The sequence below is a fragment of the Chlorobium sp. genome (assembly GCF_021740465.1).
Classification (GTDB): Bacteria; Bacteroidota; Chlorobiia; order Chlorobiales; family Chlorobiaceae; genus Chlorobium.
The window spans coordinates 1-47,175 of sequence record NZ_JAIOZR010000016.1 but is presented as its reverse complement, the minus strand read 5'-3'; the positions used below and the strand labels follow the sequence as shown (position 1 = coordinate 47,175).

The following is a 47,175-nucleotide window of genomic DNA, read 5'->3' as shown; positions in this document are numbered from 1 at the left end:
TGAGGGAATCAATAGCCTCATCCAGGCGGCCAAAGCACGGGCACGGGGTTACCGCACTACCAAAAATCTCATCAATATGATCTACCTGATCAGCGGGAAGCTTAATTTTGGCTTACCCACTTGAAATAGCGAGGAGCCCAAAAAAGTTGCCGTGATCCGGTATTCGGGTCTGCATTCCGAAAGCAATCTTCAGAGTTATGCAGGGAAACTGACGCTGTGGCTCGAAAAAAAAGGGTACCGCATCCTTTCTCCTCCTCGAGCGGCAAGCTACGATCCGCCGTGGAGCATTCCGTTTTTGCGCCGTAACGAGGTGCATATCGATGTTGAGTAAACTGTAACGAAGAAAAAAAGGCCAAAAACAACAGGCCCCTTTTTTGTCGCTCTGAAGAAGCACCGATCAGTCTACATGAAGGTGTGGTAGGTTTGACCGGCAAAAACGATCAGGAACCGGAGGATCAATCCGCCGAAAAGTACCATGACGGGCGCGACGTTCGGAAATTTGATATGGACGCCGGCCGCTTCAAGAAACTCGAGGAGCAGCGGAACGACAAGGCCCGAGGCGATAAAAATTCCCCAGAACCAGAACATGTAGGACATGCCTGCCAGATTGATGTCGCCGGTGATCAGGTGCATCATGGCTCCGTGCGTATTTGCCGATCCGGTGAGGCCTCCGAGCACAAAGAGGCCGACCGTCATCAGTTCGATCCAGATGGCGTTTGCGTCGATCATGCTGTACACAGGCTTTTCATCTTCGGGCGCAAGCAGCAGCATCAGCGCGGCAGCGCTCGATATTCCCGAAACGAGAAAGAGCATGCCGAGAATGGAGCTTGACCAGAGCGGGCGGGCTGAGAAGAAGGAGAGCAGGATGCCGGTGTAGATGCCGATGCCCACGCCGATATGCGCATTGACCAGCGCCACGATGGTCATGTGGTTTTCCGTCCAGTCGATAACCTTGTTGATCAGTTCGATATTGAAGCTGCGGAGCTGCCTTTTGTTGACCAGCATTGCCTGCAGTATGGCAAGAGGGAAAAAGGCGATCAGAATCCAGCTGCCGGCCGACATGGGCGAGGTCGGCTGAATGGTGGTGTAGAATGCCCACACATAGAGAGGATGTGCCAGATCGAGGAAGAGAAAGAGCATGCCGATGCCGAGCAGTGTCGGTGAAAGTACCGAACCGATGCGGACGGCAAGGCATGGGCATCCATCCCCCTGATCTCTCGGGCCGATGCCGAACTTTCGCTTCAGCACGATCATGATCGATGTGATCACAAGCAGGCCTCCGGCCAGACCTCCGAGAAAGAGGTAGAGAGGAATGTGCCACTCCCAGATGTGGAGATGCGGCACCACATTGGGGTTGATTTTCGTCGAGACGATTTCATTAACTGCAGTTGCCAACATTGTTACGCTCCAGGTTTATTGCTTGCGGAAATCCACTGCAGGCTCGGTTCCGTTCCTGCATGTTCTTTCTGGCGGTAAACGATTTTACCTTTCAACAGCTCTTTTGTCTTCTCGTCCATATTGTTGAAATCGACAAGGTTCAGGCTGCCGGTAGGGCAGATCGACACACAGGCGGTTTCAAGACCCTGTTCGATCCGGTGCTTGCAGAGCGAGCATTTGTCCACATACCCTTCGGGATGCACGTACCGGGCATCATAGGGGCAGGCGGCCATGCAGGCCTTGCAGCCGGTACACAGCGACCGGTTGATCTGTACCGTTCCGTCTTCGGCATAGTGCGAGGCCCTTGTCGGGCAGTAGGTGACGCAGGGCGCGTTTTCGCAGTGCTGGCAGCGCTCCGAGCGGTTCTCCATGGTCAGTTTCGGATACTCTCCTCCCGACTCCTGCACAACCCAGTCGCGGCAGTACCCTTCAGGGACGCTGTTCTCCTGCTTGCAGGCATAGACACAGGCCGAACAGCCGACACAGACCCTGGTGTCGATAACCATTCCATAATTTTTCTTGTTGCTCACGCTTTATGCCTCCTTGATGAATGTCACAAAATTGTTCTGGAACCCTACCGCGCCCATTGCCGGGTCTATTTCGGTTCTCGATATAAGCTGGTTGTGCGATGCTCCCCGTTTGTGGGCCCAGGTAAGCTTGGCAGAAGTATGGCCGAAACCGTGAACCATGTAAACCGCATCGGTACGGATACGCTGGGTTACCTTCACCTTGACCGGAAACTCTGAAATTACGCCATCCTGGTTTTTCAGGTGTACGTACTCGCCGTTTTCAAGGCTGTGTTTTTCCGCGATGCGGTTGTTCACCCAGACCTCGTTCTCCTTGGCCGTGGCAAGATCGCCGAGGAAACGGTTGTTTGCCGTACGGCCGAAAGTCAGCATGGGCTTGCGTCCAGTCAGCATCCGATAGAAGCCTGTCGGTGGTTCGGGATGCCGGGTATATCTCGGTACAGCATCGAATCCTCCGGCCTTGAGCCGGGCCGAAGCCAGCTCGACCTTGCCGCTCGGAGTTTTCAGATTGAGCGCTTCTCCCGGTTTGCGGTAGAGATCGGTTTCAGGCATCACCAGCACCCCTTTTTTCTTGATTTCGGCGAGGGAACTGCCCACCAGTTTGAGCTTCTTGTCGAGCCCTTTTTCAACGCTCGGCGGGAAGGCTCCGTGAATGCCCCATTTCTCGGTAATCATTTTCGCGATCTGGTTGCCCGGTTTCGAATCGTACATGGGAGGCACGGCGGGCTGACGAAGCGCGACAAACGGAGTGCGGAAGGCTCTGCCGTTGTCGAGATCGTCATACCGTTCCAGATAGGTGCACTCAGGCAGCACCACGTCGGCATAACCGGTAACCTCGGAAGGCAGCACGTCCACGGCTACCACGAACTCCGCCTTCTTCATGGCTTCGATGGCCTTGTCCCGTCCGAGAGTCATGGTTTCCGGCAGGTTTACACCGTAAATCAGAAGCCCCTTGATCTCCCCCGAAATGGCCTGCTGTATGATTTCATGTGAGGCTATGGTGTTGGACGGCTCGTCCTCCGGGAAGAAGGGATATTTGCTGTGCACCTCTTTTTCGTAGGCAGGGTGCTCATGGGCAGGAGGCGGTTGCACGAGCGGGAACTTCTGGAAGGCAACCACGCCGCCGGGCATCTTGAAATTGCCGACCAGCGCATTGAGAATATGGATGGCCCGGATCCGCTGCAAGGCGTCGCCGTACCAGTTTGTGCGCCGTCCGGTGTGCACGAAGGCAGCTGGTGCATGGAAAGCGTATTCACGGGCAACAGTACGAATATCGTCTGCGGGAATGTCGGTTATTTCCGAAACCTTTTCCGGGGTCATCTCCCTTACAGACTCCCAGAGCTCGTCGAATCCTACCGTATGTGCTTCGACGAACGCCTTGTCATAAAGGTTTTCGCTGATGAGCACATGCATGAGCCCCTGCATCATGGCAATATCGGTAGCCGGTTTGATAGGCAGCCAATGCTCGGCCTTTCCGGCAAGAGTGGAGAAGCGGGGATCGAACACCACGATTTTGGCTCCCCTGCGGATGCCTTCGGAGATCTCCTGTACTGCTGTATTGTGCATGTTCTCGCCGAAATGGGTGCCGAAGAAGACCATGTACTTGCTGTTCTTCATGTCGAACCCTTCAGGTGTATCGCTCGGGTAGCCATAGGTCAGTACCGTTGCCTGGCGGGCGGGGCCGCAGCAGAGGTCGTAGGATGGTTTGGCATATTTGTTCACGCCGATCTGCGAGAACATGTTCTTGAAAAACGATACGCCGTAGCCGTGGTGGAGCATGGCAAGTGCTCCGGGGCCGTACTGCTCTTTAATGCCGTAAAGCTTTTCGGCGACAAGCGTGATGGCCTCATCCCAGGTAGCCTTCCGGTAGAACTGCCTGCCGTCTTTCGTTTCGCGGATCAGCGGATGGGCAAGGCGGTCGGGATCGTAGAGCAGTCCCGTACCTCCGGTGCCTCTCGGGCAGAGTTTGCCCTGGCTGAGAGGATGGTGGTCCGATCCGGTGATCTTGTAAACCTTGCCGTCACGGACATGCGCAGCGATGCCGCATCGCCAGAAGCAGTGTTCGCAGAATGAATAGACCACCTTGCTTCCCTCATCTCCGACCGAAGAGTCCGCTCCGGAAAATGCCTGTGCCGCTCCGGCTGACAATGCTGTGGATCCGGCAAGGAAGATCGAAGATATCTTTATGAAGTCCCGGCGGCTGATGTTCTGGCCTTGGCTCATGTGATAGGCTCCTTACTGAGTGTTGATAGAAATACTGGAACTGTTCAGTTTCTGTTTTTTTCGGCTTTCTGCCCTCTGCCGGAGGAATTCGAGAGCATCTTCCGGTGCCATGCGCGAGGAGCAGGCGAAAAAAGTATAAAGAGATCAGAGAGTGCTGCGTCAGGCAAGCCGGATGAAATTCCTGCTTATTGCAGCGCGAATATGTTTTTCCAGGCCGGAAAAAGGAATGTTTTCTGTAAAGAGAAATTCCTTTGGTGTGACGGCGTATGGATGTAAATATTATTGAACAAGTGATAAATATAATTGTTGCTGCGACATCATGCAAAATGAAAATCATAGGAAAGATCGCCTGTATAAGTGATATTTTTATAATGATTTGCATTACTTTTTCGATTATTTATATATGACCATATAGATGTATTGATATATATGTGTATGGATTTATTTTGGTGTTCGCTATATTTCATTGATGTTTCCTTATATAGAAAAGCAACAACAATTGTTAATAGTCTACTATGAGTCCCCTCTTGTTTTTCAAGGTAATCCGTCCGTAAAAGATCGCATTCCGGGACAAAGGGAGCCGAAAGAGCGGTTTTTTTCTCGGCAGGCGAATGAGTACATTCGAGTACATCCATCAGCATTTAATTCATACGCGGTTATGAAACCACTCTACTACTTCATCGGAGCCGGGCTTTCCATTCTGTTGTCGATCTATATCTTTATATTCGGCACGGCACCCAACCACGAGCTGATTGCCATTTTTATCGGCCTCTGGGCGCCGACCATCATTTGCCTCGGCGTTTTCAACACCCTGCTCGGCATTCTCGACGAGATGTGCTGCGCCCACAAGCGGATCGAGGAGCGACAGACGTGCGGCCATGAGCGCTGATTGTTCAGCCACCTTCCGCTCCTTTGTTTCCACCTCCGGTTTTCAGGGGGCCACAGCTTGAAAACGGCAACATCGGTACTGCTGGTTGGTGTGGGCGGTTTTATCGGCTCGGGAGCCCGATATCTGGTAGCGCTTCTCATGCCCTTTGCCGGCAGCGGGTTTCCGTTTGCCACCTTTGCGGTCAATATGCTCGGCAGTTTTTTGATCGGTCTTTTGAGCGAGCTGGCGGTTTCAACCACCATTGTTTCTCCCGAAACCCGGCTTTTTCTGGTAACCGGCTTCTGCGGCGGTTTCACCACTTTCTCCTCCTACATGTACGAGAACGCCGCGCTCATGAGGGACGGTCAGGTGCTCTATACAACCCTTTACCTTGCCGGCAGCATCGCCGGCGGATTTCTTGCCCTTTATTCAGGAATGCTCACCGCAAAACTCTGGACATGATGGAACTGCATACCTGCGAACGGCTCCGCATCTACACGGGCGAACAGGCGAAACTTGCCCATCGTCCCCTTTACGAGGCAATCGTGCATGAAGCCATGCAGCAGGGCATCGCCGGAGCCACTGTGTTCAAAGGCGTACTCTCTTACGGTCACGATCAGAAGCTGCACACCGCCAAGCTCATTGAACTCGGCGTTAACCTGCCCATGGTGGTTGAACTTGTCGATACTCCGGAAAAAATCGGAAGTTTTTTTTCCCTTCTGCAGCCCTTGATAAGGGAGTCGGGGTATCGGGCTATGGTGACGCGCGAGGAGGTCGATGTTGCCTTTATCGAGTGAATGCGCCACCGTAAAAGCGGAAAATAAAAAAGGGAGGCTGGAAAACCTCCCTTTTTTGTGTGCCGTTTTGCTCAGCCTTACTGGTGCGCGGCGACGAGGGCGTTGTAGTTCGCCTTGACGGTTTTTTCCAGATCCTCTTCGGTATGCACGAAGCTGGTGAACATGGCCTCGAACTGCGACGGGGCAAGGTAGATGCCCTGGTCGAGCATGGAGTGGAAGTACTTGCCGTATTTCGCGGAGTCGGCGGTGATGGCGCTCTTGTAGTCCACAACAGGCGTTTCGGTAAAGAAGAGGCAGGCCATGGAGCCTACACGGTTCTGCACGTAGTTCAGACCGAGTTTCTGCATGTTCTCCCTGAAGCCTGCTTCGAGGAATGCCGCTTTCCTTTCGAGTTCAGGATAGGGATTCTCCTCCATGAGGATTTTCAGGGTTTCCAGACCAGCAGTCAGGGCAAGCGGGTTGCCTGAAAGGGTGCCGGCCTGGTAGACCGCGCCGAGAGGGGCGACGTTCTCCATAATCTGGCGTTTGCCGCCGAATGCGCCGACCGGCAGACCGCCGCCGATGATTTTGCCCATCGTGGTGAGGTCAGGGGTGACGCCATAAAGCTCCTGAGCGCCGCCGAGGGCAACCCGGAAGCCGCACATGACCTCGTCGAAAATCAGGATGATGCCTTCCTGGTCGCAAAGCTCACGCAGAGCAACGAGGAACTCTTTCTTGGCCGGAATGACGCCGGTGTTGCCTGCTACCGGCTCGATGATGATGGCGGCGATGTCGCCTTTGTTCTCGTTGACCAGCAGTCTGACCGATTCGATATCGTTATAGGTGGCGTTCAGGGTGTCCGCGGCAGTGCCTTTGGTGACGCCGGGGCTGTCCGGGGAGCCGAGGGTCAGTACGCCTGAACCTGCCTTGATGAGGAAGCTGTCGCCATGGCCGTGGTAGCAGCCTTCGAATTTGATGATTTTGTCACGGCCGGTGTAACCGCGTGCAAGCCGCACGGCCGACATGGTTGCCTCGGTGCCGCTGTTCACCATGCGCACCATTTCGATGGATGGTACGATTCTGGAGAGCAGCTCGGCGATTTCGATTTCCATTTCGATCGGCGTGCCGAAGCTGCTGCCGATGTTCCGCAGGGTGTATTCAATGGCTGCAGTTACGCGGGGCTGCATGCTTCCGAGAATGAACGGGCCCCATGACCCGACATAATCCAGGTAGGTGTTGCCGTCAACATCTGTCATGTAGGCGCCTTCACCCTTGGCCATGTAGATCGGGGTTCCGCCAACGGATTTGAACGCACGGACCGGGGAGTTGACGCCGCCGGGAATGAACTTCTTTGCAAGCTCAAAGAGCTCTGCAGATTTGGTTAGCTGAGGCATGTCGAGCAGTTCTGTTTTGAAATTAGATTAGGTAACGAGAAAAGACACTATGTCTCTATTGGAACCTGTGAAGATTTACTTGAGGCGCCGTCCAGGAAAAATATCCTCCAAGATATAAATCATCCCGCAGATATAAAAACCCTTAGAGTTCCAATGGGGGTTATTTCGAGAGCATTTGTGCGACAACGGCAACGTTTCTCTTTCGCGGCACATGTTCAAGGTGGAGGGCGCAATACTCGTCGAGCAGGCTGCAGAGCATCGTTGTTTCGGTTTCGCCTGCATTTGCGCCCTCGAGGTCCGAAAGCGGTGATGCTGCAATGTCGCAGAGCAGGCGGTAGGCATCGGGGGAGATGGCGCGCTGCACGGCAGTGCGGCGCAGTGCCGCACCGGGCAGGGCAATGCCGCCGGGATTCATCACGAAGAGCAGCTCGCAAAGCCTCATTGTCTCCACGACCGGAGCTATCTCCTGGTCGCTGAACACGCACCGCAGAAGGGAGGGCTCGAAGCCCATTATGGAAACAAGGCGAAGCAGGAACCATGCAACCAGAAGCTCGAAGCGGTTTTTTGTCCGGTAAAGCGCTTCGAGTGTTCCTTCAAGCAGTTCGAAAAGCGGCAGGTTTTTCTCTTCACCGTCAACGGCGCTGCTTACCATATCTACAATACGATACATGGCCGCGAACCTTTCCATGTGCGGCTCGGAGGTGAGCGGGCTGTGTACCAGACTGCCTTCGCTTACCAGTTGTACCTCGCGGTTTGGCTTTCTGTAGAGCACGATATCGAGCACGCTGCCGGGGCTGAATTTTCCCGACAGGCGGCTTTTCGGGTTTCGCGCTCCCTTGAGAATTACCGTGATTTTGCCGAACTCCCTGGTGAAGAGCGTACAGATCTTCGACTGGTCGCGGTACTTGATCTCTCTGAGTACCACGGCTCGGGTTTTGACGATCACGGCGGGAACTTTTTTATTTTTGGAAATATAGTTATATACGAAAGCTTTCGCTCTCCGGAGCGGAAATTCCCATTGCAGGCATGCGATACAGAAACTTTGCGACGGAACGCACAACGTCCGTTCATGGTTGTCCTGTAGAATCGATAACGTATAACGTATAGTGAAATCTCTGTAAATTGCCACGGGCGGTTTGAGCCCGGAGGCCGGTTTGGAGAGATTCCTGTTAATCAAGGAGGAATTAATAATGCCAACCTATCAGTACCGTTGTTCAAGCTGCGGAAACGAACTCGAAGTATTCCAGAAGATGACCGACGACGCGCTCACCAAATGCCCCAAATGCGAGAAAGAGGCTCTCGAACGGGTGATCAGCGCATCGGGCGGTTTTGTGCTCAAGGGTTCGGGCTTCCACGGCACAGACTATTGCGGCAGCAAGAGCGCACCTTCAACACCCTCGGCCCCATCAGGCGGCTGTTCCACCGGCAGCTGTCCCTTCGCCAAATAGACGTTGTCCCGAAAAGGCCTGCCTACAGGAAGCCTTCCCGCAAAACGGGGAGGCTTTTTCGTTTGGGGCGTCGGGTCCGGTTAAAACGGTTTTTCCCGCTCCCTCCAGATGAACTTTCTCAGATTGATTTTGCTGTTTCCCCTATATGAATCGGGGTACTGCTTTCCTTCGACGTTTTCGGTTACTTTCACCCTGTCCAGTTTCCCGTTGATGAAGAACATCCGGATCACCTTTCCGCTTGAATAGTTGATGCCCGAGGGCTCGTTTTCTTCGTTGTAGAGGTGGAAAAGGCTTTCTGCCTGCCCGGTCACGGTCACACCCGATATTTTTGCGTTGTCGTTCATGGTGATTACCATTTTTGCGCCGCTCATCTGGTTGTAGAGCACAGGGTTTGCCGAAAGGGTATCCCTTGCTGCCAGCAGTGCGTTCTTGTGCGCCTGAACTTCATCGACTGTCTGTTTTTTTTTCGTTCCTCCGCTCTCTTTCAGATGCACCATAAGAATTTCGCCGCTGAGCTGCTCATTTTTCCCCCAGGCGACAGCATCCTCGTAGAGCCAGAGCCGGTTGTTCTTTTTTTCGATCACGGCTTTGTGCGCTTTGGCCATCAGGCTTCCGTCGCGCATTCTTCCCCGGACGTTTCCCCTCAGTTCTCCCTGCTCGGTGTCGGGGTAGTAGAGCCCGTTATCGGCATAGACCTCAACCTCGTTGTCGGTTATGACGATGTTGCCCGAGAGCGCAATCTTCTTTTCCTCTTCATATTCGGTGGCGCGGTCGCAGGCAAGGGTTACGGTGCCGTGCTGAAAGCGCACATTGCCGATCACCGAGCGGAAGGGCTGCGGCGTAGCGCCGCCGGAGGTTTCACCGCCTTCAATGGTGTCGGCGTTCAGGAGAATAATTTTCTTTTGTTCCGCCTGCAGTGTATTATGAACCGGTACCGGGACGGATGCAGCCATAAAAAGCAGCAGAAAAGCGGTGAATAACGGTAGTGAAGAAACTTTTCTCATTGAATCATTTGTTTTTCCTGGTACCTGTACCATACTCGAAAGCGGGAGTCCGGCAATGCAATGCGGGTCTCCTGCAGCTGTCGGAAGGTGTTCATGAAAGATCTTTATCCTAATGTAACAAAGCTTTGTTTTTACTGTGAAAAAATTACTATTGGCCGCCGGCGGCAAGCCAGGCGCTCTTTTACTCGCACCCCTATATAATGCATTGAAAAAAAACGGGACATTCAGGCCTGTTGCGGTTTTCGCTTCACCAAAAAGTGCAGAACCCCTCAGCAGGGAGCTGTCGAGCTGTTTCGGTATAGGCGAAGCGTGCCACACGCTTACCCTTGGTGACGATTCCCCGGTTCAGCAGCTTGCCCTGGTGATAACCGGCATGGAAACCGTTCTCGCCCGGGAGCTTCCGGCTCTCGTGATGGTGTGCGGAAGCGACAACGCCGCTCTCGGGGCAGCACTTGCCGCAACGAAGTCCGGTATACCGGTCGCAGTGGCCGATGCGGGACTGCGCTCTCACGACCGTAGCGACGCAGACGAAATCAACCGTATTCTTATCGACTCCATAGCGGATCTTCACTTCATAAGCGAGCACAGCGGCGAGTACAATCTGATTAACGAAGGAGTTGCCGATGAAAAGGTTTTCTTTTCCGGAAATCTTTCCATCGATACGCTTGTCGCCCTGATGGAGCAGGCCGAGCGGGTAACCCTTGCGGCCGAACTGGGTCTCCAGCCGAAAAAGTATGCACTCGTGCTGCTGAACCCGGCAGGAGCAATTGCCGCCAGAGAGCCTCTTGAAATGACCCTCCGGCTGCTGAAGAAAATGTCGGGCCTGACCACCGTTCTTGTGCCCCTTGCCGCCGGGCTTGAGGATATCATGAAACAGCACAAGCTGGACAAGGCGTTCAGCGGGGTGGAGGGTCTCGTGATGATTGCGCATCCCGGCCATGCCGGACTGCTGGCGCTTTTGAGGGACTCGGTACTGCTTATCACCGATTCCGAAGAGCTGCAGGCGGAGTCGACAGTCATGAATGTGCCCTGTCTAACCATGATGGACAACACCGCACGTCCCGCCACCATCGAAATCGGCACCAACGTGCTTGTCGGGGTCGACGAGGAGGACATCATGAGCCGCATTGACGACATTCTACATTCAGGAGAGCACGCACACAGTTCAAAGCGCAACAAGATTCCGGAAAAATGGGACGGCGCTGCCGCCACTCGCATCGTCGAGGTGCTCGACCGGGTGCTGTAAGAACATGAAGAACGTTTGTCGAGAGCCGGATGTTTTTCTTGCCTTGGTGTTTTTTACAATACGGTATCCCCATGCGGCCACCTACAATTGCTGAGCACCAAGTCCGCGACACCTTGTGCGGACTTGGTGCTCAGGAGGTGTTCGACTACATTTACCGCAACAATCTCTGGGCAAGTGACGAATCCCTTTCCGGGGTAGGCTCGCAGCTCGATGCCACAGCGGAGCTGCGCCGGCAGTTGCCCTTGCTGTTTCAGGAGCTTGGCGTTGCAATCCTGCTCGATATGCCGTGCGGTGACTTTTCCTGGCTCAGCAGTATCGAGTATCCTTTCAGGCGCTATATCGGCGGCGACATTGTGCCCGGTGTGATCGAGCGCAACAGCCGCCTGTTTCGTGAATCGCACCCGCATGCTGAATTCCGGGTGCTCGATCTCACGTGCGATCCGCTTCCCTTCGGTGATGCGCTGCTCTGTCGCGACTGCCTGGTGCATCTGCCCTATGCCGCCATTATGGATGTGTTCCACAATATTGCAAGAAGCTGCATCCGGTATGTCTTTATGACTACTTTCGTTGGGAGTGAGAGGAGCAATACGGATATCGAGATCGGGAACTGGAGGCCGCTTAATTTCCTCCAGCCGCCGTTTTCTCTTCCTGAACCGGAAAAACTGCTGCTCGAAGGGTGCTGCGAGGAAGACGGAGCCTATGCCGACAAGGCTCTCGGCGTGTGGCGGGTTGAATGTTTTCGGTAGCAGAGGAGGTATATGGAAGGTATCGCTTTCTGCCGGTATGCGTGTTTCAGCGACTCTTTCCGGCAAATTCATCCAGAGCAGCACCGATCTTTTCCACCTGTGTATCAAGATCTTCACTCCTGCCGGAGCGGCAGCTCCTTTCCAGCTTTTCCGACGCCTGCCGCAGGGGTTCGATGCCCAGCATTGCCGAGCTGCCTTTCAGCTTGTGGGCCTGTTGACGCAGGCTGTCGATATCATTATTTGCCAGAGCCAGTCGCATGCATTCAGGGGTATCGCTGAATTCGTCAAGGAACATTTTTATGAGATTTTCCGTCTCGGCCGGTGTAAATCCATATGAGGCGGTAATCGCTGCGGAAGCTGCAGGAGTTTCTGCAGCGGTGTCAGGGTGTGCTGTTGAGCCGGACGCAAGGAGCTTGCCGATCGAGGCGAGCAGCAGATTCGGGTTGTCTGTTTTGAGGCGGAATTCATCCATTCCCGCCGCTCTTGCAGCAGCTTCCTCTTCCGCCGCACCGCTGAGACCGACGACAGGCAGTCTGCGCAAGCCCGACTCGGTAGTTGCACGGATTCTCCTTGTCAGTTCGAGTCCATCCATACCCTGCATCCGGATATCGGTTATCAGCAGATCGAACGGTTGTTTCTGCAGGATAGTCCAGCTCTCCTCTCCATTGCCTGATACCGTTACCTGCAATCCGGCATCCTTCAGGCTCAGGGCAAGCAGCTTTCGGTTCAGGGCGGAATCATCGACAAGCAGAACTCTCTTTCCTTCGAGCTTGCCGCTTACGGACTTTCCGTACGGCACGCTATACAGTGTCGCCCGCAGTGCGTTGATCAACTCGGCCTGACTGCACGGCTTGGATATCAGGGCCTGCATTCCGGCTTTTTCTGACATTGCCTGAGCGATATAGGCGGGCTCGGCGCTGTGTGCAATCACAGGAGTTGCGCGCGCATCCTCGCCCGCTTCACCACGGCGCATCCTTTCGACCGCTTCGTAGCCATTCATCAAAGGCATGTTCAGATCCATGATGATGAGATCATAGTAGTTTCCGGCAGCGAGGACCAGCGCCTCCCTGCCATTTGCAGCTTCGTGGATGTCGATATGCAGGGGGAGAAGGTATTTCTTCACCGTCATGCGATAGATGGATTCGTCGTCGACAAGCAAAAGCCGTTTTCCCTTAAAATCGGGCAATGCATCGGCGATCGTGCGGGCATTGTACTCATCCAGCGTGCCACTCTCCACAGATGGAAAAAGAAGGGTGAACTCCGTGTATTTTCCCTGTACGGAATCACAGCGTATGTTTCCGCCGAAAGCCTTCATTACTCTCTTGCAGTATGCCAGACCGAGCCCGGTACCGTTGCTTTTGCCCCTGGTGTGAAAACTTTCGAAAATGTGCGGAAGATCATCTTTGGAAATTCCCGGTCCGGTATCCCGAAAAAAGAGACAGTTGTGCGGTACTCCCTTTGCAAGGCGAACCGTGATTTCGCTTTGAGGGTGGCTTTTGAGATAGAAGAGCGCATTCTTCAGCAGGTTGAAAAGGACGAAAACAAAGAGCGTTTCATTGATGCGGAAGATAAAGGTTTCGCCTGCATCCAGATGAACGCGTTCCCGTTCGTGTTCCGATTCATAGCCATACTCGTCGAGCGCCTTGCGGATTACCCTTTCTGCGGAAAGATAGGTGAAACTTTCCGGATCGATAGGTTTTTCACGGATTTCACCGAGAACCATGTCCACCACCTGGATCCCGCGTTTCACCGCCATCTGGCCGTGCGCCACTTTGTCGTAGAGGGTGTCGAGTTCCTCCTTTTTCAGCGGTTCGGCGCGTCGTTCCGGGTGAAAATGCGGGAGCTGGTTCTGGATGCTGTTCAGACAATGACGTATCTGTCCGAGAGGGTTGCGCATCTCATGTGCGATGCTGCCGGCAAGGGATTGCAAAACCCGGTTTCTCTCCTGGGCCATTTCCCCTTTTTTTATGGTGAAGCCGGACAGCAACCCCAGCAGTATTGCCATGGGAAGGGGAAGCAGGTATTCAATGATTTCAGTGGTGACTATCAGGTGGGTTCCTGTGGAGAAAAAGAAGCCGGCGTAAGCGATCGAGATACCGCTTGCAAGCAGAAACGTAAGAAGAAAATAATTCGGGATAAAGATGATAAAAACAAGCAGCATCATGGTTTCGCATATCAGCCACATGCCCGAAAAGTTGTTCATCAGCGTCAGATAGGTAAAGACTACCGGCAGTGTGAGGGTCAACCACAGATACCAGTAGAGGTTTACCCAGGGTTTCAGGCGCACGGGGTAGCGCTTGGCGAAAAACAGCGGAATAAAGGCGATCGCGGAGGCGAAGCGCAAGGCGGGAGATTCAAAAGGTTGCGGCAGAATGACCGTCCATATCACATAGTAGAGCGGGTGCGCCCAGAAGCCGACAAATCGAGCCATATCTATCGTGAACTCGTTGCGGTCGTAATCCTTGCGCAGAAACTCCACTCCTTTTTTCAGGAGAGAGGGTTTTGGGGTATGTCTGGAGGTCATGAGTGTTATTCTCCCTTCAGAATACAAAAGCTGTAATGGCTGTAAATATCCTCCTGAATAGCGAGCACGGCTCCGGAATCGATATTCTGTTCTATGGCAAGGTGATATTTTTCTGCAAGCGTGCAAACATCGTTGTAACCATTGATGAACGGTTCTCCCATTTTGCGCATGTTTCTCATAAAGTCTTCAGCAGCCTTCACTCCGGTGGTATCCGCGACAAGATCTTCCGAAACATAGTCGAACCAGAAACGGGAATCATTTGTCATCAATTTTGTTATGGAGGTCAGGATGACGTCGATCTCAGCAGATCGAAAATACATCGATCCTCCCTCCCAGATAAAAAAGGTCGGCAGTTCCGGATCGAAATCCTCGGTTTGTCGCAGAGCTTCGTCTATAGGCCGGAGAGTAAGGTCGATTTCGATGTTGCGTATTTTATTTTTTTTGCTGTAATCGAAAATCCTTTTTCTTTCGTTCAGCATTATCGGCAGGTCGAGTTCATAAATGATCGCGTTTTCTATATTCAGTCGCCAGAACCTGCTGTCGTAGCCGGCGCCGATATTGACAACATTGCATGCCGGTTTTTCCTGCGAAAATCTTATGACGGCTTCATCGAGATGGATCGTTCTGGCGGTCACCATGTTTTGCAGATAAGGAGTGTCCATACTGAATCGTCTTGCAAGGGTAATTCCCTGTTTGCCTGCAAGCATGAATGCGTAAGGATCGTCAAAGCGCCGTTCCTCGACAGGTTTTTCCTGTTCCATGGCTCGCAGCCCGACAATGAGCTTCGCGGTTGTTTTCGTTTTGTGTTCGTAGAGCACATTGATTTTTTCGACATCGAAGGCGTTTCTTTTCATTCCGTTGATGTCCTGGGCCCAGTAGGTGAAATCAGCCTGGGCAACGAGCTTGTCTCCGTTGTACATCATGATCGGAACCGTGGTTATGACTCTTTTACTTTCCGCATATCTTCTTGCCAGCATTTCCCACTTGCTTCTGTCTATCGATGCTTTGCAGGTCAGATTGTGGCAACTGGGAGCAAACCAGTGAATGGTGGCTTTTGCGCCCCACATATAGGCGGCATTATCGTCGACCGATGGCACAAAACCTATAATCGGGATCATATGGAACAGGGAGGCAAGGGCGATGCCCCCGGTGTAATCAGCGGCAAGCAGCATCAGTGCAGCCTGATGGGTGATATACTGATTGGAGGAGCTGGGGTTGAGCGGGAGTAGGGTTTCGGTATAGCCGCGTTCGACTGCCGTGATTTCCCAGTCAATAAAGTCGAGTACGGGAACGGATTCATGAAAGGATTCCGTCAGGGCTGCAAGGTTGAAGCGCTCTTTGCGATCCTGCTCCCAGGCATCGATCGAATGCAGAAGGAATGAGGTATTGAAGTAAAGGCTCATGTCTAATCGGTACTTATTTGAATCGGGGTGTGTTGAAATGAAATTACCGGTCATTATTCTGTGCCCTTACCCCATGCCTGTCTGGAATCCGAGGCGCACCTGAAATAGTGAAGATTTTTTTCTATGCTGAAGTATAAGGGAACAGGCTAAATTCACGGGTCAATGCAAATCCTGCCGTTTTCATCGTTTTTTCAGGAGCAACCCCAAAAAACAGAAACTGCGGGAGAGCGTTGTGGCGACCACCATGCAACAGTTAAAAGGTAACTATCTTTTTTGAAAAGAACGGTGAGTCTCGTGTTAAAACAAGATCATTTGAGAGGGCTTCAAAATATAGTGTCATTTGAAGGTGCGGGGAATCGAAGGAACGTTACCGGTTGTGGATGCTGCAGCAAAGAACGGTTTTTCTGAAGGGTTTCCGCTTTTGTTCAAGCGCCTGAAACCAGGAGAAGGCTGTCCCGGTCTGGAGAAACAGACGGGAGGCTATTAAAAAGGGAGACACGTCATCCCTGATTGAGGACATAAAGCATTTACATTATGAAACTGATACTGCGAAGAGTGAGTGCGGTGATGCTCGTCACTGCCTCGATGGCTTTCTTCGGCAGTGCAATAGCTGCGGATGTGCCTTCGTTTGCCCACGGCAAAAAACTCTTCAACGACCCCGCTTTGGGCGGTTCGACCAATTCAATGAGCTGTAACAGCTGTCACCCTTCGGGAAAGGGTCTTGAGCATGCCTGGAAGAATCCGAAGCTCGCCGAAACCATCAACGTCTGTATTACAGGGCAGTTGACGGGAAAGGCTTTACCTCTGGATTCGATGGAGATGCGGTCGCTTGTTCTCTATATCAGGTCGCTGAAGTCGCCTGTTTCCGGTTACTGACATTGGCCTGAGCACCCGGAAAGCGGCGTTGTTTTCCGGTCATTTCCTGTCCGGTATTCCGCTCAGTCTCCGAAGACGAGAACATCGGGGATCTCATACCGCTCGTCGCTTCCAAGGCTGACGGTGTTGAGATCGCCCTTCTTCGTGAAGGTTACCGGATCGGGAGCATCGGAGGCTGCAGGTATGCCCTTCACGAACAGGATCTTCCGTTTCATGCCGCCCGCGAAACGGGCCTCTACTGTGGCGGTTCCGTCGGTTCCCCTAGGGATGACGAAAGCCTCGCAGGAAACAGCCTTAGGGTCGAAGGGATGGCGTGCGACGATTGTTGCCGAGGCGTGGAAGGGTGTGCCGGAAATGAGCGCATCCTCCTTTGCGGAAAGGGCCGCAAGGGGTTTGCCTGTCACCCCGATCTTCAGCGTAAAGCTGTCCGATTCGTTGCGTCGCGCCGCTGCGCGCATCAGGTAGACGCGGACGGTGTAGCTGCCGTCGTCGGGAAGCATGCCCCTGAAACTGTTTCCGGAAGTACTTCCGACGAACATCGACAGCTCGCTCTCCGGCGGGTTGACGTTGAAGCAGTTCTGCGGATTGGTTGTCGTTATGGTTACGGCAAGCGTCTGGCCGGCTTTCGCCTCCAGCCGGTAGTCGATGTACTGATAGCCCTTCAGCTTTCCCCTGATGAGCGTTGATGCGGTGTTTCCGTAAAACCGAACCTGTTCTGTGCGTTTGTCCTGCGATGCCGCACCGGCTCCTGGCGTCGGCAGGATGCTGATGCACGCCAGTGCCGTTATGGCAACAATTGTTTTCATGTCGAATCTCTCAGGTTTGTTTGTTGTAACAGCCTTCGGACGGAAATGCGCTGCAGCCGTGGTCTATGGCCAAAGATAAGATTCTCCGCCGAGCGCACGGGCTTCTCAGCAGTATTCGGCGATCATTTTTTCGAAAGCTTTCTCCCGGAACTCCTGCGACCGGAGAGGGGTGTTGCCGATGCCGAGCAGGTCTTCATATACCGGACGTGTTTCCTCGCGGAAAATGACGCCGAGAGGCAGTTTTTCGGTTTCGACGGCTTTCGCGAAGGCCTGCATGCGGTCGGCAGGGTCGTAATCGCCTGGAAGGTAGTAGGTGTTTTCCCGGAACCACTGGTAGGTGTTGAGCCTGTTGAACACCACGCATGGCTGGAATACATCCACCACGGCAAATCCCCTGAAGGATATTGCCTGCTTGATGATCTCTTTTGTCTCCTCTTCGTCTCCGGCACTGGCCCTTGCGATGAAGGGCGCGTTCAGGGCGAGCGAGACCGCCAGGGGATTGAAGGGCTCGAGCATGACGCCGTCTATCTGCACGGGCGTTTTCATGCCCGGCAGGGAGGTGGGTGATGCCTGTCCCTTGGTGAGTCCGTAAACCATGTTGTCGTGCACGATCAGTGTCATGTCGCAGTTACGGCGTATGGCGTGCAGAAAGTGGTTGCCCCCTTCTCCATACATGCACCCGTCCCCGGATTCGGCGATGACCGTCAGATTCCTGTTCGAGAGCTTTATGCCAAGAGCCGCCGGAAGTGAGCGGCCGTGCAGGCCGTTGAACATGTTCGCATTGAGGTACTGCGGCGTTTTGGCTCCCTGTCCGATGCCCGAGACGACGACCAGATTGCGGCGGTCTATGCCAAGCTCGAAGAGCGCTCCCTTGAGCGAATCGAGCAGTTTGTAGTTGCCGCATCCGGGGCACCAGCCCATCTCTTTATGGGGCATGTCGAACGGGTTCGGCTTTTCTGGCGACGGGGTTTTCATCTCAAATCTCCCTGAGTGCTTCAACGACCTCTTCAACCGAAAACGGTTCGCCGGTCCATTTAAGAATTCTGTTGGCCGTGCTTACGGCGAGCTCCCGATGCAGAAGATCGGCGAACTGTCCTGATGCGTTGTTTTCGAGCACGGTGACGATTTTGCCTTTCAGAAGGGTAGCGACAGAGGGATTGAAGGGATAGAGCTGGGAAAAGTGCAGCCCGGCCAGATCGGCGCGCTGCAGCGTGTCGAGCGATTCCTCCAGCACGCCCCGGTTCGATCCCCAGGCTACAACGATGTTCGGAGCATCCGCCGATCCGCCGACCAGTTCCGGCATCAGGGATTCCGCAGCAAGGGCTTTGATGCGCCGGAGCCTTTTTTCAACCATGCGGCGGCGGGTTTCGAAGTTTTCGGTGAGATGTCCCGTTTCGTCGTGTTCATGGGAATCGCACTTTACGATTCCCTTTCCGTAACCGGGCACGCCTCTCGGAGAAAGTCCGTCAGGGGTAAAGCGGTAACGCATGTACTCTTCGTCCGTTTCGACAATATGGCGCTCGATCGGTTCTCTTTTCACGACGGCAGCCGCCATCGATCCTGTCGAATCGAGGAAAAACTGGTCGGTAAGCACGAAAGCAGTCAACTGGTAGCGATCGGCGAGCTGAAAGGCCCGCTGCGTCAGCAGGATCGCTTCTGCAAAGGTGCCGGGAGCCAGGATCACCCGGGGGAATTCGCCGTGTCCGGCATGGAGCACCAGATTGAGATCGGCCTGCTCCGTGCGGGTGGGCATGCCGGTAGCCGGACCCGGTCGCTGGCCGAGGTGTACGACGAGCGGGACCTCGGTCATGCCGGCAAGGCTTATACCTTCCTCCATGAGTGCGAAGCCGCCTCCGGAGGTGGTCACGATCGCTCGCGCTCCGGCGTATGAGGCTCCAAGTGCCGTGTTGACGGCGGATATTTCGTCTTCGGCCTGGTCCACCACAATGTTAAACTCATGGGACCTCTGGGCCAGAAAGGTCAGCACGCCTGTACCGGGCGACATGGGGTAGGAGGAGATGAAAGTGCATCCGGCGGCAACGGCGCCGATTCCCACGGCGGCGGTGCCGTCGAGAAGCAACTCCTTTGGCCGGTTTTTTTCCGGTTCAACGGCGATTTCGACCTCGATCTCTTCTCGCAGAGCGGTCTGGCGACCGAAAGCGTAACCGAGCCGGGCAGCCTCGATATTGTCGGCAACGACAGCGTCCCCCTTGCCGGCAAAAATTTCGCGGAGATAGTTGTCGAGTCCTTCCTGGGGGATGCCCAGAAGACCGAGCGCAACGGCTACAGCCGCAGTATTGGAATAGATGGGGTTTCCGGCCTGTCTGGCGAATGAGGTGATGGGCGCGTCCACGAGGAGGCCTTCGTCGGTGCTCGGCACCTGACTTTTATCGGCAAAGACGATGGTCGTCGGCGCGATTCGTGTTTTCAGATGTTCAAGCGCATCGGCATTGAGGGCGAAAAGAAAATCGATCCGGTGCACATAGGCATGCCTTTTCCTGCCGGTGATGCGCACCTGGGTCGAATTGCTTCCCCCCCTGACGCGGGACATGAACTCCGTGCAGGCGAAAACATGGCACCCGGTCCGTTTGAGCACACTCACCAGAGCCGAGGCTATGGTCTGAATCCCCTGACCGGCAGCGCCTCCGAAAACAATGGAAATATCGTTCGAGTATCGACGCATATTCTTCATTGTTCGATTGAGCCCCCCGGCGAATCCGGGGGGCCATGATAAGAAGAACAGCAATATTGCTCGATCAGTTCATTTTTTCGAGACCCGGCAATCGACCCTCCGGTTACGCTGCCGACCTTCCTCGGTTGCGTTATCGGCGACAGGATGCTGCTCCCCATAGCCCTCTGCTGCGAGCCTGGCCTTGTCGGTGCCGAGTTTCACAATTTCTGCCATGACGGTTTCAGCTCTCGCCTGCGAAAGCTTCAGGTTGGCCTGCGGGTCGCCTGTATTGTCCGTATAGCCGCCGAATTTCAGCTCTACAGCGGGATAAGCCTTGAGGATTTCGCTGATGTTGTCGAGCTGCTCCTGCGATTCCGGCTTCAGCGTTGCTTTGCCGGTATCGAACACGATCCGGTCGAACGAGAACCAGGTCTCCTTGTCGGCCGGTTTTGTCGCGTCCTCGATAAATGCGATCAGTTTTCGTTCGATACCGAATTCCGGGATGTTGAGCTTAACGCCGTTAGGCAGGCCGTATTCCCCGAACGAGCCAAGGGAATCTGCAGCGACGGCTGTGGTATCCGGGGCGGCTTCAACTGTATCGGCTTCTGCCTGCAGCGTATCGACGGCAACGCCTGGCGCCGGAGGTGGCGTCTCTTTTACCGGCTGCAGGCCGCAGGTTTTCAGGAGCAACAGGAGTAAGGCTACGGCGAGCAGGAACGGCCAGAGTCCTTTGAAGAACGCAGGGATGTTTCCGGGAATGCCGGTCGGCGCCGATGGTGGCAAACCGCCAAGCTGCGAGAGGCTTGCCAGTCCGAGAACATTGGACAGAGCTGCAGGCGCGGCGCTCTGAACAAAACCTTTCTGGGAATCCAGCAGGTTCACCACGCCTGCGGAATCGAGATTTTCGTCTGCAGCCTGCTTGCCGAGTATTCCCATGATGAGCGGTGCAAGCATGGCGAGCAGGGACGACGAAGATCCTTTTGCCAGACCGGTTGCCGATGAAACAACCGCTTCCAGATTGCCGAGTTTGCTGCCGAACAGAAACGACAGGAGATCACTTCCAGCCTTGATCAGCTCGTCGGTTCCGCTTTTCCCGGCAAGCATGCCACTGAAACGTTTCAGGAAATCATCGGTGTATCCGCCGCTGTTGATACGGCTGAAAATGTCCTGCGCACCATCATGAGCCGATGTCTTGCTCATGAGACCGGCCATTACCGATGCTGCAGCGGGGCCGATGCTGCTGGTGACGCCGGAACTGCTTTCGCCTAAAAAGGCTGAGATTTTTCCGATGTTTTCACCGGACAACTCTTTTGTGACGAGATCCAAAAGATTCAATGCCATAGCGGTTTCCTCCTGATGATGTTTTTGAAAGCGAGTTCAGGGCAAGTCACGTGGAGTCATGAGCAGAACCTCATGTTTCAGGATGTATACGGCCAACACTGCCTGGCGGCAGGTTCTCCTGGAGATTGCAAGGCATTTGCTGTGCTCATAACCGGCTGCGACCTGCCGGTGAGATACGACATTGCAATTGATATCTGCTATTGTATTTATAATGTAAGTTGATTTTTTGACTTCCGGCAATATCAGGTTACCGAAAAGGGTGTATTCTTCGAACAGTGCCGCACCGGCGGCTTGCGCTATGCGGGAGAATTCAGGGTTTCAGCAAAGGCGCCTCCGGGATTGCCGTCACAAACGAAAGCCTTTTCCGAAGGGGCGATTAACTGCAGCGACAGGGAGCGACGGCCGGGCAGATATGTTTTGTGATTGTTGATGCCAGTGTTGACAATCGCAAATAATTGTATTTTTTTTAAACGCCAGAGAGGATGGGTTTTTCTGATAATTGCCGGGCCTTTCCGGGTTTGCAGCACAGGTTTAAAACAGGGAGAAAGATATGGCTGAAGAGTTTCAGGTGACAGGCCGGAATGCCGTTGCGCTTTTTTCGCTTAAAGTATATCGCGGTGACGGGATGGCCCTTCTTGCGATGAGCTGGAAAAAAGGTACGCCTCCGAAAGATTTCGTGGGTTTTGCAATCGAGTACCGGGAGCCTGGCGGGTACCGGTATTTTTCACTGAAAAACCGTCTTGCTTTTCCCGCTAAATCAGGCGAAGTCGATCCCGACAGGTATTCCACCATGCGCTCTCCGATCCAGAAATTCAGGTGGATTCACTTCCCTCGCAATGCCGATCTGCCAGGAGAATTTGTTTACCGGGTTATTCCTGTTTTCATGAATTCCTACGATGAGCTGAGTTATGGCGAGTCGCAACAGGCTGCCATCGAACTGCGGAGGGAAACCTATCCGGGGCTTCTCAACGTTGCCTATACCCGCGGCTTTGTATCGTCACAGGCTTTTGTTGAGCGCTTTGCCCCTGATCCGGATTCCCTTTCGAAACTTGTTCCGGCGAAGGCAGACGATGGATTGATTTTTGTGCCTTCACATGCGAAGGCGACGGAGGCTCTCGCATGGATGGGTTTCGAAGCCAGGGAGTCAATCATGGAGCTTCTTGAGGATGCACTTGCCGATAACCGGGCTGAGGTGAGGGTTGTGGCATACGATCTTTGTGATCCAGGGATCCTATCGATTCTGAAGCGTTTGGGCTCACGGCTGAAAATCATTATCGACGACAGCGCTCATCACGGAAAACCGGAGTCGGCCGAATCGCAGGCGGCGGGCATCCTTGCTTTGTCCGCCGGGACGGATCACGTGAAACGTCATCATATGAGCGGACTGCAGCATAACAAAACCATTATCGTTGACGGCCCGGCGGTTCAGGCTGTGGTGTGCGGTTCGACAAATTTTACATGGCGAGGTTTTTTCGTGCAGTCGAACAATGCTCTGATTCTGCGAGGACCTAACGCGGTCGCCCCGTTTCTTGCCGCTTTCGAAGATTACTGGAACCATAACTCGGTCAAAGGATTCGGCAGGACGCTTTCGGCAACATGGCATGATCTTCAACTTGGGGAGATCGATGCAAAAGTAACCTTTTCACCGCATTCGGGGGAGAACAGGGTGCTCAAAACAGTTGCTGATGATATTGCCACGACGAAATCGACGCTGTTTTATTCTCTGGCCTTTCTCTATCAGACGCCCGGCCTCATCCAGGATGCTGTTTTCAGTGTTACGAGCCGCAACAAGCGGTTTGTCTACGGTATTTCCGACAGAAAAGTCAGCGGCAAGCTCTCGGGTATCGACCTTCAGAGGCCGAACGGGAATGTATCGCCTGTGCGGCCGGCCGCATTGACCGGGAACTTGCCGGAGCCATTCAAATCAGAGCCGACAGGAAGATCGGGTGGTGTTGGTAATTGCATGCATCATAAATTCATTGTTATCGATTTCAACAAGCCCTCGGCAAGGGTTTATCTCGGCTCGTACAATTTTTCCGATCCGGCCGATACCGGAAACGGAGAGAATCTTCTGCTTGTCCGGGACCGCAGGGTTGCGGTTTCGTATGCAATTGAGGCCTTGAGAATGTTCGATCACTATCACTTCAGGGTTGTTCAGGAAGTGGCCCTGAATGCACGGAAAAGTTTGTCGCTGAGAAAGCCTCCGCGAAAGGATGGCGAGCTTCCCTGGTGGGATGAGTACTATCGTGACGAGAGGAAGATTTACGACCGTGAGCTTTTTTCCTGACTGATGGCACTGCCCGGTTCAATACGTCTTTCCCTCGAAGAGCTGCGGATCGACGCTGGTGCCGTAGAGGTAGGTCCCCCAGTGCAGGTGCGGGGCGGTTGAAATGCCGGTATGGCCGACCGTTCCGATCACCTCCCCCTTTTCAACGTTTTGCCATTCTTTGACGGTGATGGCGTGCAGGTGCATGTAGATGGTGGTGAGTCCCTGACCGTGATCGATGACGACAGTGTTGCCGTGCACCCGGAACCCCTCGTTGACCGTTCCACACAGCACGATTCTGCCTTTCGCAGTGCTTTTTACCGGCGTACCCAGAGGAGCGGATATGTCGATGCCTTTATGATAGCTCTCAACCGGAGCTCCGTTGTAGGATCGTTTCAGGCCGAACAGGCTGCTGGTTCTTCCGGGAGATGGCCGCAGGAAAGCGCCGGTGTATAGCTTTTCAGGGCTTTCGGTCTGCAGGGCGGTCTTGACCCGCAATTTTTCCGTTTCGGTTGCCTTGAGCCCCTGTTTCGACGGGTCGAGCTTGATATACTGGATTTTCCGGTTGTTTGCTTTCACCTGTACGGGGACTTTTTGCTCGCTGTTCTCCGTTTTTATCCGAAGCGCGTAGCTTCCCGGTTTTGTGAGGTTCTCTACCGGCACCATCGCTCTCCATGAGCTGTCAGGCTGCCGGAACATCGAGTAGCTTCGCTCCATGAACCAGAGCGCGGGTTTTGAGGATGTCCCGCTCACCCTGACGGTGAAGAACTCCCCCTGTTTTTTAACGGTTTCCGGCAACTCTACCTGGAGCGGGTTCGTTGAAGCCGCTGCGATTGCGCCCGTGAAGGTTACTGCTGCAGTATAGAGCAGAAGCAGCATTCTGAGGAGATGCATGCTCATGGTTCCGTGTTCCGGTTGAGTTCGAGATCGTAAAGGAAGCGGCCGCCGGTGCTACTGATAAGCCGAAGCCGGTTTTCGCAAAGATCGGCAACGGCCCATGCCGACTCCGGATGTTCCGAGCGGTTGACAAAGGCAGGCAGAACAAGATAGTGAATCCCGTTTTCTTCCGAATATCCTCCGTAGTGGTAATGGCCTCCGATGCATGCCTTGACTGCCGGATATGATCCGAGCAGCTTTCTGACCTCCTGGTGGTTCCAGAGCAGACCGTGTTTCGTGTCGGTAGTGGCGGGATGGAGCGGAAAATGGCAAACCACGATGACCGATTCATTTTCTGTCGTTGCTTCCTGCAGTTCTCTCTGGAGCCATTCGATCTGGCGCTCTCCCACAGCGCCGCAATAGTCGTGCAGCTCCGGTCGAGCAAGGTATGACTGCCGCAGCCTGAGGTCGGCATCGGTTTCCGGTTTGTTCAGAACTGATACATCCATGCCGTCGAGCACGATGAAGCGGAACCGTTCAGCTCTGAAGGAGTAATAGGCACGTTCCATACCGAGGGAAAGCAGCAGAGCTTTCTGCGGAACAGCCAGGCAGTGGTTGCCTATGACGTGATGGATGGTGCCTTCATACTCATTCAGCATCGGGAGCGCCTGTCGCAGTTCCTCCTTCGCCTGTTCCGGGGTGCCGTTTATCATGTCTCCGAGCTGCAGGACAAAGTTGACGGAGCTGTTGCGGAAATCTTCAATACATGCGCGAAGGCTCGGGGTTGCCGTGAAAGCAGCCCCGGATTTGTCGTTAACCTTGAAGTGCATGTCGGTTATCAGGCCGATTCGCATGGGCTCCTTCTTAATTTTAGAATCATTTCGGGAGTGTTCAGTCACTGAATTCGGAAAGGTATTTTTCCATGAATGCGTCAAGGTCACCGTCGAGCACGGTTTCAATATCGAACCGCTCATAGTTGGTGCGGTGGTCCTTGATGCGTCGGTCGTCGAGCACGTAGCTGCGGATCTGGCTGCCCCATTCAATTTTTTTCTTTTTCCCTTCAATCTCTCTTTTCCTGGCATCTTCCTCTTCCCGCTGCCGCTGGTAGAGCTGGGCCATCAGCATTTTCATGGCCCGTTCCCGGTTCTGGAACTGCGAGCGTTCCTGCTGGCAGCCGACCACAATGCCCGAGGGGATGTGCTTGATGCGTACTGCGGTTTCCACCTTGTTGACGTTCTGACCTCCTTTGCCGCCGCTGCGGAAGGTGGAGAGTTCGAGATCCTCCTTGCGCACGTCGATTTCAACGTCCGGAGGTGCTTCCGGATAGGTGTAGACGCTGGCGAATGAGGTGTGGCGGCGGGCGTTCGAGTCGAACGGCGAGACCCGAACCAGACGGTGCACGCCGTTTTCGGCTTTCAGGTAGCCATAGGCGAACGGGCCCTGAATTTCCAGCGTGGCGGTCTTGATGCCGGCACCGTCGCCTTCCTGGTAGTCGTCGGTAAAGACCTTGAATCCTTTGCGTTCTGCCCACCGCATGTACATGCGGTAAAGCATTTCGGCCCAGTCCTGTGCTTCGGTGCCGCCCGCTCCGGCATGAATGGTGATGATTGCGTTGCCGGGGTCGTCTTTGCCGGAGAGCATGTTTTTGAACTCAAGCGAGGATATGTCGCCCTCGAGTGCTGCTAAGATGCCTGAAAGTTCTTCGTTGAAGGACTCGTCCTCGAGTTCTGAGGCGATGTCAAGTTCCTCACGACAGGTTTTCGCTCCGGCTGCAAGTTTATCGTACGTTTCCGTCCAGGATTTATGCTCGTTCAACTCCTTGAGGATTTTGTTGGCCTGCTGCTGATCGTTCCAGAATGCAGGGTCGGCGGTTATTTTTTCAAGATCATCGATTTTTTCTTTGCGCTCGTCGACGTCAAAGATACCCCCGTAACTGTTCCAGGCGCTCCTCTATGGCCTGCAGTCGTTCTTTTTGCGGTTCAAACATAATGCTTTGTAATACTTGTGGTTAGAAGATGCTGTGACTTGCAGGGAGAGCGGATTTTCCGCTTTTCCCAAGTCCCTCGTTTTCTTTCAAAGCTAAGGAATAATTTTTTTCAGAGAATATCAAATGCATGTGGCATGCAAACTTTTATCGATACTGAGGAAATCTTCCTATTTTCCATTCAAGAAAATACAACAGGGCGATTGCGGGTTTCCTGCAGGAGAACCGCTTTTGTCCTGACTGTCCGGTTCCGTCCGGCCTGCCAACCTGAGAATCCGACTATGAACAACACATTCCGTCACACGGTCCCTCATCTGATCCTCGATGATTTTGACGGCCGTCAGAGAGTTATTATCGAACAGGTCGTACCCGAACTCGACGGGGGCAAATACCCGATCAGATGCATGGAGGGCGAGCTGTTGACGGTTGAGGCCGACATTTTTACCGACGGGGCCGATACCATAAGCGCGGCCATCTGCTGCAGGCCTGCCGGTGGCGGAGAGTGGCTGCGATACGCCATGCAGCCCAGAGAGAACGATCGCTGGGAAGGTTTTCTGCCTGTCGGCAAGCCGGGCAGGTACGAGTATACACTCGAGGCATGGATCGACCATTTCATTACCTGGAAAAAAGGACTGTCTAAAAAAGTTGAAGCGGGCCAGGACGTATTGCTCGACCTGAGGATTGGGGCGGTATTTGTGGAGAAGGCAGCGGGCAGGTCTCCGGAGCCCGATGCTTTGCAGTTGAAGACCTATGCGGTAAAGATGCTCGCTCCGGATCAGTCGGCGGCCGTTACCGCAGCTTCCGATGAAGCTCTTGAGCTGCTGATGCTGCGCTATCCCGACAAGGCGCATGCCACCCGCTATGAAAAGGCGCTCGCCCTGGTGGTTGAGACTCCGAAAGCCGGGTTCAGTTCCTGGTACGAGCTTTTCCCTCGTTCATGGGGCCGCGAACCTGGCCGGCACGGCACCTTCCGAGACTGCATGCGCCTGCTTCCGCTTGTAGCCGGCATGGGGTTCGACGTGATTTATCTGCCGCCCATACACCCGATCGGCATCACCAAGCGCAAGGGAAAGAACAACGCGCTTGTCGCGGGACCCGATGAGCCTGGCAGCTGCTGGGCCATCGGCAGTGAGGAAGGGGGGCACAAGTCGGTGCATCCGGAACTCGGTACGCTTGATGATTTTCGTGCTTTTGTCGCCGAAGCGGAGCGGCACGGTATCTCCGTGGCGCTCGACATCGCCTTCCAGTGCTCGCCTGACCATCCCTATGTAAAAGAACACCCGCAGTGGTTCAGGTGGCGCCCGGACGGAACAGTGCAGTTCGCCGAAAATCCACCGAAACGGTACGAGGATATTCTGCCCCTCGATTTCGAAAGTCCGGACTGGCAGAACCTCTGGCTCGAGCTGCGCAGCATTTTTCTTTTCTGGATCGAGAGCGGGGTTACCGTTTTCAGAGTCGACAACCCGCATACCAAGGCATTCCCTTTCTGGGAGTGGGCTATTGCCACCATACAGGAGGAGCATCCGGAAACGGTTTTTCTTGCCGAGGCCTTTACCCGTCCGCGTTTGATGGGTCGGCTTGCCAGGGCGGGATTTACCCAGTCGTACAGCTATTTTACCTGGCGCAACACCAAATGGGAGTTGCAGGAGTACCTCAGGGAGCTGAGTTCGGCTCCACTGAAATATTACATGCGCCCGAACTTCTGGCCCAACACGCCCGATATTCTTCACGAAGAGCTGCAGACCGGCGGCCGTCCGAAATTCATCATTCGTCTTGTGCTTGCCGGAACCCTCTCGTCGAACTACGGCATGTACGGTCCGGCATACGAGCTATGCGAGCATCTGCCGGTCGCCCCGGGCAAGGAGGAGTACCTTGATTCGGAGAAATACGAAATCAAGCAGTGGGATCTCGACCGGCCGGGAAACATCAGGGCTGAAATCACGCTTCTCAACCGGATCAGAAAGGAGAATCAGGCGCTGCAGAGCACATCGAACATCACCTTTCTGCGTATCGACGCTTCGGCAGGTCATGAGCACGACTGGCTGATCGGGTATGTGAAGCAGTCATCGGACGGGCAGAACATCATTCTGACCGTCGTCAACCTCGACCAGTCAAATACTCACGGCGGATGGCTGCACTTTCCGCTCGAACGGTTCGGAATCGATGCCGGCAGCCGTTATCGTATGGAAGACCTTCTTGGCGGCGCAAGCTACGAGTGGCATGGCGAATGGAACTACATTGAGCTGAACCCGGCAGTGATGCCCGCGCATGTGTTCAGGGTGAATTTTATGTCGTAATCTCTTTATTCAATAATTACTTATCAGCTCTTAACGTTTCTACCATGTATCAACCTGAATCGCTCTGGTACAAAGACGCTATTATTTACGAAGCGCACGTCAAGACGTTTTTCGACAGCAATAATGACGGCATCGGTGATTTTGAAGGTTTGCGCCAGAAGCTTGGTTATCTGGAAAGTCTCGGGGTTACAGCCATCTGGCTGCTTCCGTTCTACCCCTCTCCGTTACGCGACGACGGCTATGACATTGCCGACTATATGAAGGTCAACCCCGATTACGGCACGCTTGACGACTTCCGCCAGTTTCTCGAAGAGGCCCATCAGCGAGGCCTCAAGGTGATCACCGAGCTGGTAGTCAACCACACCTCCGACCAGCATGCATGGTTCCAGCGAGCCAGAAGGGCGCCGGCAGGATCGCCTGAGCGCAATTTCTACGTGTGGAACGACACACCTGACAAGTATGCCGAAACCAGAATCATCTTTCAGGATTTCGAGGCTTCGAACTGGACCTACGACCCCGTTGCCGGCCAGTATTTCTGGCACCGCTTCTACCATCATCAGCCGGACCTGAACTTCGAGAACCCGGAAGTGCACAAGGCGCTTTTCGAGGTGCTCGACTTCTGGCTCGGCATGGGAGTTGACGGTCTCCGACTTGACGCCGTGCCCTACCTCTACGAGGCTGAAGGCACCAATTGCGAGAACCTGCCCCCGACCTACGAATTTCTTCGCAAGCTTCGGGCCCACGTGGACGAGAAGTTTCCAAACAGGATGCTGCTTGCCGAGGCCAACCAGTGGCCTGAAGATTCCGCGGCTTATCTTGGCGAGGGTGATCTGTGCCATATGAATTTCCATTTTCCTCTCATGCCGCGGATGTACATGGCCCTTGCCACCGAAGACCGTTTTCCCATTCTCGATATTCTCGACCAGACGCCGGAGATCCCCGAAACCTGCCAGTGGGCATCCTTTCTGCGCAACCACGACGAGCTGACTCTCGAAATGGTGACCGACGAGGAACGCGACTACATGCGTCGCGTCTACGCCAACGATCCCAGAGCGCGCATCAATCTCGGTATCCGCAGACGGCTTGCCCCGCTCATGGCCAACGACCGGCGGCGCATAGAGCTGATGAACATCATGCTGCTCTCGCTTCCGGGCACGCCGGTGCTCTACTACGGCGACGAGATCGGCATGGGCGACAACTACTATCTCGGCGACCGCGACGGCGTGCGCACCCCCATGCAGTGGAACTCCGACCGCAACGCGGGCTTTTCGCGCGCCAATCCGCAGCAGCTGCTCTTGCCGGTCATCATCGATCCCGAGTATCATTACGAGGCGGTGAACGTCGAGGTGCAGGAGGGCAACGTGAACTCCCTGCTCTGGTGGATGCGCCATACCATCACCACGGCGCGGCGCTACAAGTCGCTCAGCCGGGGCAGCATCGAATTTCTGCAGGTGAACAACCCCAAGGTGCTGATCTTCACCCGTACGTTCGAGGACGAAACCATGCTGACGGTCATCAACCTGTCGCGCAATGCGCAGGCGATCTCGATCGACCTGTCTCGCTTCGAAGGGTGCATCCCCGAAGAGGTGTTCAGCCTGAACCGCTTTCCGAAGATCCGCAACACCCCCTATATGGTTGCGCTCGGCTCCTACGGCTTTTTCTGGCTCAGACTGGTCAGGGAGAGCGAACAGGTGGTCGGAAGGCCCTATCTCGACAAACCGTATGCTAAAGTCTCCCGCTGGCAGGGGTGTTTCGCCGGCAAAAACCGGGAGAAACTCGAAACGGAAATTCTGCCGAAGTACTACATGGGCAGCCGCTGGTTCGGCGGCAAGGCGCGAACCGTTATTCGCGTCACCATAGCCGATACCATTCCGGTGGAGGGCATGGCGCATGCCAAGCTGCTCATCACCGAAGTAAGCTATGCGAGCGGCGAAAACGAGCGCTACCAGCTTCCGGTCTCCTTTGTTTCCGAAGCGGAGGTCAGCAGCAGTGACGACAACTTCTACGTCAGGGCTATCGCCAAAGTCGTGCTCGGAGAGGAAGAGGGGTATCTGTGCGATGCAACCTATGAACAGGGTTTTCTTGGTCAGCTTTTCCATCTTGTCACGGGCTGTGCCGAATGGAAGGGCAAGCTCGGCAACGTCAACGGCGTCAAGGGCGAGGCGTTCGATCAGCTATGCAGGATCGACGGTTCCGGATCGGAACCCGTGCTGCTCGGCAACGAACAGAGCAACACCTCCATCCGCTACCGCGACGATCTCTGCCTGAAACTCTACCGGAGAATTGAAATCGGGGTTTCACCCGAGGTCGAGATGTGCCGAGCGCTGACCGAAAAAACCTCGTTCCGACAGCTTCCCGATTATCTTGGTTCGCTTGATTATGCCCAGAACCGCACCAGCCGCTACTCAATCGGTATCCTGCAGAGTTTCGTGCCCAATGAGGGCGATGCCTGGAAGCTCTCGCTCGATTATGTTCAGCGTTATTACGAGGAGGTACTCTCGAAAGTACAGTGCGGCGTGGAACTGCCGCCTCTCTCTGGATTGAGCGGTAACCCAGTGGCGATTCCTCCGGTCATGCAGGAGCTTATCGGGGGTTCCTGGCTAGGCATGGTCGAAAAACTTGCCGAACGCACAGCCGAGATGCACATCGCCCTGGCATCGATAACCGATCAGCCGGAGTTCGCACCGGAGCCTTTTACTTCGCTCTACCAGCGTTCCATCTACCAGGCCATGTGCGAGCAGGTCAAGCGCGGCATGATGCTTCTTCGTGAGGTCAGTGCTTCGATGACCGGCGAGCCCAGGGATCTGGCCGAACAGCTTCTGGCCGGGGAGAAAAAAATCCTGCAGCAGTTCGATCCGATCAGGTTCGAGAAGATCGAGACGCTCAAGGTGCGCATACACGGCGACTATCATCTTGGTCAGGTGCTCTATACCGGCAACGATTTCGTGATCATCGACTTCGAGGGAGAGCCTGCCCGTCCGATCTCCGAGCGCAAGATCAAGCGTTCGGTATTCCGAGATGTGGCCGGCATGATGCGCTCGTTCGATTACGCGGCCTTCAATGTACTGCTGCAGAACAACCCGGTCATCAGGCCGGAGGATGCCCAGCGTCTCGAGCCGTGGGCCGAGCGCTGGAGCTACTACGTGGGGCAGCACTTCGTGGATGCCTATTTCAATGCCGCAAAAGGCCACGAAATCGTCCCCGAAGATGCGGCGCAGCGCGAGCACCTGCTTCGCGGATACCTCATGAACAAGGCTGTCTACGAGCTGAATTACGAGCTCAACAGCCGGCCGCTCTGGGCATCGATTCCCATGCGCGGCATTCTGAAGCTCATTGAGTCGTAACGTACAGACATTTCTGCCGGTACGGGCCGGGTTTTTCCCGCCCTGCCGGCAATGTTTTTTCCTTTCGCCATGAGCCCTGTCGCTTCATACACCATTCAGGTACCGGTACACGGACGCTATCTTCTCCGGATGCCCGAAGGTGGGGCTTCCTCACCGCTGCTGGCCGGATTTCACGGTTACGGGGAAACCGCCGAAGACGAAATGGCGCGGCTCGAAGCCATTGACGGTTCTTCGGGATACTGCCTTTGCTCCATCGAGGCGCTTCACCCCTTCCGTACTCCCAAAGGAGTCTCCGGCGCAAGCTGGATGACCTCGAAGGATCGCGACCTGCGCATCGCGGAGAATGTCGGCTATGTAGACGGGGTCATAAGTGCCATGCTCGACTTCGGCAGGATAAGCAGCCGGGTGGTGCTTCACGGCTTTTCGCAGGGTGCCGGTATGGCCTGCCGCACAGCGGTGCTGGGTCGGCACGCCGTTACGGGAGTGATGCTGCTCGGCGGCGATATACCGCCCGAACTTGAACGGCTCGAACGGATGCGTCAGGTGCACCTCGCGCGCGGCAGCCGCGATCCACTTTATGTGGAGGATCGCTTCATGCTGGATGCCGGACGGCTCAGTAAAGCGGGGGTGCACTGCTCGCCGGTGACCTTTGTCGGCGGCCACGGGGCCAACGAAGCGTATTACAGCTCGGCGGGGGAGTTTCTGGGGGCTATCGGGAGGTAGCGCTCTTTGCCTTGTTCCAGAGCACGTCCAGTTCTTCCGGGCTGTACTCCTGCCAGGGGCGGCCCGATGCCTGCACCTCGAGCTCCATCCTGGCGAAGCGCGTCATGAACTTGCCGGTAGCCTTGCGGAGCGAATCCTCCGGGTTCACGCCCAGAAAACGGCTGTAGTTGACGATGGTGAAGAGCAGGTCGCCGAATTCGTCCTCCTGTTCATCTTTCGTAGCGGCACCCTGCAGCTCGCCGATCTCTTCGGTGAGCTTTTCGAGCACCTCGTCGCCGGTTTTCCAGTCGAAGCCCACTCCGGCAACCTTTTTCTGTACCCGGTAGGCGCGAAGCAGTTCCGACATGGCCTTCGGCACGCCGTCGAGAAGGCTTGTGCGTCCCTCCCTGAGCTTGAGGGTTTCCCAGTTTTTCAGCACATCCTTTTCGCTGTCGGCCACGATATCACCGAACACGTGGGGGTGCCGGCCGATAAGCTTCTCGCAGAGCGAGGTGAACACGTCGGAAAAGGTGAACGAGCCGCTCTCCTCGGCCAGAATCACCTGAAAGCAGATGTGCAGAAAGAGGTCGCCGAGCTCTTTTTTCAGCTCGACCTCATTGCCCTCGTCGATGGCGTGGATCAGCTCGTAGCTCTCCTCGAGCAGCAGATGGGCAAGTGACTCCCTTGTCTGTTTCCTGTCCCAGGGGCACTCATGGCGGAGCACCCTGACGAGATTGACAACCCGATCGAAGTTATCGGCAACTTCGTTCCCATCGGGATTCAGTATCGAGGCTTTCAGTAATTCAATCGAGGGGTCGTTCATGGTTTCGGTTTCCGGGTATGGCATTTCATGGCCTCATCAGGGTCTGTTGTGTGCCAAAGTTACCATTTCTTCTCTATATTTCTGCTAAACATGGCCAGGCAATCAACCCCGTATACCCGTGAACCTTCAGAACCGTATCGCCGTCGTCACCGGATCGAGTTCCGGCATCGGTCTTCATACCGCATCCGAACTGCTTGAAAAAGGGGCCGTTGTCTATGGCCTGAGCCGCCGCGAAACCCCTATCGGGCATGAGCGGTTCCGCTGGATCGGCACCGACCTCAGTGTGCCTTTTGACATAGCGGCGGCATTCCTGACCATCAGGGAGCTTGACGGAGCCATATCGGTGCTGGTGAACAATGCCGGGCTCGGAATTTTCGGAGATGTCGAAGCCATAACTCCGGAGGCGTGGGCGGAAGTGATTGGAGTCAACCTGACGGCGGCCTTCCTCTGTACCCGCGAGGTTGTGCCACAGATGAAGCAGCACCGCACCGGCACCATCGTGAACGTCTCATCCATAGCCGGAAAGCGAGGCTTCAAGGGAGGGACGGCTTACTGCGCCTCGAAATTCGGCCTGAACGGTTTTTCTGAAGCCCTGATGGAGGAGCTGAGGGAGTTCGGCATCCGAGTCTGCAGCGTCAACCCCGGATCGACCGATACGGAATTTTTCGACCGATCGGTCGTTCAGCCGGCCAAACGCATGAACCCGCAGGACGTCGCCCGCGTCATCGTTTCGGCCATCGAGCTGCCTGACGACGTTCTTGCCGATCAGATCGTCGTTCGTCCGCTGTAACCCTCGTCATCATCCAGTATAACCGCACCATGCCAGATCATCAGCAGCAAGACGTCATCCAGGAAGAGCCCATAGCAGCCATAGCAACGCCTGTAGGAGTAGGAGCGCTCGCCGTCATCCGCATCAGCGGCAGGGGCGTGCTCGACATCGCGCAGCGGCTTTTCAGAAAATCCGGCCATCCCGACTTTCAGCTTCGGGAGTCGAGGGGTTTTACGGCCCACTTCGGCAGGGTATACGAGCGCGAAGGACTCGTCGACGAGGTGGTCGCTCTGGTGTTCCGCTCGCCGAACTCCTATACCAGGGAGGATATGGTGGAGTTCAGCTGCCACGGCGGGCCGGTGGTTGTCAGGCACATGCTGCAAGCGCTCTGCGATGCAGGGTGCCGTCTGGCAGAGCCCGGCGAGTTCACCCGCAGGGCTTTCCTTAACGGACGCATCGACCTCCTTCAGGCAGAGGCCATCGGAGAGATGATACACGCACGCTCGGAATCGGCATACCGGACGGCGGTGAACCAGATGCAGGGCAATCTGTCCATGAAACTCGAACAGTTGCGCCAGAGACTGCTGGAATCCTGTGCCCTGCTCGAACTCGAACTGGACTTCAGCGAGGAGGAGGTGGAGTTCCAGAGTCGCGACGAGCTGAAAGAACAGCTCATGCAGCTCCTGGAAGAGGTACAGAAACTCGTGGACTCCTACCGGCATGGACGCCTGCTCAGCGAAGGGGTGGCCACGGTGATCGTCGGCAAACCCAACGCGGGCAAGTCCACCCTGCTCAACACCCTGCTCGGCGAGGAGCGGGCTATCGTGAGTCACATGCCTGGTACCACGCGCGACTACATCGAGGAGTGCTTCGTGCACGAAAAAACCATGTTCCGCCTAACCGACACCGCCGGGCTGCGCGAAGCCGCCGAGGAGATCGAGCGGGAGGGAGTCGGCAGGAGCTACAAAAAGATCGGCGAGGCCGACCTGATCCTCTACATGCTCGACATAAACCAGCCGGACTGGCTGAGGGAGGCGGAGGTGATCCGGGAGTTCCGCGACACCTACAGCAGGGCAAAGCTCATCGTCATAGCCAACAAGACCGACCTCTCCGCTGAAAGCGCATCGCGCATCAGCAGGCTGCAGGAAGAGACCGGCTGCGATGTCGCGGGTGTCTCGGCAAAGCAGGGCGAGGGGATCGAAGGGCTGCTCCGGCTCATGAGCGGCATGGTCGAAGGGCTCGACAAGCTGCACGACGCCAGCGTGCTGGTCACCAGCCTGCGCCACTACGCCTCACTGCGCAACGCCGGCGACGCAGTCGAAAACGCACTGGAACTGCTCTCCGCGTATGCCGGCACCGAACTCATCGCCTTCGAACTCCGCTCAGCCCTCGACTACGTCGGCGAGATCACCGGGAAGGTGGTCAGCGAGGAGGTGCTCAATGTGATTTTTGACCGGTTCTGTGTGGGAAAGTAGTGGGTAAGGGATATAAAGGACGTAAAGTACCAAAGGAAGAGAAGTTGAGATATTGAGGCCCCTTATTGTCCAGGCATCCCTGAATTCAATAAAACAGCAATTGTTTATTATGACCGGCTCGTTCATTCCCCCTCATGGAGGCTATCATAACCTGTTGTCCTACAAGAAGGCGCTGATCGTCTACGATGCTACCGTGTATTTCTGCAACCGGTTTTACCTCCGGCCGGATCGGACCATCGACCGGATGGTGCAGGCAGCCCATTCGGGGAAGCAGAATATCGTCGAGGGCAGTCAGGCATCGGGTACGTCTAAGGAGACGGAAATAAAGCTTACCAATGTGGCTCGGGCAAGTTTCGAGGAGCTGCTCGATGACTACCGGGATTTTCTGAGGGTACAGGGTTTGCAGGAGTGGCCGCCTGGTCACCCATACACAAAGCGGATGCGGGAGTTGAATGGCCAGCCGGGAGCTGATTACGAGACCTTCCGCAAGGGAATCGAGCATGCCGATCCTGAAATTTCCGCAAATGTGGTAATCGGACTCATAAAAGTAATGACGTTCCTGCTTGACCGCCAGCTATCCACCCTTGAACATGCTTTTCTTGAAGAGGGTGGACTGCGGGAGCGCATGTACAATGCGCGACTAACCGAGCATTCAAAAGGGAAAGGAGCTATTTAGGTCTTTTTCGTCCTTTGTGTCCCTGATTGCCATTCTTTATTTTACCTCTTGTGTCTTGCTGTTTTTCGGTTATTAACCATTGTTACTATTGATGCAGCCTTTCCGGATCCTTTCCGGAAAAAAGGAGTCTCGTTAATCAAAATATGCAGCACTATGAACAGGTTTTTCAGAATTTGCGCTCTCGGCATTGCGCTCATGATGCCGGATTTTGCTTTGGCATCAACCTGGTCGATAGATCAGGATCATTCGAGCGTGGGGTTCTCTGTCCGGCACCTGATGGTTTCGAACGTGAAAGGCAGCTTTTCACGGTTCAGCGGAACTGTTGAGCTCAGCGATAACGACATCAAGGCATCAAAGGTTTCAGCAAAGATCGAAGCGGCGTCGATCAATACGAATGTGCAGAAGCGGGATGATCATCTGCGGAGTACGGAATTTTTCGATGTGGCCAGATATCCGAGCATAACGTTTCTTTCGAAGAAATGGAGCCTAATGGCTGACGGGAAGCTGAAGGTTAACGGTAATTTGACGATGCATGGAAGAACAAAAGAGGTTGTGCTGCATGTCGAGCCGTTTTCGAAGGAAATCCGTGATGCCTGGGGAAAAGCAAGGCGCGCGACAACAGCCACGACCAGAATCAATCGGCAGGATTTCGGCATTACCTGGAACAGGGCTCTCGATGCAGGCGGTGTGACGATCGGCGATGAGGTCGACATTGTTCTCGACATTGAAATGATCAAATCGGACAAATAGCGATGTTTTCGGATACAGGGGTCCGCTTATCGAAATTGCACATGTTTTTGAAACAGCGGGCTCCTTTCCGGTTACAGGCATCTGTCCCTTGCTTCCAGTCTTATCTCCAGCAGTCCCCTTGGTGCGATCGTTCCGGCATACGTCAGAGGCCGGCTGTTACGACAGCTTGAAAAGGCTTTTCCTGAAGAAGCCGCTCAGCGTGAGTGGGGTACCCGTTTTCCATCGGGCCTCCCTCGAAGATGTGGCGGGAAGTATATGTCGTCAATTCCATTGTACTCCCAGTCTGCGAATTCCTGTCATTTTGCGGATTTATACGAAAAAATACGCTTTTTACTTCCTTTGATAGCGCGTTAATGCTATATTAATAGCGAATTAGTTACGCATTTATCTTTCCGAGAACCGTTACGTCGCCCCCATGCAATGACGAAAACGGGTCAGGCCAGTTCCATAACGATCACTGTGGCGGAGCGCTTCCAAGCGGTATTGCCGCTGGATGATCAGTGTTTATTGAGCTATGCATGCAGCAGGGGCGGTGCACCGTTTGCGGCGCTCTGTTTTCTACTCCCTAAGCCCGGGGATGGGCGAGTGGGATTTTCTCTATCAACAACAAACGGAGACTCTTATGTCAGAAACAATGCATGGTGGGTGGACACCGTTCAACAGTACTCTTTCCAAAACGGATATTGCGATCTTCGGTAAGGCAATGCATGGTCTGGTCGGCGTTAACTATGAACCGGTTGCCGTCGCCACGCAGGTTGTGGCGGGAAGGAACTACGATTTTTTCTGCAATGCCAGGGGGGTATATCCCGGCTCTACGAACGATGCCGCGATCGTGCGTATCTATGATCCCGTTACAGGTGATCCGCACATCACCTCGATCACCCGTGTCGATCATTGAGCGGAGGTTTTTCCCTGAGCCGATTTTCTCCGTTTCGTGACGCAGGACGGGGCTGATCGATGCCTCGAGTTGAAAGCAGTCCATGAGCCGTGCTCGTGGGCTGCTTTTTTTATTTTCCTGCACGCCTGTGCGGTGTTTGTAAAATCGGGTTATAACTCTATAATGGTTCCTATGGAGCGGCAATTGTGCCGCCGACTCAGGAGGAGGCGGTCGTTCGCTGCCCGGGAGTGTTGTATGGCTTATAAAATATATGGAGGGGGAAGTGGTTACCATCTCAGGAGGTGAGGAGCGTATCGCAATCGTTACCGGAGCCACCTCCGGCATCGGTGAGGCGACGGTGCGCCTGTTCGCGGCTTCCGGTTTTAGGGTCGTGGGCTGCGGGCGAAATGCCGGAAAACTTTCAGAGCTGGAAGACGAGCTCGGCGAGTCGTTTGCCGGGGTTGCCGGAGACGCTTCGCAGGAAGCGGTGATCGAAAGCCTGTTCACCACAGCCACTGAACGGTTCGGCAGGGAGCCAGACATCGTGGTGGCCAACGCAGGGCGTGGACTCGGCGGTTCGGTGAAGGATGCCGACCTCGGGGAGTTCCGGGAGGTGCTCGACATCAACGTCTGCGGAGCGCTGCTGCTTCTGCAGAAGGCCGCCCGCAGGATGGTTGCCATGCAGAAAGGGCGCTTTCCCGGAAAAGCTGCAGATATCGTCGTTGTCGGTTCCACCGTCGGGCGTCAGATTTCGCCTTTCAGTGCGGTGTACGGGGCCACGAAGTTTGCCGTGCACTCCCTTGCCGAGGGGTTGCGCCGCGAAATCGGCCCGAAAGGCGTACGGGTGTCGCTGGTGGCGCCCGGTATCGTGGTGAGCGGGTTCCAGGAGGTGGCGGGCTATACCGACGACCTGGTCAACACCTTTCACGACCGCTTCGGTCCGCTGCTCTACGGCGAGGATGTGGCCCGTGCGATTCACGGGATAGTATCGCAGCCGCCGCATGTGCATTTCAGCGATGTCGTCGTGCGGCCGACACGCCAGGATTATCCGTAGCCGCCATGTCGTTCTATTCCGAATTCGCCCCCTATTACGAGCAGGTGTTTCCGTTCAGGGAGGATGTGTACGCTTTCCTGAAGGGGTATGCGGGTGTGCCGGGAGGCCCGGTGCTCGATATCGGGTGCGGTCCCGGCCATTACTGCGGAAGATTTGCCCGCGACGGCTTTTCCGCCGTGGGGATCGATCTCGACAGCCGGATGATCGCGGCGGCAAAGGCATCCTATCCGCAGGCCTCGTTCCATTGCATGGACATGGTAGATGCAGGCGGTCTTCGGGGGCCGTTCATGCTGGTGTACTCCATCGGCAACGTGTTGTCCCACCTGTCTCCCGGCAAGCTGGAGCAGTTCATCGCTGAGGTCTTTTCCCTGCTTGCACCGGGCGGGTACTGGGCACTGCAGGTCGTGAACTGGGAGGCCTTACTCCATCGGCGGGGGTACCTGTTTCCGGTAAAAACGCTTGCCGGCGGAGAGTTGACCTTTCATCGCCGGTACAGCGGCATAACGCCGGAACAGGTGCGGTTCACGTTTTTGCTCAAAAGCGGGGATAAGGCGGTTTTCAGCGAAGAGTTCACCCTTTATCCGGTAACTTCCGACAGGTACCGCCAGCTTCACGAGCGGGCGGGTTTTCTGTGTGCGGGCAGTTACGGCGCTTTCGGCGGCGAGGCGTTCAGCGGGGAGCGCTCGGCCGCGCTGGTGATGGTTTTCAGGAAAGGAGAATAGAGGATATCAGTTCACGGCCACGATCCGTACCGATGCCGTGCCTCTCTCGAGCAGGCCGAGCTCCCTGGCCGCGGCGGGAGAGACGTCTATAATCCGGCTTCTGAGATACGGTCCTCTATCGTTGATGCGCACGACAACCTCCCTTCCGTTGTCGAGATTGGTTACCCTGACCGTGGTTCCGAAAGGGAGGGTGCGGTGAGCGGCCGTAAAGTCCTGCACGCTGAAGCGTTCTCCGCTTGCGGTTTTTCTGCCGTGGAAACGATGGGCGTAATAGGATGCCCGGCCTTCAGAGACAAGCATGCCGCTGCTGCCCGAAACAGCCGTGGTTGAGGGCGTTTCGGATTGAAAAACCGGTTCGGCCGCATTGCAGGGAGCAGGGCGGAGTGCGATCAGAAAGAGCAGCATTGCCGTGGCTACCGCAGACGGGAATATGAACGTTTGCTGCATGATTCTGTTGTTTTCTGCCGGGTACCGAGCGCACCGCTTCTCCTGATGGCCTCTTGTTTAGGCAATTGAAGAGCGGCGCGATGCCCGATAGTTGTGCAGGTTTCTGAAAATGCTCGCTATCCGGAGTATGCGTCCGCGATTGTTTTATTGATGGCTTCCACGCGTACCTGGGCGGTTCCGGCTCTGAACAGGCCGATCTCTTTGGCTGCTTCGGCTGAAAGGTCGATGATTCTTCCCTTGACGAACGGGCCGCGGTCGTTGATGCGCACAATGACATCCTTACCGTTTCTGAGATTGGTGACCCTGACGCGGGTTCCGAAAGGCAGTGAAGGATGGGCGGCAGTCAGTTCGTTCATGTTGAACGTTTCGCCGTTTGCTGTTTTCTTTCCGTGGAACTGGTTTGCGTAATATGATGCTTTTCCTTCCGACACAAGAAGAAAACTTTGGGCAGTATTCCTGCTGTCAGGTCGGGATTCGGCGTATGCGGAGGAATGAATTGCTGAACCGAGCTGTTTCAATGAACCCGAAAGCGGTATGCTTGTCAGGTATGCAGTAAAGAGTAAACAGGTCAGTACTCCATAAATCGAAAAGGCGAAAAATCTTTTTTCATGTCTCATAAATGCTAAGGTTTAGCACTCTGTCCCTTAAACAACATCAACGATAAGAACAGGTAAATTGAATAAAATTTCATTTGGTATTCATTGTTTCAACAAGAACAAATATAAGGAATAATATTCAAAATATGCAAATAAGGCGCTAAAACCGCTGGTAACGGTGTTTTCCGGAGGCATAATCGGCTTTTTCCCTGAGAAAACAGGGGCGGTTATTCTTAGTGGTTTGTTACTTTACTCTGCCTGTAATGAGGAGTTTCTTAAGGGGGTTTTTTAAAAAAAATGAATATTATTCAAAGGGTATCCATTGCTGCCGCAGTCCTGCTTCTGCTGCATACGGTCGCAATGGCAGCCCAGACTGCAGATGAGCACATAGAGCTTGGTATTGAACTGGGCCGGCAGGGGCAGGTTCAGGAGGCTATCGACTCTTTCAGCAGAGCTATCATGCTCGATCCCGAAAATGCAGGTGCTTATTACAACCGAGGGCTCGCAAAATCTCTCGGAGGCGAAGTCAGGGATGCCCTTGCCGATTATACCAGAGCGATAGAACTTGACCCGAAGCTGCTCGGAGCGTATAATAACAGGGGGTTCGCCCGAGCTGCTCTCGGGGACTTCAGGGGAGCTGTAGCCGATATTTCCAAAGCGATAGCTCTTGACCCAGCCATACCTGAATTCTACAATAATCGGGGAACGGCCAGATCGGCACTTGGTGACTACAAGGGGGCAATTGCTGATTACTCCCAATCGATACGGCTCAGCCCGCAGCTTGCCGGGGCTTATAATAATCGAGGTCTTGCGAAAAGCCTCAGCGGCGACCTCAATGGTGCTATCAGCGATTTCACGCTTGCTCTCGAACGGGACCAGGGGTATGATGCCGCATGGTATAACCGTGGCAACGCCCGTGTGAGCAGTGGTGATCTGAAGGGGGCCATAGAAGATTACAACAAGGCGTTGATTCTCAATACCGGGTTTGTAGAGGCCTACAACAACCGGGCATGCGCGAAGGCTGCGCTTGGCGATTACCAGGGGGCAATTGACGATATGAGCCGAATTCTTCAGGTCAGGCCGGATAATGTTCAAGCCTATTACAACAGAGGTCTGGCCAGAAAACAGCTTGGAGATGCCGAAGGGGCGATTGAAGATCTGCAGAAAGCGGCAAGTCTGGGCGATACGCTTTCCATTGAGGCGCTCAGGGAGTTCGGCAAGTGACACGGTGAGTGAGGCAGTCGGTAAACTTTTAATGCGCAGCTGCCGGTTATAGCAAACGATGTTTTACGCTTGGTAACGATTGCTGTGAGGTGCTTATGCGTCTTATTCTCATGACCGGTAAAGGCGGTGTCGGCAAAACATCCATGGCTGCGGCAACAGGGCTTCGTTGTGCGGAACTTGGCTACAAGACGCTGGTATTGAGCACCGACCCGGCCCATTCGCTTGCCGACAGTTTCGACATGCCTCTCGGGCATGAACCGGTAAAAGTCTGTGAGAACCTCTACGGAGCTGAACTCGATGTCCTTCAGGAGCTTGAACAGAACTGGGGTACGGTAAAACGTTACATTACCGAGGTTTTGCAGGCAAGGGGGCTCGATGCCGTACAGGCCGAGGAGCTTGCGATTCTTCCGGGAACCGATGAGATTTTCGGGCTTGTCAGGGTTTTCCGACATCACCACGAAGGCAGCTACGATGTGCTGATCATCGATTCGGCGCCTACCGGAACGGCCCTGAGACTACTGAGCATTCCGGATGTGACCGGCTGGTATATGCGCCGGTTGTACAAGCCGATGGAAAAAGTCGCGCTCTATCTGCGTCCCCTGGTCGAACCGATTTTTCGTCCGATTGCGGGGTTTTCGCTTCCCGACAAGGCGCTGATGCAGATTCCAAGCGAGTTCTATGAAAAAATAGAGGCGCTTGGCAGTATTCTTACCGACAATACCGTTACCTCCGTAAGGCTTGTTACCAACCCTGAAAAAATGGTTATCAAGGAGTCGCTGCGAGCACATGCCTATCTGAGTCTCTACAACATTTCCGTCGATCTGATTATCGCCAACAGAATCATCCCTCCCGAGGTCAACGATCCTTATTTTGTCTACTGGAAGGAGAACCAGGCGATTTACCGTCAGGAAATCATCGACAATTTCAGCCCGCTGCCGGTCAAGGAGGTTCCGCTCTATTCCCGTGAAATCTGCGGTATGGAAACGTTGGAAAAACTCAAGGATTTTCTTTATCCGGACGGGGAGGATCCCTCCCGGGTTTATTATCATAACCAGACATTTCAGGTGCGGAAGGTTGAGTACGGCTTTTCTCTTGAGCTGTATCTGCCCGGAATACCAAAGGATCAGATACAGCTCAGCAAGAGCGGTGACGAGCTCAATATCCGGATCGGGAACCATCGGCGCAATATGGTGCTTCCCCAGTCGCTGGCTACCCTGCAGACAGCCGGCGCGGAAATGAAGGGTGAACGTCTGGTGATACGGTTTACGGAAAATCCCTGAAAAAGGAGGGTTATCGGCCAATAAACTGCATTATTCCTCGTTATGCCGCGACAAACTGTTTTGAATATTGTTTATCGATTGTAAATTAAAGGTTTAGGTGTTCACTATCATTAAAAATGTCAAGGAGCCGGATGTCATGCCGGAGAGGAGGTCAAGATGACGCAGTTCAGGGTTGGCGATGCCATTGTCTACCACAAGCCGAAAAGTTCGTTCTGTCCCGGTCCCAGGGCCAGGCAGGTATTTCCTCTCGAACACGGAGAGGAGTATCATTATGTGGTGGACAAGTTCTGGAAAGTAACGGATGTGCATAATGACGGAACCATAGAGGTTACCACCCGTACCGGGAAAAAACATCTGCTGGAATCCGGCGATCCCAATATCCGCAAAGCAGACCTCATTCAGCATCTCATGCACCGCAAGCGGTTTCCGCAGCTGACGGAGATCAAAAAATAACGGATCGACAGATTTTCACTCCTCACCATCGCCGGCGGGTTCGGTTCCCGTCCGAAGATGATTCGCTTCGGTATCGAACCAGAGCGGAGCGTCATGGCGCAGCATGCTGATAACCACCTGAAATTCTGCAGGATCTTTGAACACCCTGTTTTCAATCAGATGGTTATCCGAGTCATAGAAGGCTATTCGTCCTTCATGTTCGTTAATGTCCCATCTGCTGTAGTAGCTCGAAACGAGAATATTTGCCATAACCTGAATTTTTCTGCTGTTGCCTCCCGGGATAAGGGGCGGCCGACAGGCGGTCGCCCGTTTAGGGACTTCAGGGTTTCCTGAAAATTGCACCTCTCAGAACAGCCCAGTCTGCAGTTGCCTGTTTTCCTGAAGGAAGAATGGTTTCGGCAGTGATAATCGCATTTTTCAGGTTGGTGTCCATCATGGAGGCGCCTTTGAGAATGGTTCCCGAAAGATCGGCCCCTTCAAAATCGGTGTCGAAGAGAGACGTGCCGCTCAGGTTGGCGCCGCGGAGGTTTGCACCGGCAAGCATAGCTCCGTAGAGGTTCGCTTCTGTCAGATCGGCATTGCTGAGATCGGCGTCCTTGAGGAATGTCCTGTCGAAGTTTGCCTTACGTAGCTGTGCGCCCTGCAGTTTGACCCCTTTCATGTCCGCTTTCTGGAAATTCGATCCGCTGAAGTCAGCTCCGCCGAGGAGAGCCTCGTCGAGGTTGGCATCCTCGAAATCCGATCCGGCCATCGATGCTTGCTGCAGGTTCACTCCCCTGAGTTTTGCGTTTTCCAGTTTTTCCTCTTTGAGGGTTATCGGCAGTTCCGGGTTTTTTGCTCTCATGCTGTTCCATGTTTCCACATCATCAATAAGAAGCTCCTGTTGTTTTTCCCTGCTCTGCGGTGCGTTTTTCAGGGTACCGGCACGGTTTTTCGCAGAACCCCCTTCATCTTCCGGACGAACCGACAGGTATGTCGGTTCGGGAGGAGTCAGATAGAGTGGAGGAGCTGTTTCGGGCTCGCTGACGAATCGGGCCTTACGCACAGAAGCCCAGCTCCTGGTGGCTTTATCGCCGGAAGGGGTGATAGTGTTATTGGAAACCGTCGCTTCGTTGAGATCGGCGCTGTCCATGAACTGCGCCTCCCTGAAGCAGGCTCCTTTCAGATTCGCACGCTGCAGATTGGCTTCGAAAAGCACCGTGCCGGAAAGGTTCGCTCCTGAAAGATCCGCGGCTTCAAGCTGGCTCCATCTGAGGTTGACTCCCTGAAGATTCGCCCGTGCAAAAGAGGCCCCTTTCATGAACGACTCCTTGAGGTTCGCCTTGACGAGCGACGCGCCGCTAAAATCGGCATCTTTCATGTCGGCTTTTTTGATAAAAGCCATGGAGAGATTCGTTCGCTGCAGGTTCGCCCTGTTTAGATTTGCTCCGCTCAGTTCGGCTCTTACCAGCGAGACGTTGCTGAGGTTTGCTCCCTCGAGGTTTGCATCGTCGAGCTTTGCCTTGTTCAGGTCGATGGTTTTTCCGGGATTGGATTGCCGGGCGGCATGCCATTCGGAACGGTTGTTGACGAGCATTTTAACCGCTTCGGGATCGGCAGCCTGACAGGGAGCCGGAGTTGCGGTACAGCAGGCCGCAAGCAGAACTGCCTGTGCCAGGGAGCGTTTCAGGTTCATGCCGGGATTGTTGATGTGCGAACGGCGGCGTTTTTGCCTGTTGTCGCCTCGTTCGTACGGTGTTAAGGGTTTCGGTTACGGTAAAAGTAAGGAAAATGCCGGTAAGTTGTGAAACTTTCTTCTTCGAATGGTGATTGATATAAAGTGGAATTAAAATTTATCTGGACTTTTTAAAGGAGTTTCTATCATGGACGGAAAACCATCATATAAAGGCTTGGTGCTTGTTGCGGGAGCTACAGGCAAAACCGGGCAATGGGTTGTAAGACGTCTGCAGCATTACGGCATTCCTGTTCGAGTGCTGGTGAGATCGGCAGAAAAAGCCTCCGTGTTCGGCAGCGGTGTCGAGGTTGCCGTGGGCCATGTGCAGAATAAAGGCGAGATTGCCGCCGCCGTAAAAGGTTGCGATGCAGTCATTTCCGCTCTCGGATCGAGTTCTTTTTTCGGAGAGGCTTCGCCGCAGGAGGTCGATCGAGACGGCGTCATACGGCTTGCCGACGAAGCATCGAAGGCGGGAGTAAGGCATTTTGCGATGGTCAGTTCCATTGCGGTGACCAGATGGTACCATCCGCTTAATCTCTTTGCGGGGGTACTCTCCATGAAGTATGCTGCCGAAGAGCATGTCAGATCGGTGTTTTCCCGTGAAAACCGGAGCTATACGATTGTGCGGCCGGGAGGGTTGAAGGATGGAGAACCGCTGCAATTCAGGCTTCATGTCGACGAGGGAGACCGGATATGGAACGGATGGATAAATCGTTCAGATGTTGCGGAACTGCTTGTTGCGTCTTTATGGCTCGACAGTGCAAAAAATAAAACGTTTGAAGTTATAAATGAGGCAGAAGAGTACCAGGAGTCTTTGGCGCAATATTACGGTAAACTATCCCATTGATACGGTTAATCTCTACGGGTCATATTATACGCCGCTTGCGGCGGGGAAGTGCATTAATAGCTATAAAACCTCTAATAATTTCAAGGAAACCAAGCGTATACTTGAAATTATTAGAGGTTTTATAGCTAAATCGTTAAACGAAATGCCCTACGATCAAAACAGGCATTTTATGTCAGTCGAATCGTTTTTTGATTTCTTTTGTCGGTGTTGCGTACCTTTCCTTATCAGGAGATGATCCCTTGATATCAAAAGATGATGATCCTCCATAAATGTATGGGTATGCATTCTGCAGAAGGCGTTTTGTTGTTTTACCCACATTTTCCATATAATCACCGGTTACCCACCAGTGTCCGTCAGTGAATATTTCAACAATACGGCCATAAGCTTCAGCCCATTGTGTAAAAGCACCTGATATCTTGCTCATCTTTTGCTGTTTCTTTGTGTATTAAAGAAAAAACCTATTAATAATAAATGTAAAGAAATAATTTCCCACTGCCAAAGGCTTTTTGCCGACCGGGCGATCCTGCAAGCAGCCGCTTTTATTACAGGTTCCTGATGGTATCGAGCAGCTCCTGCCGTCCGAACGGTTTGCAGAGTGAGGCATCGGCGCCCATCATCAGGGCGAGGTTCAGGTAGTTTTCCGGGATGCATATTCCTCCGCCCGAGATGGCGACGATTTTAGTCGAGGGGGACTGTTTTTTTATCTCCC

Annotated in this window: 45 protein-coding genes and 1 pseudogene; 24 read left to right on the top strand and 22 right to left on the bottom strand. The window is 54.3% G+C overall.

Annotated features, from left to right (window positions below; all coding sequences use genetic code 11):
• On the top strand, window positions 1–124 hold a 124-nt coding region (locus tag K9G39_RS08330; protein ID WP_292001562.1), incomplete at its 5' end, for a transposase.
• A gap of 18 nt (window positions 125–142) precedes the next feature.
• A pseudogene (locus tag K9G39_RS08325) lies at window positions 143–331 on the top strand (heme-binding protein); the annotation flags it as partial.
• Window positions 332–402: 71 nt separating this feature from the next.
• Here the strand turns inward: K9G39_RS08325 and nrfD are convergent.
• From nrfD to K9G39_RS08305, 4 genes are all read right to left on the bottom strand, one after another.
• A complete protein-coding gene (gene nrfD, locus K9G39_RS08320) occupies window positions 403–1,398 on the bottom strand; it encodes an NrfD/PsrC family molybdoenzyme membrane anchor subunit (RefSeq protein WP_292004463.1) in 996 nt (331 codons plus the stop codon).
• Window positions 1,399–1,400: 2 nt separating this feature from the next.
• A complete protein-coding gene (locus K9G39_RS08315) occupies window positions 1,401–1,967 on the bottom strand; it encodes a 4Fe-4S dicluster domain-containing protein (protein ID WP_292004462.1) in 567 nt (188 codons plus the stop codon).
• Window positions 1,968–1,970: 3 nt separating this feature from the next.
• The gene (locus K9G39_RS08310; RefSeq protein ID WP_292004461.1) at window positions 1,971–4,187 is read right to left on the bottom strand and encodes a molybdopterin-dependent oxidoreductase; all 2,217 of its coding nucleotides are present in this window, start codon (window positions 4,185–4,187) and stop codon (window positions 1,971–1,973) included.
• Window positions 4,188–4,504: 317 nt separating this feature from the next.
• Window positions 4,505–4,822, bottom strand: coding sequence for a hypothetical protein (locus K9G39_RS08305; protein ID WP_292004460.1), 318 nt, complete (start codon window positions 4,820–4,822; stop codon window positions 4,505–4,507).
• Window positions 4,823–4,845: 23 nt separating this feature from the next.
• On the opposite strand from K9G39_RS08305, the gene K9G39_RS08300 reads away from it, so the two are divergent.
• From K9G39_RS08300 to K9G39_RS08290, 3 genes are read left to right on the top strand one after another with little or no spacing between them, the layout of a single operon-like run.
• Window positions 4,846–5,076, top strand: coding sequence for a hypothetical protein (locus tag K9G39_RS08300; protein ID WP_292004459.1), 231 nt, complete (start codon window positions 4,846–4,848; stop codon window positions 5,074–5,076).
• Between the two features lie 57 nt (window positions 5,077–5,133).
• A complete protein-coding gene (crcB, locus tag K9G39_RS08295) occupies window positions 5,134–5,517 on the top strand; it encodes a fluoride efflux transporter CrcB (RefSeq protein WP_292004458.1) in 384 nt (127 codons plus the stop codon).
• A complete protein-coding gene (locus K9G39_RS08290; protein WP_292004457.1) occupies window positions 5,514–5,852 on the top strand; it encodes a DUF190 domain-containing protein in 339 nt (112 codons plus the stop codon). Before crcB ends, K9G39_RS08290 begins: the two co-directional genes overlap by 4 nt.
• Window positions 5,853–5,929: 77 nt before the next feature.
• Here K9G39_RS08290 and hemL read toward each other — a convergent pair whose 3' ends face one another.
• Window positions 5,930–7,225 (bottom strand): glutamate-1-semialdehyde 2,1-aminomutase, encoded by a 1,296-nt coding sequence (hemL, locus tag K9G39_RS08285; RefSeq protein ID WP_292004456.1) that lies wholly within the window; start codon window positions 7,223–7,225, stop codon window positions 5,930–5,932.
• 160 nt (window positions 7,226–7,385) lie between these two features.
• Window positions 7,386–8,171: a DNA repair protein RecO gene (recO, locus tag K9G39_RS08280; protein ID WP_292004455.1), complete on the bottom strand. Its 786-nt coding sequence runs from the start codon at window positions 8,169–8,171 to the stop codon at window positions 7,386–7,388.
• A gap of 244 nt (window positions 8,172–8,415) precedes the next feature.
• On the opposite strand from recO, the gene K9G39_RS08275 reads away from it, so the two are divergent.
• Window positions 8,416–8,673, top strand: coding sequence for a zinc ribbon domain-containing protein (locus K9G39_RS08275; protein ID WP_292004454.1), 258 nt, complete (start codon window positions 8,416–8,418; stop codon window positions 8,671–8,673).
• Window positions 8,674–8,753: 80 nt separating this feature from the next.
• Here K9G39_RS08275 and K9G39_RS08270 read toward each other — a convergent pair whose 3' ends face one another.
• Window positions 8,754–9,626, bottom strand: a complete 873-nt coding sequence (locus tag K9G39_RS08270; RefSeq protein ID WP_292004453.1) for an LptA/OstA family protein — start codon at window positions 9,624–9,626, stop codon at window positions 8,754–8,756.
• A gap of 187 nt (window positions 9,627–9,813) precedes the next feature.
• Here K9G39_RS08270 and K9G39_RS08265 point away from each other — a divergent pair, with 187 nt between their 5' ends.
• Both K9G39_RS08265 and K9G39_RS08260 read left to right on the top strand, forming a co-directional pair.
• Window positions 9,814–10,923 carry a UDP-N-acetylglucosamine 2-epimerase gene (locus tag K9G39_RS08265; RefSeq protein WP_292004452.1) on the top strand — a complete coding sequence of 370 codons (1,110 nt, stop codon included), beginning with the start codon at window positions 9,814–9,816 and terminating at the stop codon, window positions 10,921–10,923.
• 71 nt (window positions 10,924–10,994) lie between these two features.
• Window positions 10,995–11,669, top strand: coding sequence for a class I SAM-dependent methyltransferase (locus K9G39_RS08260; RefSeq protein WP_292004451.1), 675 nt, complete (start codon window positions 10,995–10,997; stop codon window positions 11,667–11,669).
• A gap of 46 nt (window positions 11,670–11,715) precedes the next feature.
• Here the strand turns inward: K9G39_RS08260 and K9G39_RS08255 are convergent, their stop codons facing one another.
• Both K9G39_RS08255 and K9G39_RS08250 read right to left on the bottom strand, forming a co-directional pair.
• Window positions 11,716–14,193 carry a response regulator gene (locus tag K9G39_RS08255; RefSeq protein WP_292004450.1) on the bottom strand — a complete coding sequence of 826 codons (2,478 nt, stop codon included), beginning with the start codon at window positions 14,191–14,193 and terminating at the stop codon, window positions 11,716–11,718.
• Window positions 14,194–14,198: 5 nt separating this feature from the next.
• Window positions 14,199–15,596, bottom strand: a complete 1,398-nt coding sequence (locus K9G39_RS08250) for an SAM-dependent methyltransferase (protein WP_292004449.1) — start codon at window positions 15,594–15,596, stop codon at window positions 14,199–14,201.
• Between the two features lie 534 nt (window positions 15,597–16,130).
• On the opposite strand from K9G39_RS08250, the gene K9G39_RS08245 reads away from it, so the two are divergent.
• On the top strand, window positions 16,131–16,472 hold the full coding sequence (locus K9G39_RS08245; protein WP_292004448.1) for a cytochrome c peroxidase: 342 nt from the start codon (window positions 16,131–16,133) through the stop codon (window positions 16,470–16,472).
• 62 nt (window positions 16,473–16,534) lie between these two features.
• Here K9G39_RS08245 and K9G39_RS08240 read toward each other — a convergent pair whose 3' ends face one another.
• The 4 genes from K9G39_RS08240 to K9G39_RS08225 form a co-directional block, all read right to left on the bottom strand.
• A complete protein-coding gene (locus K9G39_RS08240) occupies window positions 16,535–17,278 on the bottom strand; it encodes a hypothetical protein (protein WP_292004447.1) in 744 nt (247 codons plus the stop codon).
• Window positions 17,279–17,383: 105 nt separating this feature from the next.
• The gene (locus K9G39_RS08235; RefSeq protein WP_292004446.1) at window positions 17,384–18,253 is read right to left on the bottom strand and encodes a thiamine pyrophosphate-dependent enzyme; all 870 of its coding nucleotides are present in this window, start codon (window positions 18,251–18,253) and stop codon (window positions 17,384–17,386) included.
• 1 nt (window position 18,254) lies between these two features.
• The gene (locus tag K9G39_RS08230; RefSeq protein WP_292004445.1) at window positions 18,255–19,961 is read right to left on the bottom strand and encodes a 2-oxoacid:acceptor oxidoreductase subunit alpha; all 1,707 of its coding nucleotides are present in this window, start codon (window positions 19,959–19,961) and stop codon (window positions 18,255–18,257) included.
• A 78-nt stretch (window positions 19,962–20,039) separates the two neighbouring features.
• Window positions 20,040–21,290, bottom strand: coding sequence for an OmpA family protein (locus tag K9G39_RS08225; protein ID WP_292004444.1), 1,251 nt, complete (start codon window positions 21,288–21,290; stop codon window positions 20,040–20,042).
• 550 nt (window positions 21,291–21,840) lie between these two features.
• Here K9G39_RS08225 and K9G39_RS08220 point away from each other — a divergent pair.
• Entirely contained in the window at window positions 21,841–23,577 is a 1,737-nt protein-coding gene (locus K9G39_RS08220) for a phospholipase D-like domain-containing protein (protein ID WP_292004443.1), read from the top strand.
• An 18-nt stretch (window positions 23,578–23,595) separates the two neighbouring features.
• Here K9G39_RS08220 and K9G39_RS08215 read toward each other — a convergent pair whose 3' ends face one another.
• From K9G39_RS08215 to prfB, 3 genes are all read right to left on the bottom strand, one after another.
• Entirely contained in the window at window positions 23,596–24,456 is an 861-nt protein-coding gene (locus K9G39_RS08215; RefSeq protein ID WP_292004442.1) for a M23 family metallopeptidase, read from the bottom strand.
• A complete protein-coding gene (locus tag K9G39_RS08210; RefSeq protein ID WP_292004441.1) occupies window positions 24,453–25,286 on the bottom strand; it encodes a metallophosphoesterase in 834 nt (277 codons plus the stop codon). Before K9G39_RS08210 ends, K9G39_RS08215 begins: the two co-directional genes overlap by 4 nt.
• 37 nt (window positions 25,287–25,323) lie before the next feature.
• Window positions 25,324–26,419, bottom strand: a protein-coding gene (gene prfB, locus K9G39_RS08205; RefSeq protein WP_292004440.1) for a peptide chain release factor 2 whose coding sequence is annotated in 2 segments (ribosomal slippage) — window positions 25,324–26,349 and window positions 26,351–26,419 — 1,095 coding nt in all. Because the reading frame shifts where the segments join, the coding sequence is not laid out codon by codon here.
• Window positions 26,420–26,697: 278 nt separating this feature from the next.
• Here prfB and K9G39_RS08200 point away from each other — a divergent pair.
• The 3 genes from K9G39_RS08200 to K9G39_RS08190 are packed head-to-tail and all read left to right on the top strand — an operon-like array spanning window position 26,698 to window position 32,780.
• A complete protein-coding gene (locus K9G39_RS08200) occupies window positions 26,698–28,713 on the top strand; it encodes an alpha-1,4-glucan--maltose-1-phosphate maltosyltransferase (protein WP_292004439.1) in 2,016 nt (671 codons plus the stop codon).
• A gap of 44 nt (window positions 28,714–28,757) precedes the next feature.
• On the top strand, window positions 28,758–32,057 hold the full coding sequence (gene treS / locus K9G39_RS08195; protein ID WP_292004438.1) for a maltose alpha-D-glucosyltransferase: 3,300 nt from the start codon (window positions 28,758–28,760) through the stop codon (window positions 32,055–32,057).
• A gap of 51 nt (window positions 32,058–32,108) precedes the next feature.
• The gene (locus K9G39_RS08190) at window positions 32,109–32,780 is read left to right on the top strand and encodes a phospholipase (protein WP_292004437.1); all 672 of its coding nucleotides are present in this window, start codon (window positions 32,109–32,111) and stop codon (window positions 32,778–32,780) included.
• On the opposite strand, the gene mazG is transcribed toward K9G39_RS08190, so the two are convergent.
• Window positions 32,767–33,582: a nucleoside triphosphate pyrophosphohydrolase gene (gene mazG, locus K9G39_RS08185; RefSeq protein ID WP_292004465.1), complete on the bottom strand. Its 816-nt coding sequence runs from the start codon at window positions 33,580–33,582 to the stop codon at window positions 32,767–32,769. The genes K9G39_RS08190 and mazG overlap by 14 nt on opposite strands.
• Before the next feature lie 118 nt (window positions 33,583–33,700).
• Here mazG and K9G39_RS08180 point away from each other — a divergent pair, with 118 nt between their 5' ends.
• The 7 genes from K9G39_RS08180 to K9G39_RS08150 all read left to right on the top strand — a co-directional run bounded on the left by K9G39_RS08180 (window position 33,701) and on the right by K9G39_RS08150 (window position 39,905).
• Complete coding sequence (locus K9G39_RS08180) at window positions 33,701–34,372, top strand: SDR family NAD(P)-dependent oxidoreductase (RefSeq protein ID WP_292004436.1); 672 nt, start codon at window positions 33,701–33,703, stop codon at window positions 34,370–34,372.
• 29 nt (window positions 34,373–34,401) lie between these two features.
• Window positions 34,402–35,826: a tRNA uridine-5-carboxymethylaminomethyl(34) synthesis GTPase MnmE gene (gene mnmE, locus K9G39_RS08175; RefSeq protein ID WP_292004435.1), complete on the top strand. Its 1,425-nt coding sequence runs from the start codon at window positions 34,402–34,404 to the stop codon at window positions 35,824–35,826.
• A gap of 109 nt (window positions 35,827–35,935) precedes the next feature.
• Window positions 35,936–36,502, top strand: coding sequence for a four helix bundle suffix domain-containing protein (locus tag K9G39_RS08170; RefSeq protein WP_292004434.1), 567 nt, complete (start codon window positions 35,936–35,938; stop codon window positions 36,500–36,502).
• A gap of 153 nt (window positions 36,503–36,655) precedes the next feature.
• Window positions 36,656–37,252 carry a YceI family protein gene (locus K9G39_RS08165; RefSeq protein ID WP_292004433.1) on the top strand — a complete coding sequence of 199 codons (597 nt, stop codon included), beginning with the start codon at window positions 36,656–36,658 and terminating at the stop codon, window positions 37,250–37,252.
• A 622-nt stretch (window positions 37,253–37,874) separates the two neighbouring features.
• Entirely contained in the window at window positions 37,875–38,150 is a 276-nt protein-coding gene (locus tag K9G39_RS08160) for a hypothetical protein (RefSeq protein ID WP_292004432.1), read from the top strand.
• A gap of 262 nt (window positions 38,151–38,412) precedes the next feature.
• The gene (locus K9G39_RS08155) at window positions 38,413–39,183 is read left to right on the top strand and encodes an SDR family oxidoreductase (RefSeq protein ID WP_292004431.1); all 771 of its coding nucleotides are present in this window, start codon (window positions 38,413–38,415) and stop codon (window positions 39,181–39,183) included.
• A 5-nt stretch (window positions 39,184–39,188) separates the two neighbouring features.
• A complete protein-coding gene (locus K9G39_RS08150; protein ID WP_292004430.1) occupies window positions 39,189–39,905 on the top strand; it encodes a class I SAM-dependent methyltransferase in 717 nt (238 codons plus the stop codon).
• A 6-nt stretch (window positions 39,906–39,911) separates the two neighbouring features.
• Here K9G39_RS08150 and K9G39_RS08145 read toward each other — a convergent pair whose 3' ends face one another.
• Window positions 39,912–40,352, bottom strand: coding sequence for a septal ring lytic transglycosylase RlpA family protein (locus K9G39_RS08145; RefSeq protein ID WP_292004429.1), 441 nt, complete (start codon window positions 40,350–40,352; stop codon window positions 39,912–39,914).
• 116 nt (window positions 40,353–40,468) lie between these two features.
• Window positions 40,469–40,969, bottom strand: coding sequence for a septal ring lytic transglycosylase RlpA family protein (locus tag K9G39_RS08140; protein ID WP_292004428.1), 501 nt, complete (start codon window positions 40,967–40,969; stop codon window positions 40,469–40,471).
• 276 nt (window positions 40,970–41,245) lie between these two features.
• On the opposite strand from K9G39_RS08140, the gene K9G39_RS08135 reads away from it, so the two are divergent.
• The 3 genes from K9G39_RS08135 to K9G39_RS08125 all read left to right on the top strand — a co-directional run bounded on the left by K9G39_RS08135 (window position 41,246) and on the right by K9G39_RS08125 (window position 43,905).
• A complete protein-coding gene (locus tag K9G39_RS08135) occupies window positions 41,246–42,172 on the top strand; it encodes a tetratricopeptide repeat protein (RefSeq protein WP_292004427.1) in 927 nt (308 codons plus the stop codon).
• A 95-nt stretch (window positions 42,173–42,267) separates the two neighbouring features.
• A complete protein-coding gene (locus K9G39_RS08130) occupies window positions 42,268–43,452 on the top strand; it encodes a TRC40/GET3/ArsA family transport-energizing ATPase (protein WP_292004464.1) in 1,185 nt (394 codons plus the stop codon).
• 156 nt (window positions 43,453–43,608) lie between these two features.
• Window positions 43,609–43,905 (top strand): hypothetical protein, encoded by a 297-nt coding sequence (locus K9G39_RS08125; RefSeq protein WP_292004426.1) that lies wholly within the window; start codon window positions 43,609–43,611, stop codon window positions 43,903–43,905.
• Between the two features lie 15 nt (window positions 43,906–43,920).
• Here the strand turns inward: K9G39_RS08125 and K9G39_RS08120 are convergent, their stop codons facing one another.
• Together K9G39_RS08120 and K9G39_RS08115 are read right to left on the bottom strand one after the other, a co-directional pair.
• Window positions 43,921–44,154, bottom strand: coding sequence for a hypothetical protein (locus K9G39_RS08120; RefSeq protein WP_292004425.1), 234 nt, complete (start codon window positions 44,152–44,154; stop codon window positions 43,921–43,923).
• A 70-nt stretch (window positions 44,155–44,224) separates the two neighbouring features.
• Window positions 44,225–45,580 (bottom strand): pentapeptide repeat-containing protein, encoded by a 1,356-nt coding sequence (locus K9G39_RS08115; RefSeq protein WP_292004424.1) that lies wholly within the window; start codon window positions 45,578–45,580, stop codon window positions 44,225–44,227.
• A gap of 187 nt (window positions 45,581–45,767) precedes the next feature.
• Between K9G39_RS08115 and K9G39_RS08110 the strand changes: the two genes are divergently transcribed.
• Window positions 45,768–46,466 (top strand): SDR family oxidoreductase, encoded by a 699-nt coding sequence (locus K9G39_RS08110; RefSeq protein WP_292004423.1) that lies wholly within the window; start codon window positions 45,768–45,770, stop codon window positions 46,464–46,466.
• Window positions 46,467–46,638: 172 nt separating this feature from the next.
• Here K9G39_RS08110 and K9G39_RS08105 read toward each other — a convergent pair whose 3' ends face one another.
• On the bottom strand, window positions 46,639–46,890 hold the full coding sequence (locus tag K9G39_RS08105) for a bacteriochlorophyll c-binding family protein (protein ID WP_292004422.1): 252 nt from the start codon (window positions 46,888–46,890) through the stop codon (window positions 46,639–46,641).
• Window positions 46,891–47,175: the final 285 nt, after the last annotated feature.

Coding starts and splice junctions, on each gene's coding strand:
- K9G39_RS08230 (WP_292004445.1), bottom strand. CDS start 19,961: ATGCGTCGATACTCGAACGATATTTCCATTGTTTTCGGAGGCGCTGCC.
- treS (WP_292004438.1), top strand. CDS start 28,758: ATGTATCAACCTGAATCGCTCTGGTACAAAGACGCTATTATTTACGAA.
- K9G39_RS08170 (WP_292004434.1), top strand. CDS start 35,936: ATGACCGGCTCGTTCATTCCCCCTCATGGAGGCTATCATAACCTGTTG.
- K9G39_RS08235 (WP_292004446.1), bottom strand. CDS start 18,253: ATGAAAACCCCGTCGCCAGAAAAGCCGAACCCGTTCGACATGCCCCAT.
- K9G39_RS08210 (WP_292004441.1), bottom strand. CDS start 25,286: ATGCGAATCGGCCTGATAACCGACATGCACTTCAAGGTTAACGACAAA.
- K9G39_RS08160 (WP_292004432.1), top strand. CDS start 37,875: ATGTCAGAAACAATGCATGGTGGGTGGACACCGTTCAACAGTACTCTT.
- K9G39_RS08255 (WP_292004450.1), bottom strand. CDS start 14,193: ATGACCTCCAGACATACCCCAAAACCCTCTCTCCTGAAAAAAGGAGTG.
- K9G39_RS08200 (WP_292004439.1), top strand. CDS start 26,698: ATGAACAACACATTCCGTCACACGGTCCCTCATCTGATCCTCGATGAT.
- K9G39_RS08165 (WP_292004433.1), top strand. CDS start 36,656: ATGAACAGGTTTTTCAGAATTTGCGCTCTCGGCATTGCGCTCATGATG.
- K9G39_RS08245 (WP_292004448.1), top strand. CDS start 16,131: ATGAAACTGATACTGCGAAGAGTGAGTGCGGTGATGCTCGTCACTGCC.
- K9G39_RS08240 (WP_292004447.1), bottom strand. CDS start 17,278: ATGAAAACAATTGTTGCCATAACGGCACTGGCGTGCATCAGCATCCTG.
- K9G39_RS08115 (WP_292004424.1), bottom strand. CDS start 45,580: ATGAACCTGAAACGCTCCCTGGCACAGGCAGTTCTGCTTGCGGCCTGC.
- K9G39_RS08135 (WP_292004427.1), top strand. CDS start 41,246: ATGAATATTATTCAAAGGGTATCCATTGCTGCCGCAGTCCTGCTTCTG.
- mazG (WP_292004465.1), bottom strand. CDS start 33,582: ATGAACGACCCCTCGATTGAATTACTGAAAGCCTCGATACTGAATCCC.
- K9G39_RS08120 (WP_292004425.1), bottom strand. CDS start 44,154: ATGGCAAATATTCTCGTTTCGAGCTACTACAGCAGATGGGACATTAAC.
- mnmE (WP_292004435.1), top strand. CDS start 34,402: ATGCCAGATCATCAGCAGCAAGACGTCATCCAGGAAGAGCCCATAGCA.
- K9G39_RS08225 (WP_292004444.1), bottom strand. CDS start 21,290: ATGGCATTGAATCTTTTGGATCTCGTCACAAAAGAGTTGTCCGGTGAA.
- K9G39_RS08215 (WP_292004442.1), bottom strand. CDS start 24,456: ATGAGCATGCATCTCCTCAGAATGCTGCTTCTGCTCTATACTGCAGCA.
- K9G39_RS08110 (WP_292004423.1), top strand. CDS start 45,768: ATGGACGGAAAACCATCATATAAAGGCTTGGTGCTTGTTGCGGGAGCT.
- K9G39_RS08300 (WP_292004459.1), top strand. CDS start 4,846: ATGAAACCACTCTACTACTTCATCGGAGCCGGGCTTTCCATTCTGTTG.
- K9G39_RS08275 (WP_292004454.1), top strand. CDS start 8,416: ATGCCAACCTATCAGTACCGTTGTTCAAGCTGCGGAAACGAACTCGAA.
- K9G39_RS08250 (WP_292004449.1), bottom strand. CDS start 15,596: ATGAGCCTTTACTTCAATACCTCATTCCTTCTGCATTCGATCGATGCC.
- nrfD (WP_292004463.1), bottom strand. CDS start 1,398: ATGTTGGCAACTGCAGTTAATGAAATCGTCTCGACGAAAATCAACCCC.
- K9G39_RS08130 (WP_292004464.1), top strand. CDS start 42,268: ATGCGTCTTATTCTCATGACCGGTAAAGGCGGTGTCGGCAAAACATCC.
- hemL (WP_292004456.1), bottom strand. CDS start 7,225: ATGCCTCAGCTAACCAAATCTGCAGAGCTCTTTGAGCTTGCAAAGAAG.
- K9G39_RS08150 (WP_292004430.1), top strand. CDS start 39,189: ATGTCGTTCTATTCCGAATTCGCCCCCTATTACGAGCAGGTGTTTCCG.
- K9G39_RS08145 (WP_292004429.1), bottom strand. CDS start 40,352: ATGCAGCAAACGTTCATATTCCCGTCTGCGGTAGCCACGGCAATGCTG.
- K9G39_RS08270 (WP_292004453.1), bottom strand. CDS start 9,626: ATGGCTGCATCCGTCCCGGTACCGGTTCATAATACACTGCAGGCGGAA.
- K9G39_RS08105 (WP_292004422.1), bottom strand. CDS start 46,890: ATGAGCAAGATATCAGGTGCTTTTACACAATGGGCTGAAGCTTATGGC.
- K9G39_RS08310 (WP_292004461.1), bottom strand. CDS start 4,187: ATGAGCCAAGGCCAGAACATCAGCCGCCGGGACTTCATAAAGATATCT.
- K9G39_RS08190 (WP_292004437.1), top strand. CDS start 32,109: ATGTTTTTTCCTTTCGCCATGAGCCCTGTCGCTTCATACACCATTCAG.
- K9G39_RS08140 (WP_292004428.1), bottom strand. CDS start 40,969: ATGAGACATGAAAAAAGATTTTTCGCCTTTTCGATTTATGGAGTACTG.
- K9G39_RS08290 (WP_292004457.1), top strand. CDS start 5,514: ATGATGGAACTGCATACCTGCGAACGGCTCCGCATCTACACGGGCGAA.
- K9G39_RS08305 (WP_292004460.1), bottom strand. CDS start 4,822: ATGGATGTACTCGAATGTACTCATTCGCCTGCCGAGAAAAAAACCGCT.
- K9G39_RS08260 (WP_292004451.1), top strand. CDS start 10,995: ATGCGGCCACCTACAATTGCTGAGCACCAAGTCCGCGACACCTTGTGC.
- K9G39_RS08220 (WP_292004443.1), top strand. CDS start 21,841: ATGGCTGAAGAGTTTCAGGTGACAGGCCGGAATGCCGTTGCGCTTTTT.
- K9G39_RS08125 (WP_292004426.1), top strand. CDS start 43,609: ATGACGCAGTTCAGGGTTGGCGATGCCATTGTCTACCACAAGCCGAAA.